The sequence below is a fragment of the Paenirhizobium selenitireducens ATCC BAA-1503 genome (assembly GCF_900492185.1).
Classification (GTDB): domain Bacteria; phylum Pseudomonadota; class Alphaproteobacteria; order Rhizobiales; family Rhizobiaceae; genus Allorhizobium; species Allorhizobium selenitireducens_A.
Genome location: NZ_UEYP01000020.1, coordinates 1 through 45,186, shown reverse-complemented (window position 1 = coordinate 45,186; position 45,186 = coordinate 1). Strand labels below are relative to the sequence as shown.

The 45,186-nt window shown below is 64.9% G+C and carries 54 protein-coding genes; 30 read left to right on the top strand and 24 right to left on the bottom strand.

Features of this window, described 5'->3' with window-relative positions:
* Window positions 1-690: MarR family winged helix-turn-helix transcriptional regulator (locus tag RHIZ70P_RS21105; RefSeq protein WP_147294038.1), on the top strand; the 690-nt coding region annotated here is incomplete at its 5' end.
* A gap of 73 nt (window positions 691-763) precedes the next feature.
* On the opposite strand, the gene RHIZ70P_RS21100 is transcribed toward RHIZ70P_RS21105, so the two are convergent.
* Window positions 764-1,039, bottom strand: coding sequence for an ester cyclase (locus RHIZ70P_RS21100; protein WP_115672484.1), 276 nt, complete (start codon window positions 1,037-1,039; stop codon window positions 764-766).
* 127 nt (window positions 1,040-1,166) lie between these two features.
* Here RHIZ70P_RS21100 and RHIZ70P_RS21095 point away from each other — a divergent pair, with 127 nt between their 5' ends.
* Window positions 1,167-1,418, top strand: a complete 252-nt coding sequence (locus tag RHIZ70P_RS21095) for a helix-turn-helix domain-containing protein (protein ID WP_419178322.1) — start codon at window positions 1,167-1,169, stop codon at window positions 1,416-1,418.
* Here the strand turns inward: RHIZ70P_RS21095 and RHIZ70P_RS21090 are convergent.
* Window positions 1,399-2,364, bottom strand: coding sequence for a VOC family protein (locus RHIZ70P_RS21090; protein WP_419178324.1), 966 nt, complete (start codon window positions 2,362-2,364; stop codon window positions 1,399-1,401). The two genes, RHIZ70P_RS21095 and RHIZ70P_RS21090, sit on opposite strands and share 20 nt — an antisense overlap.
* Before the next feature lie 227 nt (window positions 2,365-2,591).
* Here RHIZ70P_RS21090 and RHIZ70P_RS21085 point away from each other — a divergent pair, with 227 nt between their 5' ends.
* The 4 genes from RHIZ70P_RS21085 (at window position 2,592) to RHIZ70P_RS21070 (ending at window position 5,376) form a co-directional block, all read left to right on the top strand.
* On the top strand, window positions 2,592-3,002 hold the full coding sequence (locus tag RHIZ70P_RS21085; RefSeq protein WP_115672482.1) for a universal stress protein: 411 nt from the start codon (window positions 2,592-2,594) through the stop codon (window positions 3,000-3,002).
* Between the two features lie 76 nt (window positions 3,003-3,078).
* Window positions 3,079-3,399 carry a TraR/DksA family transcriptional regulator gene (locus RHIZ70P_RS21080; RefSeq protein ID WP_115672481.1) on the top strand — a complete coding sequence of 107 codons (321 nt, stop codon included), beginning with the start codon at window positions 3,079-3,081 and terminating at the stop codon, window positions 3,397-3,399.
* Between the two features lie 200 nt (window positions 3,400-3,599).
* Complete coding sequence (locus RHIZ70P_RS21075) at window positions 3,600-4,550, top strand: metal-dependent hydrolase (RefSeq protein ID WP_115672480.1); 951 nt, start codon at window positions 3,600-3,602, stop codon at window positions 4,548-4,550.
* 10 nt (window positions 4,551-4,560) lie between these two features.
* Window positions 4,561-5,376 (top strand): class I SAM-dependent methyltransferase, encoded by an 816-nt coding sequence (locus RHIZ70P_RS21070; protein WP_181904094.1) that lies wholly within the window; start codon window positions 4,561-4,563, stop codon window positions 5,374-5,376.
* Between the two features lie 529 nt (window positions 5,377-5,905).
* Here RHIZ70P_RS21070 and RHIZ70P_RS21060 read toward each other — a convergent pair.
* Both RHIZ70P_RS21060 and RHIZ70P_RS21055 read right to left on the bottom strand, forming a co-directional pair.
* Complete coding sequence (locus tag RHIZ70P_RS21060; RefSeq protein ID WP_115672478.1) at window positions 5,906-6,187, bottom strand: helix-turn-helix domain-containing protein; 282 nt, start codon at window positions 6,185-6,187, stop codon at window positions 5,906-5,908.
* Between the two features lie 3 nt (window positions 6,188-6,190).
* Window positions 6,191-6,574 (bottom strand): MAPEG family protein, encoded by a 384-nt coding sequence (locus tag RHIZ70P_RS21055; RefSeq protein ID WP_115672477.1) that lies wholly within the window; start codon window positions 6,572-6,574, stop codon window positions 6,191-6,193.
* 201 nt (window positions 6,575-6,775) lie between these two features.
* On the opposite strand from RHIZ70P_RS21055, the gene trhA reads away from it, so the two are divergent.
* Together trhA and RHIZ70P_RS21045 are read left to right on the top strand one after the other, a co-directional pair.
* Window positions 6,776-7,429, top strand: a complete 654-nt coding sequence (trhA, locus tag RHIZ70P_RS21050; protein ID WP_115672492.1) for a PAQR family membrane homeostasis protein TrhA — start codon at window positions 6,776-6,778, stop codon at window positions 7,427-7,429.
* A gap of 137 nt (window positions 7,430-7,566) precedes the next feature.
* Entirely contained in the window at window positions 7,567-8,067 is a 501-nt protein-coding gene (locus tag RHIZ70P_RS21045; RefSeq protein ID WP_115672476.1) for a GNAT family N-acetyltransferase, read from the top strand.
* A 40-nt stretch (window positions 8,068-8,107) separates the two neighbouring features.
* Here the strand turns inward: RHIZ70P_RS21045 and RHIZ70P_RS21040 are convergent, their stop codons facing one another.
* From RHIZ70P_RS21040 to msrB, 8 genes are all read right to left on the bottom strand, one after another.
* Window positions 8,108-8,500, bottom strand: a complete 393-nt coding sequence (locus RHIZ70P_RS21040; RefSeq protein ID WP_115672475.1) for a type II toxin-antitoxin system VapC family toxin — start codon at window positions 8,498-8,500, stop codon at window positions 8,108-8,110.
* Complete coding sequence (locus RHIZ70P_RS21035; RefSeq protein ID WP_115672474.1) at window positions 8,497-8,739, bottom strand: antitoxin; 243 nt, start codon at window positions 8,737-8,739, stop codon at window positions 8,497-8,499. Before RHIZ70P_RS21035 ends, RHIZ70P_RS21040 begins: the two co-directional genes overlap by 4 nt.
* Window positions 8,740-8,815: 76 nt before the next feature.
* Complete coding sequence (locus RHIZ70P_RS21030) at window positions 8,816-9,205, bottom strand: DUF302 domain-containing protein (protein ID WP_115672472.1); 390 nt, start codon at window positions 9,203-9,205, stop codon at window positions 8,816-8,818.
* Window positions 9,206-9,240: 35 nt separating this feature from the next.
* Window positions 9,241-10,065, bottom strand: a complete 825-nt coding sequence (locus RHIZ70P_RS21025) for a transglutaminase-like domain-containing protein (protein ID WP_115672470.1) — start codon at window positions 10,063-10,065, stop codon at window positions 9,241-9,243.
* A gap of 89 nt (window positions 10,066-10,154) precedes the next feature.
* Entirely contained in the window at window positions 10,155-11,048 is an 894-nt protein-coding gene (locus RHIZ70P_RS21020; protein ID WP_115672491.1) for a transglutaminase family protein, read from the bottom strand.
* Window positions 11,049-11,145: 97 nt separating this feature from the next.
* Complete coding sequence (locus RHIZ70P_RS21015; RefSeq protein ID WP_115672468.1) at window positions 11,146-11,310, bottom strand: DUF3309 family protein; 165 nt, start codon at window positions 11,308-11,310, stop codon at window positions 11,146-11,148.
* Between the two features lie 200 nt (window positions 11,311-11,510).
* A complete protein-coding gene (locus RHIZ70P_RS23105; RefSeq protein WP_181904093.1) occupies window positions 11,511-11,657 on the bottom strand; it encodes a hypothetical protein in 147 nt (48 codons plus the stop codon).
* A gap of 294 nt (window positions 11,658-11,951) precedes the next feature.
* Window positions 11,952-12,365 (bottom strand): peptide-methionine (R)-S-oxide reductase MsrB, encoded by a 414-nt coding sequence (gene msrB / locus RHIZ70P_RS21005; RefSeq protein ID WP_419178323.1) that lies wholly within the window; start codon window positions 12,363-12,365, stop codon window positions 11,952-11,954.
* 365 nt (window positions 12,366-12,730) lie between these two features.
* Between msrB and RHIZ70P_RS21000 the strand changes: the two genes are divergently transcribed.
* The 11 genes from RHIZ70P_RS21000 (at window position 12,731) to RHIZ70P_RS20945 (ending at window position 22,901) form a co-directional block, all read left to right on the top strand.
* A complete protein-coding gene (locus RHIZ70P_RS21000; protein ID WP_115672464.1) occupies window positions 12,731-15,118 on the top strand; it encodes a putative monovalent cation/H+ antiporter subunit A in 2,388 nt (795 codons plus the stop codon).
* Window positions 15,115-15,534, top strand: a complete 420-nt coding sequence (locus RHIZ70P_RS20995; RefSeq protein ID WP_115672463.1) for a Na+/H+ antiporter subunit B — start codon at window positions 15,115-15,117, stop codon at window positions 15,532-15,534. Before RHIZ70P_RS21000 ends, RHIZ70P_RS20995 begins: the two co-directional genes overlap by 4 nt.
* Window positions 15,534-15,911 carry a Na+/H+ antiporter subunit C gene (locus RHIZ70P_RS20990; RefSeq protein ID WP_115672462.1) on the top strand — a complete coding sequence of 126 codons (378 nt, stop codon included), beginning with the start codon at window positions 15,534-15,536 and terminating at the stop codon, window positions 15,909-15,911. Before RHIZ70P_RS20995 ends, RHIZ70P_RS20990 begins: the two co-directional genes overlap by 1 nt.
* A 252-nt stretch (window positions 15,912-16,163) precedes the next feature.
* Window positions 16,164-17,780, top strand: a complete 1,617-nt coding sequence (locus tag RHIZ70P_RS20980; RefSeq protein ID WP_115672461.1) for a Na+/H+ antiporter subunit D — start codon at window positions 16,164-16,166, stop codon at window positions 17,778-17,780.
* A complete protein-coding gene (locus RHIZ70P_RS20975; RefSeq protein WP_115672460.1) occupies window positions 17,777-18,250 on the top strand; it encodes a Na+/H+ antiporter subunit E in 474 nt (157 codons plus the stop codon). Before RHIZ70P_RS20980 ends, RHIZ70P_RS20975 begins: the two co-directional genes overlap by 4 nt.
* Window positions 18,247-18,669 carry a cation:proton antiporter gene (locus tag RHIZ70P_RS20970; protein ID WP_115672459.1) on the top strand — a complete coding sequence of 141 codons (423 nt, stop codon included), beginning with the start codon at window positions 18,247-18,249 and terminating at the stop codon, window positions 18,667-18,669. Before RHIZ70P_RS20975 ends, RHIZ70P_RS20970 begins: the two co-directional genes overlap by 4 nt.
* On the top strand, window positions 18,666-19,031 hold the full coding sequence (gene mnhG / locus RHIZ70P_RS20965) for a monovalent cation/H(+) antiporter subunit G (protein WP_115672458.1): 366 nt from the start codon (window positions 18,666-18,668) through the stop codon (window positions 19,029-19,031). Before RHIZ70P_RS20970 ends, mnhG begins: the two co-directional genes overlap by 4 nt.
* Before the next feature lie 492 nt (window positions 19,032-19,523).
* The gene (locus RHIZ70P_RS20960) at window positions 19,524-19,952 is read left to right on the top strand and encodes a MucR family transcriptional regulator (RefSeq protein WP_115672457.1); all 429 of its coding nucleotides are present in this window, start codon (window positions 19,524-19,526) and stop codon (window positions 19,950-19,952) included.
* Window positions 19,953-20,180: 228 nt separating this feature from the next.
* Window positions 20,181-20,630, top strand: coding sequence for a helix-turn-helix domain-containing protein (locus tag RHIZ70P_RS20955; RefSeq protein WP_115672456.1), 450 nt, complete (start codon window positions 20,181-20,183; stop codon window positions 20,628-20,630).
* Entirely contained in the window at window positions 20,627-21,511 is an 885-nt protein-coding gene (locus RHIZ70P_RS20950) for a DUF6456 domain-containing protein (protein WP_115672455.1), read from the top strand. Before RHIZ70P_RS20955 ends, RHIZ70P_RS20950 begins: the two co-directional genes overlap by 4 nt.
* Window positions 21,512-21,707: 196 nt before the next feature.
* A complete protein-coding gene (locus RHIZ70P_RS20945) occupies window positions 21,708-22,901 on the top strand; it encodes a cache domain-containing protein (protein WP_115672454.1) in 1,194 nt (397 codons plus the stop codon).
* On the opposite strand, the gene RHIZ70P_RS20940 is transcribed toward RHIZ70P_RS20945, so the two are convergent.
* From RHIZ70P_RS20940 to RHIZ70P_RS20925, 4 genes are all read right to left on the bottom strand, one after another.
* Window positions 22,840-24,810, bottom strand: a complete 1,971-nt coding sequence (locus RHIZ70P_RS20940) for a glycosyltransferase (RefSeq protein ID WP_115672453.1) — start codon at window positions 24,808-24,810, stop codon at window positions 22,840-22,842. The two genes, RHIZ70P_RS20945 and RHIZ70P_RS20940, sit on opposite strands and share 62 nt — an antisense overlap.
* Before the next feature lie 2 nt (window positions 24,811-24,812).
* Entirely contained in the window at window positions 24,813-26,006 is a 1,194-nt protein-coding gene (locus RHIZ70P_RS20935) for an HlyD family secretion protein (RefSeq protein ID WP_115672452.1), read from the bottom strand.
* Window positions 26,007-26,284: 278 nt separating this feature from the next.
* Window positions 26,285-26,701 (bottom strand): SufE family protein, encoded by a 417-nt coding sequence (locus RHIZ70P_RS20930; RefSeq protein ID WP_115672451.1) that lies wholly within the window; start codon window positions 26,699-26,701, stop codon window positions 26,285-26,287.
* A gap of 313 nt (window positions 26,702-27,014) precedes the next feature.
* A complete protein-coding gene (locus RHIZ70P_RS20925) occupies window positions 27,015-27,467 on the bottom strand; it encodes a DUF5330 domain-containing protein (RefSeq protein ID WP_115672490.1) in 453 nt (150 codons plus the stop codon).
* Between the two features lie 494 nt (window positions 27,468-27,961).
* Between RHIZ70P_RS20925 and RHIZ70P_RS20920 the strand changes: the two genes are divergently transcribed.
* The 6 genes from RHIZ70P_RS20920 to RHIZ70P_RS20895 all read left to right on the top strand — a co-directional run bounded on the left by RHIZ70P_RS20920 (window position 27,962) and on the right by RHIZ70P_RS20895 (window position 34,636).
* The gene (locus RHIZ70P_RS20920) at window positions 27,962-29,491 is read left to right on the top strand and encodes a sensor histidine kinase (RefSeq protein WP_181904092.1); all 1,530 of its coding nucleotides are present in this window, start codon (window positions 27,962-27,964) and stop codon (window positions 29,489-29,491) included.
* Complete coding sequence (locus tag RHIZ70P_RS20915; protein ID WP_115672449.1) at window positions 29,463-30,443, top strand: peptidoglycan-binding protein; 981 nt, start codon at window positions 29,463-29,465, stop codon at window positions 30,441-30,443. The genes RHIZ70P_RS20920 and RHIZ70P_RS20915 overlap by 29 nt, the downstream gene beginning before the upstream one ends.
* Before the next feature lie 108 nt (window positions 30,444-30,551).
* Window positions 30,552-32,042, top strand: a complete 1,491-nt coding sequence (locus RHIZ70P_RS20910; protein ID WP_115672448.1) for a methyl-accepting chemotaxis protein — start codon at window positions 30,552-30,554, stop codon at window positions 32,040-32,042.
* Window positions 32,043-32,270: 228 nt separating this feature from the next.
* Window positions 32,271-33,341, top strand: coding sequence for a GH25 family lysozyme (locus tag RHIZ70P_RS20905; RefSeq protein ID WP_115672446.1), 1,071 nt, complete (start codon window positions 32,271-32,273; stop codon window positions 33,339-33,341).
* Between the two features lie 117 nt (window positions 33,342-33,458).
* Window positions 33,459-33,800: a DUF1491 family protein gene (locus RHIZ70P_RS20900; protein WP_115672444.1), complete on the top strand. Its 342-nt coding sequence runs from the start codon at window positions 33,459-33,461 to the stop codon at window positions 33,798-33,800.
* Window positions 33,801-33,964: 164 nt separating this feature from the next.
* Window positions 33,965-34,636 (top strand): SH3 domain-containing protein, encoded by a 672-nt coding sequence (locus RHIZ70P_RS20895; protein WP_115672442.1) that lies wholly within the window; start codon window positions 33,965-33,967, stop codon window positions 34,634-34,636.
* A gap of 195 nt (window positions 34,637-34,831) precedes the next feature.
* On the opposite strand, the gene tal is transcribed toward RHIZ70P_RS20895, so the two are convergent.
* From tal to RHIZ70P_RS20875, 3 genes are all read right to left on the bottom strand, one after another.
* Window positions 34,832-35,788 carry a transaldolase gene (gene tal / locus RHIZ70P_RS20890; protein ID WP_115672487.1) on the bottom strand — a complete coding sequence of 319 codons (957 nt, stop codon included), beginning with the start codon at window positions 35,786-35,788 and terminating at the stop codon, window positions 34,832-34,834.
* Window positions 35,789-35,931: 143 nt separating this feature from the next.
* Window positions 35,932-36,822, bottom strand: a complete 891-nt coding sequence (locus RHIZ70P_RS20885; protein WP_115672440.1) for a methylated-DNA--[protein]-cysteine S-methyltransferase — start codon at window positions 36,820-36,822, stop codon at window positions 35,932-35,934.
* Window positions 36,823-37,162: 340 nt separating this feature from the next.
* Window positions 37,163-37,660 carry a DUF2244 domain-containing protein gene (locus RHIZ70P_RS20875; RefSeq protein ID WP_115672439.1) on the bottom strand — a complete coding sequence of 166 codons (498 nt, stop codon included), beginning with the start codon at window positions 37,658-37,660 and terminating at the stop codon, window positions 37,163-37,165.
* 22 nt (window positions 37,661-37,682) lie between these two features.
* Here RHIZ70P_RS20875 and nth point away from each other — a divergent pair, with 22 nt between their 5' ends.
* Window positions 37,683-38,459 carry an endonuclease III gene (gene nth, locus RHIZ70P_RS20870; RefSeq protein WP_115672437.1) on the top strand — a complete coding sequence of 259 codons (777 nt, stop codon included), beginning with the start codon at window positions 37,683-37,685 and terminating at the stop codon, window positions 38,457-38,459.
* A gap of 7 nt (window positions 38,460-38,466) precedes the next feature.
* Here the strand turns inward: nth and RHIZ70P_RS20865 are convergent, their stop codons facing one another.
* The gene (locus RHIZ70P_RS20865) at window positions 38,467-39,177 is read right to left on the bottom strand and encodes a sulfate transporter family protein (RefSeq protein ID WP_115672435.1); all 711 of its coding nucleotides are present in this window, start codon (window positions 39,175-39,177) and stop codon (window positions 38,467-38,469) included.
* A 197-nt stretch (window positions 39,178-39,374) separates the two neighbouring features.
* Window positions 39,375-40,496 carry a DUF2336 domain-containing protein gene (locus tag RHIZ70P_RS20860; protein WP_419178321.1) on the bottom strand — a complete coding sequence of 374 codons (1,122 nt, stop codon included), beginning with the start codon at window positions 40,494-40,496 and terminating at the stop codon, window positions 39,375-39,377.
* 398 nt (window positions 40,497-40,894) lie between these two features.
* Between RHIZ70P_RS20860 and RHIZ70P_RS20855 the strand changes: the two genes are divergently transcribed.
* Window positions 40,895-41,092, top strand: coding sequence for a hypothetical protein (locus RHIZ70P_RS20855; RefSeq protein WP_115672433.1), 198 nt, complete (start codon window positions 40,895-40,897; stop codon window positions 41,090-41,092).
* Between the two features lie 127 nt (window positions 41,093-41,219).
* Here RHIZ70P_RS20855 and RHIZ70P_RS20850 read toward each other — a convergent pair whose 3' ends face one another.
* Both RHIZ70P_RS20850 and RHIZ70P_RS20845 read right to left on the bottom strand, forming a co-directional pair.
* Window positions 41,220-41,813 carry a DUF1254 domain-containing protein gene (locus RHIZ70P_RS20850; RefSeq protein WP_115672431.1) on the bottom strand — a complete coding sequence of 198 codons (594 nt, stop codon included), beginning with the start codon at window positions 41,811-41,813 and terminating at the stop codon, window positions 41,220-41,222.
* The gene (locus RHIZ70P_RS20845; RefSeq protein ID WP_115672429.1) at window positions 41,810-42,394 is read right to left on the bottom strand and encodes a DUF1214 domain-containing protein; all 585 of its coding nucleotides are present in this window, start codon (window positions 42,392-42,394) and stop codon (window positions 41,810-41,812) included. Before RHIZ70P_RS20845 ends, RHIZ70P_RS20850 begins: the two co-directional genes overlap by 4 nt.
* 448 nt (window positions 42,395-42,842) lie before the next feature.
* Here RHIZ70P_RS20845 and RHIZ70P_RS20840 point away from each other — a divergent pair, with 448 nt between their 5' ends.
* The 3 genes from RHIZ70P_RS20840 (at window position 42,843) to RHIZ70P_RS20830 (ending at window position 44,537) form a co-directional block, all read left to right on the top strand.
* Window positions 42,843-43,091, top strand: a complete 249-nt coding sequence (locus tag RHIZ70P_RS20840) for a FitA-like ribbon-helix-helix domain-containing protein (protein ID WP_115672427.1) — start codon at window positions 42,843-42,845, stop codon at window positions 43,089-43,091.
* Window positions 43,088-43,519: a type II toxin-antitoxin system VapC family toxin gene (locus RHIZ70P_RS20835; RefSeq protein ID WP_115672425.1), complete on the top strand. Its 432-nt coding sequence runs from the start codon at window positions 43,088-43,090 to the stop codon at window positions 43,517-43,519. The genes RHIZ70P_RS20840 and RHIZ70P_RS20835 overlap by 4 nt, the downstream gene beginning before the upstream one ends.
* Window positions 43,520-43,724: 205 nt before the next feature.
* Entirely contained in the window at window positions 43,725-44,537 is an 813-nt protein-coding gene (locus RHIZ70P_RS20830) for a sulfite exporter TauE/SafE family protein (RefSeq protein ID WP_115672423.1), read from the top strand.
* A 7-nt stretch (window positions 44,538-44,544) separates the two neighbouring features.
* On the opposite strand, the gene greA is transcribed toward RHIZ70P_RS20830, so the two are convergent.
* A complete protein-coding gene (greA, locus tag RHIZ70P_RS20825) occupies window positions 44,545-45,027 on the bottom strand; it encodes a transcription elongation factor GreA (RefSeq protein WP_115672421.1) in 483 nt (160 codons plus the stop codon).
* Window positions 45,028-45,186 lie beyond the last annotated feature (159 nt).

The following is a 45,186-nucleotide window of genomic DNA, read 5'->3' as shown; positions in this document are numbered from 1 at the left end:
CCATCGGGGGAAGGGGGCGGCGGGGCGGGCATGGTTAGGCGTCCGACCGCTCCCAGCGCCTGCCCCTCGGCCGGCATCCTGGCGGTCCCGGCTTCACGTACTGCTGCCGATCCCCGCCTTGCTGAGCCTCTCGCGGCGCGAGGCCGATCGGAACAGGGGTTTCGCTTGCGGAAGCTATTTCTCTTCCGGGACTTCTCGGTCTATGGAAAGCTCCAGAGCATCAGTTTTGAGGGCGGAGACAGGAAAATGGCAAGCCAAGAAGCGGGCTCCGAAACACAAACCGATGCGCTGGTGCTTGCGGAAAACCTTCGTGCCACGCTCGGCCGGTTCGTTCGCCGCGTGAAGACGCAAGCCAATACACCGACAACCTCGCAGTCGGAGACGCTGTCGCTTCTGGATCGGGCCGGACCGCTCAGCGTCGCCGAACTGGCAGGCCGCCGCAATGTCAGGCATCAGAGCATGCGGCTGGTTGCCGGACAGTTGGAATCCGAAGGGCTGATCAGCAAGATGCCCAATCCGGTGGACGGCCGCAGCCGGCTTCTATCCATCACCGATAAAGGGCGGGCGCAATTGTCCCGCGCCCGCGAAGCCCGAACATTGCAGATTGCCAACGTGATCGAGGAACGCCTGTCGGACAAGGACAGACGAACGCTTGAAGCCGCAATTCGTGTTATCGAACGGCTGTGCTAGCGTATCTCCAGCAACAAGGCGTCAGCGAAATCCGCCCGGAATTGCAAAAGGCAAGGAGATAGAGCTCGTCGGGTCACGCCTTCGCCAATGCTGCGAGCACGTTCGACAAGGTATTCAAGCCCCAACCCTCGGCGATCTGGTCGTGAATCGCGACCGTCAGGTTCGACAGGGCAGGGCGAAGAACATTCTGGAAGGTATTCCACATGCTTTCCGGGCCGTTCGGCATGCCCTGCGGCGCAGCGTGATTGATGAAATGGGGAGCCATCAAGGCCTGAAATTCGGTTTCGATCCCGTTTTGAATGACCTCGATGTTGAAGCGGCGGACCACTTCCTTGTTATCGGCGGACATGATCGATCCTTCCTGTGAATGACAACGATATATACAGTTAAACTGTATATATCGTGCATAAGCGCTCCGCGGCCAAGTTGCAAGCCGTAGCTCCTGCCGCAACCGGTTGGAATCGGCTGAAGTCTGCATGTCGCGTTCGGTCTTCGCGCGGCGTTTCTGCGAGGCCGTCGGCGTCGCTTCGGTCGAAGATCTCTTGAGCTGGCGCATGGCGCTGGCCAAGGACGCCCTGTTGCGGCGTGGCGGTTCTCTGGACGAGATCGCCGAAGCGGTCGGTTACAAGTCGGCGAGTGCCTTCAGCACCGCCTTCAGCCGGCGGGTCGGTTGTCCGCCCAGCGAAGATGTGCAGGCTTCGGCCGCCCTCACGCTGCCTTCAGAGTGAGCCCGATGCCCCAGGGATCCTTCAGCGCATGCCCTTCCGCCGTGCGGTCGACAGCGATCTCCAGGCTTTCCAGCGTGGCGAGCGCCGTGTCGAGTGCCGTCTGGTCGTTGAAGCTCAGCGAATAGTCGGACAGGCCCGACATCGCCCCTTGGCGGGCCGTGGCGCCGCGGCTGTTCCAGATATTGGCGGCGATGTGGTGGTGATAGGTGCCGGCGCCGAAGAAGCTGGCGCCCGGATAGCTCGCCATCTTCTTGAGGCCCAGCACGCCTTCGTAGAAGCGGTCGGCCTCCGGGATATTGCCCACCTGCAAATGCATGTGGCCGATCGCCGCCTCGTCGCTCATGCCGCCCCAGGCGGTCTTCGGCGCGCTGTCGTAGAGCCCCTGCAGGTCGAGCGAAAGGGTCGCCATCTCCACCGTGCCGTCGGCGTGGAAATCCCATTCCTCCGGCGCCCGGTCGCGATAGACCTCGATGCCGTTTCCTTCCGGATCGCTCAGATAGATCGCCTCGGAGACCAGGTGGTCGGAGGCGCCGTCGAGCCGCACCCCCTTGGAGACGGCATGCGCCAGCCAGTGGCCGAGCTCGGTGCGGTCGGGCATCAGGAAGGCGGTGTGGAACAGGCCGGCGGCATTGCGCGGCGCAGGCCGCACGTCGGCGCGGGTCGAAAGCGTCAGAAGCGGGCGGGCGCCGGCCCCCAGCACCACGCCGCTCATGCCCTGCTCGACCACTTTCAGCCCGAGCATGGTCTCATAGAACTGCCGCACCCGGTCGAGATCGGAGACGACGAGATGGGCGGTGCCGACATGGATCGGCCGGGTCAAGGCGAAGCTTGGCGCCGTGTCTGCTCTGCCTGTACGGTTCATTATACTGGCTCCTGTGGCCGATCGGGACGGTGTCGCGCCGGCGGCAAGGCCTGCGCCAAGCGCGAGCACTCTGCGGCGGGTGATCCGGGTCATCATCGGTCCCTTGTGGTTTATCATCTTCCGGATCAGAATATGCGCCGTCCGCATCGTTCACGAAAGATCGGATTTGGGAGATTTATCGTTCGGCATATGTTGACGATCGGGCCGGCAAAATTGATCCTGATCAATGCGGGATCGCCGGCGGCGTTCGATTGTAGTGTTAGAAGAGAGGGAGGCGGGTCTTGAAAGGCCACGCCACAAGGAGAGCAAGAATGTACAAGAAAATCGTGGTTCCGGTCGATTGTGGCGCGCTCGACAAGGGCGAGAAGATCTTGCGCAAGGCAGCGCAATTGCTTGATGCCGGTGGCGAGATCATCCTGATGACGGTCATCGAGGACATGCCGGGCTATATCACCATCGAACTGCCGGTGAACGCCATCGAGGACGCGATCAAGGACGGCAAGGCAAAGCTCGTCGAACTGAAGGAAAAGACTGGCATTGCCGCCCGCGTCGAGCTGCGCACCGGCGCGCCGGCCCGCGAGATCCTGGCGGCCGCCAACGAGCATGGCGCCGACCTCATCCTGGTGGCCTCGCATGTCCCGGATCTCGGCAACTACCTGATCGGCGCGACTGCCGACCGCGTCGTGCGCCACGCCAAGTGCTCGGTGCTGGTTGACCGCTGAGCGCCCGCGAACCGGACTGGTCGCCCCCTGGCTGGCCCCCGGCTGGCATTGACAAGAAGAACGAGGAAACACCCGGATGAACACGGACAAATACGAACAGATCCTGAGGGATCGCCAGCGCGAGCTTTTCTCCCGGCTGCACAAGATCAATGCCGACATCGCCACCGGGCGCGATCCCGACAGCGAGGAGCAGGCGGTCCAGGCCGAGAATGACGAGGTGCTCGACGAACTGGGCGAGGTCGGCGAGAAGGAGCTGAAGGCGATCGACGCGGCCCTCGACCGCATCACCAAGGGCACTTTCGGCACCTGCGCCAAATGCGGCCAGCCGATCTCCGAGGCGCGGCTCGCTGCCGTTCCCTACGCTCCGCTCTGCCAGGAATGCGCGAGCGAAGCCTGATCGGATCGTTACAGGCCTTGCGCCCTCTTCTCCATCGGCGGGGGAGGGGGCGTTTCTTGTCTGAGCGCCCGGCCACGGGCGGCCGCAGGTTGCCACTGCTGGTCCGAGGCGATAGAAACCGATGCCGAAGTGTCCCGTCGCGACGATGCGGCGCTTGAGGACGGCTATCAAGGGCGGCGGCCGAGGACGGAGTACGACACATGGCGATTGCAGATACAGCCGCCCAGACGGCGCGGTGGAAGGATGCAAGCCCCGGTTCCGACGACGAGGACATCATTCCCCGCGACATCCGCTTCGGCATCCTGGAAAACCCGACCCGCCACTGGCTCGGCGGCGATTTCCACAAGACGGCCCTGATCGACGGCCTTTCCATCTTCCTGCCGGAAGGCGAGCGTTACTTCATCCGCTCGCTGAAATATTACGCGCCGAAACTGAAGGACAAACAGCTTGCCGCCGAGATCAACGGCTACTCGGTTCAGGAGGCTTTCCACACCCGCGAGCACGAGGACTACAATCGCGCGCTCGCCAGGCTCGGTTACGACGTCGAGGCGATGGAAGCGCCGGTGATCAAGACGCTGCGCTCCGACAAGATCCCGATCTTCCGGCTCGCCGTCACCTGCGCCATCGAGCACCTGACGGCGACGCTGTCGACGGTGACGCTGCGCAATCCGCAGTTCCTCGACGATGCCGCGCCCGCCTATCGCCGGCTGTGGATGTGGCATGCGCTGGAGGAACTGGAGCACAAGGCCGTGGCCCTCGACGTCTTTGCCGCGGCGACGCCGAAATACTCCCCCTTCAAGCGCTACATGCTGCGCACCATGGCCTTCAACGCGGTGGCCTGGACCTTCCTCAAGATCGTGCTGGCCAATCTCGTGCGCTTTGCCCGGACCGATGGGGTCAAGACCGGCCCGCGCTTCTGGGCGCGGCTCGTCTGGGTTCTGTTCGGCAATCCGGGCTACTGGCGCAAATGCGCGCCGCTGGTGCTGAAATATTACCTGCCGGGCTTCAACCCGGTGAACAGGGACGATCATGCGTTGATCCACAAGGCCCGCGCCTGGCTCTACGATGAATTCATGGCGCTCGAGGCCACCAAGGCCGCCCAAACGCCCGCCCCGTCCGCCGGCCCCGCCGCCGCCCCTGCCGCTGAATGAAGAGCCAACGATGACCAGCCGCCTGTTTTCCAGCGTCCTCGACGTTGCCACCCTCGGCAAGTTTCCGCGCATCCAGAAATGGGTCTGGCGGCGCATCTACAACATGCTGTCGCGCTTCTGGGGCGATAAGGACTGGCGCTTCATGAACTACGGCTACGTGCCGAGCGGCGCGCCGTTTGCGCTGAAGCCCGAGGACGAGGCCGAACGCGCCTTCATCGGCCTCTACCAGCAGGCGGTCGAGGGCCTTGCCGTCAAGGGTGCCCGCGTGCTGGAGATCGGCTCGGGCCGCGGCGGCGGCTCGCGCTACATCGCCCGCTATCATGCGCCGGCTTCGGTCACCGGCCTCGACTATTCGCCGGAAACCGTGCGCAGGGCGCAAAAGCTCAATGCCGACACGCCGGCCCTTTCCTTCGTCCAGGGCGACGCGGAGAACCTGCCTTTTCCCGACGCCGCCTTCGACATCGTCGTCAACATCGAATCCTCGCATTGCTACGGCGACGTGCCGGCCTTTGCCCGCGAGGTCGCCCGCGTCTTGAAACCCGGCGGCATCTTCACCTTCGCCGACATGCGCCCGAAGAGCCAGCTTGGCCTGCTTGACGACCAGCTCGCCGCCCCCGGCCTGGAACTGATCGACAAGCGCAACATCTCGCCAAACGTCGTCGCCGCCTTGAACGCGGCCGAAGCCCGCAAACAGGCCCGCATCGGCAAGGCCTTCCTGCTGCGCCGCTTCATGAGCGAATTCTCCGGCTCCAAGGGCTCGGTGCTCTACAAGGCACTGAAAGGCGGCAGCGTGGTCTATCAGGCAAGACGGTATCGCAAGGCCTGACCCCATCGCCCTTCTCCCCGTTCACGGGGGTGAGGAATGTTCGGCGCAGCCGACGAAACGATCCAGTGGCCGCTTCGAATCACTAACGCCCCGCGCCAGAGCGAGGGGCAGGGCATTCGCCCCATCGCCCTTCTCCCCGTTTACGGGGAGAAGGTGCCGGCAGGCGGATGAGGGGCAGCCGGTGCCGAACGCGCGCAAGCGTCGGAGGGCATTTCCCCATCGGCAGACATCATCCACTGAGCGTCGGGCGGTCCGACGCATCTTTCAGCCGGCTCCGAGCCTGCTCAAGGAGCACCCTGTAGTCCGGAGAGAACGGGCAACCAACTGCTTTGCCAGATGACCGAGCAACAAGTGGAGAACGGCGCACTCCGCCGTGCTTTCAAAACAGGTTGCGCTTGGCGTTTGGGCTTGATCGGGTTCGCTCCACCGTGAAAGAAGTTCGAACAGGACCAAAGCCTCATGCGGCTCCAGGTGCAAATTGGCTCCGTCGGGAGCAGCTTTCGGTTTGCTTGTCATGCCCTCATCCCCCTCAAGCCGCCTCGCCAACCCGCATCTCCACGCGCAATCCCGCCTCCGTCAGCATGCCGACGAGCGTGTCGATGGAAAACAGGGTGATCTTGCCGCGCAGCAGATCGGAAATGCGCGGCTGGGTGACGCCGAGCCGGCGCGCGGCTTCGGCTTGGGTCCAGCCCTTGGTTCGGATGTGCCGGTCCAGGGCCATCATCAGGGAGGCGCGAAGCTTCATGTTCTCGGCTTCCACCGCATTGTCTTCGATGGCGTCCCAAATGCTTGCAAAGGTCTCGTTGCTCATCGCTCACCCCATCCGCAACAACGCCCCGATCGTGCCGCCCACCAGCAGCACGATGCCGATGAGAAACGTCAGCGCGGCGCCCGGCCCGCGCTTCTTGGCGTCGGCGTAGTATTCCGAGGCGTAGAGCACGCGCGAGGCCGTCCAGCAAAGCCCGAGCAGGCCGGCAATTGCGTCGGAGACGTAAAAGCCGAACAGCCAGAGCGAGGGTAAAAACAGCACCAGCTGTTCGACGGTGTTCTGCTGCACGCGAAAAATCCGCTCGAAATCGGCATTGCCGGTGGTCTTCGGCGCCTCGACGCCGAACTGCTGGCGGGCGCGGGCGACCTTGAGCAGAAACCATATATAGGCGACCAGCGCGGCAAAGGTGGCAAGCACGGTAAAGCGCATCGGAAAATTCCTTGAGGGCAAACAGCAATGGCCGGCAATGACGTGGATGCTAGGCGAAGGCCGCCTGCGGCGCAAGATGAACGGCGGCCCGGCCCCGATGCCGCCCTACAATCGCCATTCCCGCCCTTGAAGGTAACGGCAAATTTGCACATGATGTGAATGATCGTCGAAACGATCTTCTTCCAAGGGTTTGCGACTGCCATGACCGACCAGTTCCGCTTCGGACGGCAATATGATTTCCACGAACTGGTGGCCGATGGCATCGTCCACGGCATCGGCGTGGTCTTTGCGCTGATCGGCGCCACCGCCCTGATCTTCTATGCGACGGTGTGGACCAGCTATGCCGAAATGGCCGCCGCCTGGATCTATGGCCTCGGCCTCGTCATCGCGCTCGCCGTCTCGTTCACCTACAATATGTGGCCGCATTCGCGCACCAAATGGATTTTGCGCCGCTTCGACCATTCGGCGATCTTCGTGCTGATCGCCGCCACCTACACGCCCTTCCTGGTCAAGGGGGCGCATGACTGGGTGATCCTCTCGCTGCTGGCAGGCATCTGGGCGACGGCCTTCGTCGGCATCTACCTGAAGTGTCGTTTTCCCGGCCGTTATGACCGGCTGGCCATCCTGCTTTACCTCGCCATGGGCTGGAGCGGGGCCATGGCGCTCGGGCCGATCTCGCAGACCCTGCCGAGCATCACCGTGCTTCTCATCATCGTCGGCGGCTGCATCTATTCGGCCGGCGTGATCTTCCATGTCTGGGAACGCCTGCGCTTCCAGAACGCCATCTGGCACGGTTTTGTCGTCACCGCCGCCGCCGTGCATTATTCCGCCGTCGTCACCGCCATCGGCCACTGACGGACGGCACGGTCCGCGCCGACAAAAGGCGGGCAGGGCCTTGACCATACACCGCCTGGCGCATCCATGGCGCCGCTTTACAGGCTCCCCCGGCGCGGTCTAAGCAGGCGGTTCAGACACAGACCGGGATCTTCTCCATGCCAGCCTCCATCACCATCCGCGACGCCGCCGAGGCCGACCTCGAAGCGATCCGCGACATCTACAACCATGCCGTCGAGCACACCACGGCGATCTGGAACGAGGTGCTGATCGATACCGACAACCGCCGCGCCTGGATGGAGCAGCGTCGCGCCCGGGGCTTCCCGGTGCTGGTCGCCGAGCGGGACGGCAAGGTCGCGGGCTATGCTTCTTACGGCGACTGGCGCGCCTTCGACGGCTATCGCCACACGGTCGAGCATTCGGTCTATGTCGACAAGGATTGCCGCGGCGCGGGGCTCGGCAAGCGTCTCATGCAGGCGCTGATCGACCATGCGCGGGCAAACGACAAGCACGTGATGATTGCCGCGATCGAGGCGGAGAACACCCCGTCGATCGCGCTCCACGAGCGCCTCGGCTTCCGCCTCGTCGGCATCCACCGCGAGGTCGGCCAGAAATTCGGCCGCTGGCTCGACCTGGCGATGATGGAGTTGCGGCTCTGAGGGAGGCGTGAGGGGCTTTGAGCTGCCTCGCCTGCGACCCTCAGCTTTCCCAGTCTTCCAGCCGCAAGTCTGGCACGCGCCGGAATTCGCGCAGATTGCGCGTCACCAGCGTCATGTCGCGCGACAGTGCCTGACCGGCTATCAGGACGTCATAGGGGCCGATCGGCGTACCGGCGCCGGCAAGTTCGGCCAGCAGCATGCCGGCCCTTCGGGCATCCTCGTGATCGAATTCGAGCACCGGAAATTGCAGCGCTTCCACGCGCGCCAGATTTTCCGCCACGCGCTGGCCCTTGAACGCGCCGTAGTAGAGTTCATGGGCGACGATCGATGGCATGGCGAAATCGCCGGGCGGGTATTGCGTCATCCGGGCGATGAACCCGGCATGTCCCTTGAGGATGGCGATCACCGCATTGGTGTCCAGAAGGAACCTCACTTGAAATAGTCCAGTTCGGGCCGGCTCTGTTCCGCGCTTTCCTCCAGTGCCGCCGCGACGAAATCCTCGTCGAGCGGACCACAGACCTCCTTCAGCCAGTCCCAATCCGTGGCCAGCGGTTCGAGGATCACCGCATTCCCGTGCCGGCGAATGCGCACCTCGCTCGCCTCGAAGCGAAAGTCCTTCGGCAGTCGCACCGCCTGCGACCGGCCGGACCAGAAGACCTTTGCCGTTTCCATGATGTGACTCCGCGTTGATATATTGCAGTGGTATATACCATCTGGGAGGGTTGCTATCAAGGGATCGAGGCCCCCCTCAGATCGCCTCAACCGCCTTCCGGAGCATGTCGCGCACTTCTCCCGCCACCGATTTCAGCCGGTCGTTGGGGATGGCCTCCATCGAGGCTTGCGGGTCGATGGCGCTGACCATGACGGAATTTCCGCCGGTTCGTCGCACGATGACATTGCAGGGCAGCATGGCGCCGACCTTGGGCTCGATGCCGATCGCCTGATGCGCCATTTTCGGGTTGCAGGCGCCGAGGATCAGGTAGTCGTCGATATCCTGGTCGATCTTCTTCTTCAGCGTCGCCTTGACGTCGATCTCGGTCAGCACGCCGAAACCGTTGGCGGCGAGTGCCGCGCGGGTCCTTTCGACAACGCTTGCGAAATCCGTGCCCTCGAACGTCCTGTCGATCGTATAGCTCATGTCGGTTCTCCTCTTGTCTCCGTTTGTCTGTCGGTTCAGCCGGTCTCTCCGGTTGTCGGGATCTCTTCCGTCACCACCTCGAAGCGTGCAAGCCGCGCCGGCCCGAACGCGGTCGACAGCGCCACATCGGTGGCGTCGCGGCCGGTCGCCATCAGGATGCGGCCGATGCGCGGCTTGTTGTGGCGGGCGTCGACGGTGTGCCAGTGGCCGCCGAGATAGACCTCGAACCAGGCGCTGAAATCCATCGGATTGACGTCGGTGGGAACGCCGATGTCGCCGAGATAGCCGGTGCAGTAGCGCGCCGGAATGTTCATGCAGCGGCAGAGCGTGATGGCGAGGTGGGCGAAATCGCGGCACACCCCGGTGCGGGCGATGTAGCCGTCATGGGCGGAGCGCGTCGAATCCGCCTTCATGTAGTCGAACTTGATGTGGTTATGGACGAAGTCGAGGATCGCCTTGACCCGCGGCCAGCCGAGCGGGGTGTCGGAAAAGGTCGCCCAGGCGAAATCCGCCATCCGGTCGGTGTCGCAGTAGCGGCTGCCGAGCAGGAAGACGAGCACGTCGTTCGGCAGGTCCTTGATGTCGTGCTGGAAGGCATCCTCGGGCAGCACGTCCGGCTGGCCGTTGTCGTAGATCTCGAACTGGGTGGAAATGGTGGTGATGCCGGCCGGCGCGGTGATCCGGCTGCAGGCATTGCCGAAGCCGTCGATATAGTCGCGCGCCTCGATCGGCCGGTCGAAGCTCAACACCTGCTCGGTCAAAAGGTCTGCCCGGCGCGACGGGTGGATGTTGAGAACGAGAAGCATGGCGGTGTCACGCTCGCATTCATAACCAATCTGGAAGCCGGCACGTATCTTCATCGTGGATCCTTTGGAAGGGAGAGTGAAACGCGCCGGAATGCCGGCCTCGGGTGAACGCACGGAAAGTCCTGGTGTTCCGGGCCATCCGCTCAGGATGGCGCGGCCTCGTCGCCGTCCGAGGTCACATTGACCTGCACGGTCAGCGACTTGAAATCGGAGGCCCGCCCGTCATAGCTGCCCGACAGCGGGACGGCCTGGCGCGGATCGCGCGCCACGCCCACCCGGATCAGGTCGCGATTGCCGACAATGCCGTTGGTCGGGTCGAACTCCACCCAGCCGGCGCCGGGAATATAGATCTGGCACCAGGCATGGGTCGATCCGCCGCCGAGCGTCGTCGAGCCGTCGCGATCGGGCACATAGATATAGCCGGTGACGAAACGGGCGGCGAGGCCGAGCGAACGGGCCGCCTCCATCATCAGCAGGGCGAAATCCCGGCAGGTGCCCGTCTTCAGTTCCAGCGTCTCGAGCGGCGTCTGTACCCCGTGCTCGGAGCGGCGCACATAGGCGAAGCTGTCATGGATCATGTAGCACAGGCTCATCAGCAGGCTGCTGGTGCGGGTCGGCTGGCCCCTGTGCAGGAATTGGCGGGCGAACGCGCCCACCAGGTCGCCCGGATCGTCGAAATGACGGGCCATCGCCGGCGCCAGGTCCGGCAGTTCCTCCGCGTCATAGGTGAAGGGGTAGTCCATCGCCGCCGCGTCGATGGGGAAATCGAGTGCCGCGTGCGGCGTGTGGTCGAGGCGGATATTGCTCTCGAAGCGCAGGCTGGCGGTCTTCGCCTTGAAGCTGAGAAGCGCCACGCAATTGCCGAACGGATCGTGGATCCAGCGCAGCCGGTCATAGGCCGGCTCGACCGCGAGGCTGACATTCAGCAGCGTCTGGTCGAAACTGTCGCGCGGCCGGAACATCAGCCGGTGCTCGCCAAGTTTGACCGGGCGCTTGTACTGGTAGTCCGTGATGTGGCGAACCGAGAATATGGTCACGATGTTTCCCGCCCCCGGCAAGCGAGGAAATGTTTCCCGCGCTCGAACTATGTCTCACCCTGTGGGTGGATTGGCCGAGCGCAGGATTGCGTTGGGATCAGAGCCGGCCGGTGAGCACCAGGATCAGAAGGACGATCAGCACGATGCCGAGCACGCCGACGCCGCCATGTCCGAAGCCGTAGCCATAGCCGCCGAAGCGACCGCTAAAGCCACCGAGCAAGGCAATGATGAGGATGATGACGAGAATTGTTCCGAGCGACATGCAGTTGATCTCCGTTGCTGTGCGCGAGGGCCGCCCCATTGCGAAGCGGTCCAGGGGCTTGATCGATGATGGCACGGCTAGGAGGACAAGTTGGCCTCCAGTTCCATTAACTACAGGGGCAGGACATCTTTGTACAGTTGTTGAAACGAAACCCCGCGCAACGGAAAGGCGAAGGGCCGCGCTTTCGCAATTACGCAGTCTCAGCCGCCGATGAACTGGAAGTAACCCCAGATGGCGGCAAAGGCGGCGATCACGCCGAGCACGATCAGCGCCTTGCGCAGCCCCGGATTGGGCTTCTTCGGCTCGGGCGGCTTTGGTGGCTTCTTGAATTCGACGACATTGCTCATGCGAAACTCCTGATCCGGCTTTGCCCGGACTTTAGCCGCAAGGAGATTGAGAAAGTGCTGATGGAGGGGAGGATATGCGGTTGGGGGCGCAACGAAACCCAGCGCCTTCATTGACCTCGGACCGGAACTTGCCCCTCACCCTGACCCTCTCCCCGCAGGCGGGGAGAGGGGACGGCCAGGGCGGTGCCTCTTGTCCCTTCTCCCCGTCAAGACGGGGAGAAGGTGGCGGCAGCCGGATGAGGGGCCATTCCCGCACAAAGATTGCCGTCAAGCCTCAGGCCAGGCTTCCGCCCCTTACTCCACCCGCTCGAACACCATCGCATGGCCGTTGATGCAGTAGCGCAACCCGGTCGGCTTCGGGCCGTCGGGGAAGACATGGCCCAGATGGCCGCCGCAATTGGCACAGCGGATCTCGGTCCTGACCATGCCGAGCGAGGCGTCGCGGTGCTCGGTCACGGCACCTGGCGTCACCGGTTCGAAATAGCTCGGCCAGCCGCAGCCGGCGTCGAACTTGGTGTCGGAATAGAACAGCGGCGTCTCGCAGGCGGCGCAGCGATAAAGCCCCTTGTCGAAATTGTCCCAGTAGGGGCCGGTGAACGGCCGCTCGGTGCCGTGCTCGCGCAGGATGCGGTATTGCTCCGCAGTCAGCTGCTCGCGCCATTCGTCATCCGTCTTTTCGATCTTCGGCCCGGTTGCACCGGTCGTCATGTCGGTCATCGTCGTTACTCCGATTGTCTCGGCCGATAGATAGGGTGGCGGCAAGCAGACGGCAATTGCCGCAGCGGCAGGCCCTGAGGCTTATCTCTGCGATCATGTCCGTGAGCCCGCCGCCCAAGCAACGGGCGAGGCGTCGCAGTCACGACCAAAACAACGCTCCTGCATATGCAGCCGCGTCTTTGATGCAACAGGGACATGGTCCGTGTAGGTCCATGGAAAGCGTTGACAAACGTCTATTTGAACAAAGGATTTTCCGTTTTTCCTTGAGACGCGCGACGCTTTGTCCTAACACCATGCCCACTTTCCGCCCCTTTTTTTGAAGGGGCGGCGCCGAAACGCGCTGACAGGGATAGGGAATGCTCAACGACGTCGCCGGTCTGACATTGATGGCCATGCTCCTGCCGTTCGCCGGCGCGCTTGTCGCCCCCTATCTGACCGCCCGTCTCGGCGCCAATGCGGCCTGGCTCCTGGCTCTCATCCCGGCCTTCGCCTTTGTCCATTTCGCCGGTTTCTGGCCGGTGATCGCTAAGGGCGAGGTGGTGACCGGCGGCTATGCCTGGGTTCCGAGCCTCAACCTCTCCTTCTCCTGGTTCCTCGACGGCCTGTCGCTCACCTTTGCGCTGCTGATCACCGGCATCGGCACGCTGATCGTGCTCTATTCAGGCGGTTACCTCAAAGGCCACGTCCAGCAGGGCCGCTTCTTCTCCTTCATCCTGATGTTCATGGGCTCGATGCTCGGCGTCGTGGTGTCCGACAGTTTCCTGATGCTGTTCGTCTTCTGGGAACTGACCTCGATCACCTCCTTCCTGCTGATCGGCTTCGACCATTCCCGCGAGGCATCGCGCCGCGCAGCCCTCCAGGCGCTGGTCGTCACCGGAGGCGGCGGCCTTCTTCTGCTCGCCGGCCTGATTTTCATCTGGAACATTACCGGGCTCACCCAGCTGTCGCTGCTTTTGCATTCCGGCGACATCCTGCGGGAAAGCCCGTTCTATGCGGCGGCGCTCTTCCTCGTGCTCGGCGGCGCCTTTACCAAGTCGGCGCAGTTTCCCTTCCATTTCTGGCTGCCCAACGCCATGGAGGCGCCGACCCCGGTTTCGGCCTATCTCCATTCCGCCACCATGGTGAAGGCTGGCGTCTACCTGTTGATGCGGCTCAATCCGGTGATGGGCGAAACGCCGGCCTGGGAAATCCTGCTGCCATTCTTCGGCGGCATTACCCTTCTGGTCGGCGCCGTGCTCGCCATCCGCCAGACCGACTTGAAGCTGATGCTCGCCTATACGACCGTTGCCTCGCTCGGCCTCCTGGTCATGCTGACCGGCTTCGGCTCGCCCTATGCGGTGGAAGCCGCGGTGCTCTACCTGGTCGCCCATTCGCTGTTTAAAGGCGGCCTGTTCATGGTTGCCGGCATCATCGACCATGAGGCCGGCACGCGCGACGTGACGAAGCTTGGCGGCCTGCGCTCGGCCATGCCGATCACCTTCGTCGCCGCGCTCTTCGCCGCCATCTCCATGGCCGGCCTGCCGCCCTTCTTCGGCTTCCTCGCCAAGGAGGAGATCTATGCAGCGCTTGCCGGCCCCGATCCGCGCGCCATCCTCTTCACGCTGGTCGCCATCATCGGCAATGCGCTGATGTTCGTCATCGGCTTTGCCGTGGCGCTGAAACCCTTCCTCGGGCCCAAGGTCGAGACGCCGAAGCATGCCCATGAAGGCCCGGTCCTGCTCTGGCTCGGGCCGCTGGTGCTGTCGCTGATCGGTCTTGCCGCCGCGCTGTTCTCGCCGGTCGCGCATGCCTATGTGTCTTCGCCCATGGCCAGCGCCGTTGCCGGCGAGGCCGAAACCGTGACGATCAGCCTCGTCCCGCATATCGGCCTGCCGCTCGCGCTTTCCGTGCTGACGGTCGCGCTCGGCATCCTCGTCTTCCTCGGCCTCGATCGCGCTCGCAGCCTCGTTGCCCGCCTCGTCGACGCGCTCGGTCCGGGGCCCGATCGCGGCTTCGACCACTTCATCGCCGGACTGGTGCGCCTCTCCTGGCGCGTGACGCAACTGGTGCAGAACGGTCGGCTCGAGGTCTACATGACCTCCACCTTCCTGCTCTTGGCGCTCGTGCTCCTGGTGCCGCCGATCGTCCATGGCGAACTGCCGGCCATGCCGACCTGGCCTTCCGACGTGCGCTTCCATGAACTGGCCTTCATCTTCATCGCCATCGTCGGGCTGATCGCCGTGCTCGCCGCCAAGGACAGGCTGACGGCGATCGTCTCGCTCGGCATCCAGGGCTTTGCCGTCGCCGTCATCTTCCTTCTGTTCGGCGCACCCGACCTGTCGTTCACCCAGTTCATGGTCGAGACGCTGTCGGTCGTCATCCTCGCCCTGGTCATGACCCGCTTGCGCCTCTCGCCCTCCGACCACCGCACCTGGACACAGGTTCTGGGAGACGGCGCGATCGCGATTGCCGCCGGCCTCGGCTTCGCGCTCATGCTGCTGAAGTCCACCCAGGCTCCGTTCGATGCAGCACTCACCGATTTCTTCAACGCCTATTCCAAGGTGATCGCCCACGGCGCCAATGTGGTCAACGTCATCATCGTCGACTTCCGCGGCACCGACACGCTGGGTGAAATCTCGGTGGTAATGATCACGGGCCTGGCCATCCTGGCGCTGATCCGCATCCGGGTGGTCGCCGTTGCGCCGGCCCAGAAGACCGTCGCCGCGCTCAAGGGCAAGAATGTCGAGAAGGAGCTGCGCAAATGAACACGCTGATCTTCCGCACGGTCGCGCCGTTCCTCACCGCGCTGATGCTCTTGTTCTCGATCTTCGTGCTGCTGCGCGGCCATAACGAGCCGGGCGGCGGCTTCATCGGCGGGCTGATCGCCGCCTCCGCCTTTGCCATCTACGGCATCGCCTTCGGCGTCTCGGCGGTCCGCAGGGCGCTGTGGTTCCATCCGATGTCGGTGGCCGGCGCCGGACTGCTGCTCGCCACGCTGTCCGGCATGCTCTCGCTCGTCCTCGGCGTGCCCTTCATGACCGGCCTGTGGATCTATCCGCAGATCTTCGGCGTCGAGGTGCCGCTCGCCACCGTCATGTCCTTCGATGTCGGCGTCTATCTGGTCGTCGTCGGCGCGATCACCTCGATCGCACTCGCATTGGAAGAAAGGGAGAGCGACTGATGGAAGCGCTTCTGTCCGGCCTGGTCGGCATCTTCTTTGCCGGCGCCCTCTACCTGATGATGTCCAAGCATATCGTCCGCGTCCTGCTCGGCATCGTCATTCTCGGCAATGCGGTCAATCTTCTGCTGTTCACCACTGGTCGATTGACCCGCGAAACGCCGCCGATCATCGCGGCAGGCTCGGACACGCTTTCGGCCGGCGCCGCCAATCCGCTGCCGCAGGCCCTCATCCTGACGGCCATCGTCATTTCCTTCTCCTTCTTCTGCTTCCTGCTGGTGCTGACTTATCGCGCCTACCAGGACCTCGGCACCGACGACACCGACGAGATGCGCGTCGCCGAGCCAAAGGGCGAGCCGCTGCCGCCGATGGGATATTGAGCGCATGATGCTGTCGTCGACGATTGCCCCTCACCCTAACCCTCTCCCCGCAGGCGGGGAGAGGGGACGTGCCCCCTGGTTAGCCGTTGCCGGCCGCATCCTCCATCGCGGACTGCCGCGCGTTCCCATCGCGGGACATGGGATGGTGCCGAGTGTGCGCCGCTCGTCCCTTCTCCCCGTCAGAACGGGGAGAAGGTGCCGGCAGGCGGATGAGGGGCAGCGACACGGGTCGCCAGAGGGGGCCTCTTCCTGATGGCCGCCACTTCCTCTTCCCCCATCGACCTTTCGCTCGCCTTGGTCATGGCGCCGTCGACCGGTGCCGAGTGGCTGACCATCCTGCCTGTCGCCATCGGCCTCGGCTTCGGCGCCGTGCTGATGATGCTCCGGCATTCGACGAAGGCCCATCCGTTCATCGCCATTCCCGGCCTCGCCCTGATGGTGCTGGTCGATGCGCTGCTCTTGGCGCATGTGGCGGCAAACGGCCCGGTGACGATGATGATGGGCCGCTGGCTGCCGCCCTTCGGCATCGCCTTCACCGTCGACCTGACCGGCGCGCTGCTGGCGCTTGCCGCCGCCGTGGTCGCACTCGCCGGCAGCATCTATGCGCTCGGCGACATCAACCAGAGCGGCCGCCGCTACGGCTTCTATCCCTTCCTGATGGTGCTGATGGCCGGCGTGTCCGGCGCCTTCCTCACCGGCGACATCTTCAACCTCTATGTCTGGTTCGAGGTCCTGCTGATCTCCTCCTTCGGCCTCTTGATCCTCGGTTCCGAGCGCGAGCAGATCGACGGGGCGCTGAAATATGCCGTGCTGAACCTGATCGGCACGACGCTGTTCCTGATCGCCGTCGGCTATCTCTATGCCATCTTCGGCACGCTCAACATGGCCGACATCGCGCAAAAGGCTGCCGGACTGCGCGACACCGCGCCGCTGATGACGCTCGGCGCCCTGTTCGTCTTCGCCTTCGGCATGAAGGCGGCGGCCTTTCCGGTCAATTTCTGGCTGCCGGCCTCCTACCACACGCCGCGCATCGTCGTCTCCGCGCTGTTCGCCGGCCTGCTGACCAAGGTCGGCGTCTATGCGCTCCTGCGCGTCATGGTCATGCTCCTGCCGGTCGAGCGCGAGGCGCTCAGCCTCGTCATCGCCATTGTCGCGGCGCTCACCATGGTGCTCGGCGCCATGGGGGCGCTCGCCCAGTCCGACATCCGCCGCTTCCTCGGCTTCGTCGTCGTCTCCGGCATCGGCTACATGCTGGCGGGTGCGGCGATCGCCGGAACGGCGGGGCTTTCGGCGGCAATCTTCTATGCGCTGCATTCGATCGTTCTGATGACAGCACTCTATCTGCTGGCGGGCGAGGCGGCGCGCCGTGGCGGCTCCTATCGCCTGGAAAGCCTGTCCGGCCTCTGGGCGTCTGCCCCCGCCTTTGCCGGCCTGTCGCTCGGCCTGTTCTTCGCCGGCTCCGGCCTGCCGCCTTTCTCCGGCTTCTGGCCCAAGGCCATGCTGGTCAAGGCCTCGCTCGACATCGGCGCCTGGTGGCTGGCGGGTTCGATCCTGATTGCCGGCTTCCTCACCACCATCGCCTTCGGCCGCCTCTTCCTGCTCGCCTACTGGCGCCCGGCACCGGTTGCGACCGTAGCGGCGGGCGAGGGGACGCCAGCCGCTGACGCCGCCGTTTCGTCCGCCCCGATCGCGCCTGTCCCGCGTGCCCCGGCTTCGGCCATGCTGCCGATCCTCGTCCTTTCGGCGCTCGTCGTCTGGTTCGGCCTCTTCCCCGAGCCGCTGATCGACCTCAGCCAGCGGGCGGCGATCGGGCTTGCCGATCCCGCCGCCTATCTCAAGTCCGTCTTTCCCGCGGGAGGTCAGCCATGATCCTCTATGCCATCAACCTGCTCATGGCGATTGTCTGGGCCGCCATCACCGGCAGCGCCTCGCTGCACAACCTGATCTTCGGCTTCGTGCTGTCGACCCTGGCGCTCGGCCTGATCCGCGAACAGATCAACGGCACCGGCTATATCCGCCGCTCCCTGAAGATCGCCTCGCTGGCCTGGCTGTTCTTCGTCGAACTGGCCAAGTCGGCCTGGAAGGTTGCGGTCATGGTGGTGAGCCCGAGGCTCGACATCAAGCCCGGCATCTTCGCCTTTCCGCTGACGGTGACGCGCGACTTCGAGATCACGCTGCTCGCCAACCTCATCACGCTCACCCCCGGCACGCTGTCGGTCGATGTTTCCGACGACAAGAAGACGCTCTACGTGCACGCCATCGACTGCGCCGATCCCGAAGGCGCGCGCCGCGACATCGCCGACGGATTCGAGCGCAAGATCCTGGAGGCCTTCGCATGATTGCTCCGGAAAGCATCATCCAGGCGGCGTGCAATTTCGCCCTCGTCGTCCTCGGCGTTTCCTTCCTTCTCACCGTCTATCGGGTGGTGAAGGGACCGACCCTGCCCGATCGTGTCCTCTCGCTCGACATGCTGGTCGGCATCGCCATCGGCTTCATCGCCGTGATCGCGATTCGCACCGGCTACACGCTCTATATCGACATCGCCATCTCGCTCGGCCTGGTCGGCTTCCTTGCCACCGTCGCCTTTGCCCGCTTCATCCTGGCGCGCGGCGTGGTCGGCGAGAAGCCGCTGGAGGACGGACCGGTGCTGCGCACCGACAAGCAGAAGACAAAGGGCGGCAAGAAGGCAAAGCCTGCGTCCGCATCGGCCGCCGGCGGCAAATCCGGCGGCGCGACAAGGGGAGGGGCACGCAAATGATGGCCTACGGGATCGCCCTTTTCACCTCACTTCTGATCGTCGGCGGGGCGCTTTTCGCGCTGATCGCCGCGATCGGCATCAACCGCCTGCCCGACCTCTATACCCGCATGCACGCCGCCTCCAAGGCGGGCACGGTCGGCTCCGGCCTGCTGCTCATCGCCGTCGGCCTGCATGCCGGCGACCTCGCCACCTTCAGCCGCGCGGTGGCGGGCTTCTTCTTCTTCATCCTGACCGCCCCGGTCTCGGCCCACCTGCTCGCCAAGGCGGCGCACCAGGTCGGTTACCGGCTCTCGCCGGTCTCCGTCTGCGATGAACTGAAGAGCGATGAGTTGAAGCGCAAGGCGTCCAAGGTCAAGGCATAGACTTCAGGTCGAGAACATCGATCCGGCTTCTGCTGCTCAGTCGAAAAGCCAAGTAAATCGCTGATCTGTCGTCTTGTTTTGCCGGCCATGCAGCACATTTCGCAAGCGCAGCAAGTCAATCGATTCGTATTTTGAGCAAAAGTTCCATTGGCCTCCCCATAATTGGGGAAAAATATTACGTGGATTTTTTCCGGAATAGTGGTAACGAATTGATAGAGTCACGATCCTTGGAGACTTGGTTTTCTTGCGCTCTTGATTCCCGCGGGGACGTTGTATTCGCAACTGCTTGATCTGCCGGGGATTAAGGCCACAGAAGGCCGGACTACAGGGTCAGTCGGGACAAATTCCTGAGCGCTATTCCGGAATCTAGGGGTGGATTCCACGTCGGCAACGGCAGGATTTGCGTTTGCGGCCTTTGTTCCATGGCTTCAACGAGTGGTGCCGGCCGGTCAGCTGGCGCCTTGGCAAGCACAGTTGAACAGGAGACTAGAAATGACAGAAATCGCCCATGTCGCGGGCCAGAATCTGCTGGTGGAACTCACCGCGGACATCGTTGCGGCCTATGTGAGCCACCATGTGGTGCCCGTCGGGGACCTCGCCAACCTCATTTCCGACGTACACTCGGCGCTCAGCAATACCGCGTCGCCGGCTCCGGTCGTCTCGGTCGTCGAAAAGCAGAAGCCGGCGGTCGCCGTGCGCAAGTCCGTTCAGGACGACCAGATCATCTGCCTGGAATGCGGCGGCTCCTTCAAGTCGTTGAAGCGCCACCTGATGACCCACCACAATCTCGGACCGGAAGAATACCGCGACAAGTGGGACCTGCCGATGGACTACCCGATGGTGGCTCCCGCCTATGCCGAAGCGCGCTCGCGCCTGGCCAAGGAAATGGGCCTCGGCCAGCGCCGCAAGCGCGGCAAGTAATCGCGGCCCGCCACACGCGGCCTGCCGGCAAAAGCCAGGGTGAAACGAAACCGGACCGCGAGGCCCGGTTTTTTGTTGTTGGGAATGAGGAAATAAATCCCATCAAAATTGTTTTGGGAAGGCGAAACGCGGGGAGATTCAGAGGCGAATGAAAAAATCGCGTCTTCCGCCATCCCCGCATTCTGATATGGGTGTATGAATTAATTCCTATCTATTGGGAGTAGTCATATGCCACAGCATCAAGCCATTTCCGCCATATCCGCTTCCGCCGCCACACCCGTTGGTCGGACCGCAATCCCGTCGCCGGCGCAGTCCCAGTCCCAGCCGCAGGCCCAGGCCGCGGATCGCGCCGCACCGGCCGACCGGCGAATCGTCTGCATGGTGGTGCGCCAGCTTACCGCCGAACTGCTGGGCGTCGTCGGCGACCGACAGGAGGTGCGGCGCGCGCGCCGGCGGGCCAGCTGCCATGTGCGCCAGATCGCCATGTATGTCTGCCATGTCGCGCTCTCCATGTCCTATGGCGAGATCGCCGAGGCCTTCGGGCTCGACCGCACCACGGTCAGCCATGCCTGCCATGTGGTCGAGGACCGACGCGACGATGCGGCCTTCGACACCTTCGTCAGCACCGTCGAGCGCCTGGCCGAATCGGTCTGCATGGTCGCCGGGAGGCCGGCATGACGGCGACGCTTCCAACGCCGGCCGAACGGCGCCTGCTTCTGCGCCTGCTGAAGCTTGCCCTGCGCGGACCCCTTGAGGTCTCGAAGGGCGAGGATGGCCGGCTGTCGGTCTCCTGCGCGAAGTTCTGCGCGGAGAAGGGCAAGACAAAGGGCCGGAACGAAGACGCGCAGGACGGTCCGGATGCCGGCCTGCCCACCCGCATCCCGGACGTCCCGGCCAGTCTGTTGCGCTTTGCGGTGGCGGGCGGGCTAATCGTCCGCGATGGAGCGGTGCTGAAGTCAGGCGAGGGGACGGCCACCTATCTGCGCCGCGCCATGGTCGCACCCGGCGACGAGGCCTTTCTCGAGCAGCACCGCGACATGGCCGACGAGACCCTGCTCGAGAACGGCCGGAGGCGGCCGGTCCGGCGCAATCTGGCCGAATCACCCCTGTCCGGCCTCGCCCGGCTGAAGGACCGCACGGGCGCCTCCTATTACGACGAACAGGCGATCGCCGCGGGAGAGCGGCTCGCCGCCGATTTCGAGCGCGCCGGACTGCAGCCGCGCATCACGTCGTCCTTCGAGCCGCGCCTTGCCGGGCGGGTGCGGGGCACGGCGCCGGCCTCGGTCGAGATCGCCGATTCCGCGCTGGGCGCCCGCGCCCGGGTCAATGCGGCGATCGAGGCCATGGGGCCGGAGCTTGCCGGCGTGGCGCTCGACGTCTGCTGTTTCATGAAGGGGCTGGAAACGGTCGAGCGCGAGCGGCAATGGCCGGCCCGCTCCGCCAAGCTGATGCTGCGCGCCGCCCTTCTGGCGCTTGCCCGCCACTATGCGCCACCACCCAAGGGCGGCCGGCGGCGGCATCATTGGGGCACGCAAGATTTCCGCCCGGAGATCGGCTGATGTGTCGCCTCGCATCCGTCGAGGTGCGCTGGTGACCTTTTTGGCAACTCTGGGCAAGCAAGCCACTGCGGCTGGTCCGCATTTACGTGACATTATGCTAAATAAGCGGTAAACGCGCGCCATGCGCCCTCCATCCCGTCGACGCACCCGCGGGCACCTTAGCGCCTGACAAACCACTGACCGCCGGAAGTCATCCATGCCCTTTCGCATCCGCACCGCCTTGAGCCCTTCCTTGGCATTCATCACCATGGCCTTTGTCCTGACGGGCGCGGTCATCGGTCTCGCCATGGCCTATGTGCTGATCAACGAGCGGGGCAGCGCCTACGAGGCGGCGCGGCTGACGAGTGCCGTCGAGGTCCGCATGCGCGGCGTCCAGACGGCCGTGGCGCAGTCGCTGCACCGGGAGTGGCTCAATCTTCTGGCGGTGCGCCGGCAATTGGCCGTGCTGCGGCCGCAGGACCTGCAGACGCAACTCGACACGCTCGTCGGGGGCGGAAGCGTGGTGTCCTGGGCCGGTTATGCGCAAAGCGACGGCACGGTCGTCGCCGCGTCCGGCGGCCTGCTTGTGGGAGAGAGTGTCGAGCAGCGTCCGTGGTTCCGGGAGGGCCTGCGGGGTCCGTTTGCCGGCGATGCCCATGAGGCCCTTCTGCTCGCCGCCAGGCTGCCGCCGCAGGACAACGGCGCCCCGCCGCAACTCCTCGACCTGGCAGCGCCCGTTTTGGATGCCGATGGTTCGGCCATCGGCGTGCTCGGGCTACACCTCAACGTCGCCTGGGCCCGGCGTCTCCTGAACGAACTGGCCGCGTCCTTGGCGGTGGATATCTTCGTCGTTGGCGCCGATGGCGCTGTCGTCGCCTCGTCCACCGGCGAAGAGCCGCCGACCCTGGACCTGCCGAGCTTCCGCATGGCCCGTTCCGGCATTTCCGGCTCGGGTGTCGAAACCTGGCCGGACGGCCGCACCTATTTCACCACCACGGTCCCCGAACTGAGCTATGCTGACCTGCCGCGGTTCGGCTGGAACCTGGTGGCCCGGATCGATGGCGAATACGCCGCCTTGCCGGCGCGTGTCCTGTCACAGGATCTGATGCTGCGCCTTGTCGGCTTCGCCCTGATCCTGGCGCTGCTTACAGTGTTGTTCATCGTCGCCTTCATCCGGCCGTTCGCCGCGCTCGCCCGCAATGCCGTCGACATTGCCGAGGGCAGGGACGTCTATCCGCTGGAAAGCCACCGCACGCGCGAACTCGGCATGATCGGCGCGGCGCTGGCGCGCCTGCAATCGGCGGCCCATCCGCATGAAATGCCGCATCCCGGCGAGAACGAGGGTCGCGCTAGCGACGTTCAAGGCGCGAAAGGGCCTCGCCCAGCACGGCGGACAGCCGGGTCGAGGTGACGCTCGGCACCGCTCCTTGCGTATAGAGCCGCCGCAGCAGCGCCTCGTACTGGTGCTCGTCCAGTTCCAGCGACAGGATGGCACCGTCGCCGGTGGTCTCGAGCACGAAGGCCTTCATGTCGCCGATATCGCGGATCTTTAGCTCGACCGCCGCCCCGGGCAACAGCTGAACGCCACGAATGCGCGCGGTCCCCTCGGTGAGGTCGGTGAGCCAGATCCGCTTCAGCCGGCCGTCGGCGAGGATGATGCAGCGCTCCGGATGGTCGGCCAGGTGCTGCTCCACCCGCGGCAATTCCACGCAGACCGTGATCGCCACGCTGAGGATCAGCAGATTGTAGATCGTCCAGAAGAGGATGACGTATTTGCCGTCCCCGGCATCGGTGAAGGCAAAGCTGTCGAAGGCGATGCCGAGCAGCAGGCCCAGCGCCGTCAGCGACAGTAGGATGAGAAAGGGCATCATCATCCGCCATTGGATGACGACCTTTGTCCGGTCTCCGCCCTTGGCGGTGACGCTGAACGGATGCCCCTTCGGCCGGATCAGCCCGACCACGGCGGCGCGCGTGATCGGGATCGCGCCGAGCAACTGGCTCACATCGTTGACGATCGGAACGATCAGCCCGGACGAGACGAAATTCAGCGCGAACAAGACCCAGAAATAATAGGGCACGAAGTAGAAGACCACATCCGCCAGGCTCGCCTCGACGATGGTGACGTTGAAGAACCAGTAGAGCAGCGGAAAAATCATGCAGGCGATGCGGAAGGAAAAGCTCGTCAGCCAGAACAGCACCGAATCGACGACGCTCCAGCGGTCGCGCAGCCTCAGGCGGCTTTCGGCGAGGGGGCCCACGCGGCTGCGCGCGATCTGCATCAGCCCGAGGCACCAGCGTGCCCGCTGCGTCACATATTCCTTGAGACCCTCTGGCGCGAGGCCCTCGGTCAGCGCTTCGTTGAGATAGACCGTCCGCCACCCGGCCTCCTGGAGTACCAGGGTCATCATGAAATCCTCGGTCACGCTCTCCGTCGGAAAGCCGCCGACGGCCTGGACCGCCCGCCAGCGGACGATCGACGAGGTGCCGCAGCAGAACGCGATGCCCCAGGCGTCCCGGCTCGGCTGCAGGTGATCGAAGAAGAAGCGCTGCTCGTCGGGATAGGATCGGCTCAGCCCGAGATTGTGCTGGATCGGGTCGGGATTGAAGAAGTGCTGCGGGGTCTGGACGAGACCGACGTCCGGGGCGTGAAACAGCGCCAGCGCCCGCGAGACGAAATCGGCATGGGGGACGAAGTCGGCATCGAGAACGGCAACGAAATCCGGCGGATGCGGATCAGAGGCGAGCACGCCCAGCGCGTGGTTGATATTGCCGGCCTTGGAGCCGAGATTGTCGGTGCGGCGCAGATAGCGCACCTGCTGGCCTCTACAGAAGTCGCGCAGCCAGTCGCGCCGTCCGTCGTCGAGGACGAGCACGTCGCAGTTCGGGTGATGGCTCGCCTTCGCTCCGACGATCGTCCGCTCGAGCACGTCGCGATGCTCGTTATAGGTCGCGATCAGGATCGCCACTTTCGGCGGATCAGGCTCCCACCAGGCAAGATTGCGGTCGGCCTCTTGCGAGCGGGCGCCGGTGCGGCTGAGGATGGCGAAGGCGCTGAGTGAGGACAGGCCGGCCGCCGCCTCGGAAAGAAAGAAGGACCAGCTGAACAGGCAGTCCCAGCTCAGGCCGATGGGAGCAAGCGTCTCGGTTGCCCGCCACCAGAGATAGCGCAGCGTGAGCAGGGCGGCCACGGCAAACAGGCCGGCCCGGTGCCAGCTGTTCTTCGGGTCCAGCAGGTCGTCCAGCAGCAGGGCCGCACCGACGAGGAGCAACGCCAGCATCGCCACGGACTGGACCTCGCTGCCGAGGAGGAGGCTTTCCATCCTCAGTTCCAGAGCCGCCGGAGCCAGTCCAGCGGACGGTTTTCCAGGAACACCCGCCCGGTACGGCCGACGAGGCAGCGCAATTCTTCGTCCTCGCGCAGCGCCGGCACGTCGAGGGTGACGTCGAAACGCCCGAGATGACGCTCGCTGGGGGCAATCGCCAGGTTGTCGTAGACGGCGGCGGCCCCGGAGCCGGCGACACGGGTCACCGTCCCCTGCAGGATGCGGCCGCTGCCGTTCATGCGGAACGATGCCGAGCTGCCCGGCTCGATGCTGTTATAGACCCTTTCCGTCACGGAAAGCGTGACGATCGCCGAATCGCAATCGACCAGCCGCAGCAGGTCCTGGCCCCGCTGGACGGTCTCGCCGGAAACAGCCAGATAGTCCCAGACGAGGCCGGAGACATTGGCTTGCAGGGCCGAGGAGGTCAGCAGGTTGACGCGCAGCCGCTCCGTGCGGATCCTCGCCTCCAGGGCATTGAAGATCACCGACTGTGCCTCCGCATTGGCATCGATCTCGGCCTTTCGCGCTTGAAGCTCCGATATTCTCTGCCCGGAAGAGGGGGTGTCGTTATAGCCGTCGCCCAGAAGGATACCGCGCTCGGCTGCCCTAAGGTTGATCCGGGCGACACGGCTGGCCTCCTCCGCATTTCTAAGGTTGAGCGCCGCGACTTCGGCCGATGACTGCGCTTCCTCGAGCGATTCCCCCGTCCTGATGCCCTGTTTGCTCAGCCGCCTGGAACGCTCCAGGCCGAGCTCGGCATAGCGCAGCCGAGCCTCTGCTGCGGAACGGCTGGCTTCGGCGCTATCCACCAGGGCACGCAACTGCTCGGACCTTTCCTTGCGATGCGACGCGGCCTGCGCGCGCAGCTCCTCGATCGCACTCTGGATGGCATTTGCGGTCCGGTTCAGCCTGTCGATCTCCGCGAGCGTTTCGGCCCTTTCCTGGAGGAGATCGGAAAGCCGGATATTATCCACCAGCGGATCGGAGAGTGCGCCAAGCGTATCGCCCCGGCTGATCCGCGCGCCGAGCGGGCGGGACACGAGCTGGAACGTGCCGGCGATCGGCGCCCGGATCGTGGTGACCCGTGCATTGACGAAGGCATCCGCGCTCACCCCCGCCGTCTGTTCCCGGAAGATGACGAACAGGGCGAGAAAGACAAAGGTCAGCCCCGCGATGATCTTGATCGACCTCATGCTGGGAATGGCCCCCCGTACCGCATGGGCGAAGCCGCGCAGACGACGGGAAGGGGTGGGTTGGAGGCTGCATTCCCATTGCCTTTGGCGGCGAAGTCATAGCCGTCGAGATTTCGGCCCATCATGGACTCCTGCGTTGTGGCGTCTGGAAACATACCACGACAACGGGAGCCGGCAGGGGGGCACTGCCACCGGCGGTTAACACCGGCTTAACAGGATGGATCAAATGGAGGGCCATTTCCGCATCGGCCGGAGCATCATCCCCGGGCCTCCAAAGCTCACACCAGATGCCGCGCCGCCTCCTCGCGGATGCGCTGGATCATCGAGCGCAGGCCGTTGGCGCGCTGGGCCGAGAGGTGCTCGATCAGCCCGAGTCGCGAGAAAAGCTCGATGGCATCGAAGGCGACGATTTCCGAGGCGCGCTTGCCGGAATAGGCGGCGAGCACGATCGCCACCAGGCCGCGCACGATATGGGCGTCCGAATCGCCGGCAAGGTCGATGACCGGGTCCGGACCCTCATGCGGATGGGTCGAAAGCCAGACCTGGCTGGCGCAGCCCTTGACCTTGTTTTCCGCCGTCCGCTCCGCCTCGGGAAGCTCGGGCAGTTCCTTGCCGAGCTCCATGACGTAGCGCATCCGGTCCTCCCAGTCGTCCAGGAAGCCAAAATCCTCGGTCATCTGCGCAAGCGTCGTCATGGGTGTCACATCCGGTTCAAGCATGGGGTGACCCGGTATAGGCGATCCCGGCGGGCATTTGAACCTTTGCGGCAGACGGCAGGCGGGGAAAAAGAAAAAGCCGCGAGGACAAGGGGTTCCTCGCGGCTCGGCAAAGGGCCGAAGTTTCCTGTGGGACAGGCAGACAGACAGGCAGACAGGCAACCGAGCAGGCCCGAATGGGCAAGGCATGCTCCGATGCAAGCGGAGGGCCGGGGCCGCCAATCGGCCCTGGGGAATTGTCGGGAGGCGGCGCCGCGTGCCTTTCGGCGGTGGCGGCCGTGCCGGGGTCGGGTTACGACTTGGGCGGGGTATAAGGTTTCGGCAGGTTGTCCTTCCGCGGGCGGCTCGCCGGGATGACCGTGCCGGTGGTGACGATATCGGTGACGGCCTCGGCCTGTGCGGGCGCGGCTTCCGCGCTCAGCGACGGCCGGGCGGGCTTGTCCTCGGCGACGGCCTGTTCGCCGTCGTCGGCAAACTGGCTGTCGAGGATCTGATAGGCGACCAGCGCGCCCTCGCGGGCTCGTTCGCCCAGAATCTTGAAGGTTTCGGCACCCTTTTCGCAGACGTCCGGCTTTTCCGTGCAGATGGCGGAGAGATAGTGGTAGGCGTCGGTCGCCGCCACGATCGCATCGCCGATTTCAAGGCTGGGGCCCTCGGCGGCATCCTGTGCCCGCTGGCTGCCGAAGAACGACAGCACCACCAGCGTCATCGAGCACCAGAAAGCTCCCTTGATCAGAAACCACATCGTCTTCACCAATCCCGTTTTGCCCGTCGCAAAACCGTTTTCCGGTCATTGTCGGGTCGTGCCGGGTTGTCTCCCGGACTTGTGAGGGCAAGCTATCGCCGCGGTGCAAAGATCGCTTTGCAAAACCCGCTCGGATTTGTCTCAAATTTGAACGAATGAAAGTCTGGCGACCCTTCATCCGGCATTTCCATCAAACTTTACCGACCCTCGTTAAGCATAATTGTGGCGAGCGCCCGGCAATCCACCGCTTCTCGGCCGGCGGGCCGGACACAATTCTTAACGCGATCAGGAAAACACTGACAAATCCGTCGCTTACGCCCCGTTAACCACGTTCTCCAAAGCTCTCCCCATGTGTCCCGTTATGGGGCTTCAGGGGGTATTCCGGGGCCTTCGGGGGGCCTTGCCTTATCTTTTCCTTAAGCGCGGCGGGCCTAAGGTCGGGGCCTCGAAAACGAACAGTTTCGCGGATTTTTGGCGTGCAAGTATTGCGTAACATGGCTGACAGGGCGAAGGCGATTTTCGATCGCATGGCCGGCAAATGCCTCGCCTCGCAGGCGGATGGCAGGAAAGCCGATCCGCGCGAGATCGCGGCCCTGCGCCGCCTCGCCGCGGGCTTTGCCCTGATGCTCGCCACCGTGCCCGTCGCACTCTCCTTTCATTACGGTCCGGCGGTCGCCCTGCCGCTCGGCTTTGCCGTCGTCGTCTCGCTGTTCCTGGTCAGCGCCGTGGCGCTCGTCACCCTGCGCCGCGCGGGAGCAGGCACCGCCGCCGAAAGCGGCAGCGAGGAAGCGGTATCGTCGCCCTTCGACGTCTGCCCCGGCCTGATGCTCCGCCTCGACACGGCCGGGCAGGTATGCGAGGCAGCCGGGCGCGACCGTGACATGTTCCTGTCCTTCCTGCGCGATCCCTTCGGCCGGCCGTTCGTCGACCAGGTGCATGTCTCCGACCGGATCGCCTTCATCCAGGCGCTTGACGACCTGCGCCAGGGCGCCGATGCCGTCGTCATCGACCTGCGCCTCGACCGCACGGTGATCGGCCTCGACCAGGCACAGTTCATGAACGTGCGCATGGACATGACCGCCACGCGCGGCCAGGACGGCCAGTTGGCCTTCGTCTTCGCCCAGTTGCTCGACATCGCCGGCGAAATGTCGATCCGCACCGTCGCCCTGGAAAAGGAAGACGAGGCCGCCGCCGCGCACGAGGCCAAGTCGCGCTTCCTCGCCGCCGTGAGCCACGAACTGAGGACCCCGCTCAATGCGATCCTCGGTTTCTCCGACATCCTCGCGGGCGAATATTTCGGCAAGCTCGAGAACGATCGCCAGCGCGAATATGTGCAGCTGATCCGCCAGTCTGGCGCCCATCTCCTGTCGGTCGTCAACGCCATGCTCGACATGTCGAAGATCGAGGCCGGCCGCTATGAACTGGTGCTCGAGCCCTTCATGATCGGCGATGCCGTGACCGAATGCGAGCAGATGCTGTCGCTGCAGGCCGAAAACAAGGGTGTGAAACTCACCAGCCGGGTTGCCCGTGGGCTGGGCGAGGTCGTCGCCGATGGACGCGCCGTCAGACAGGTCTTGATCAATCTCGTCGGCAATGCCATCAAGTTCACGCAAGGCGGCGGCGCCGTCATCGTCGATGCCAGCCGCGAGGGCGACGAGCTGAAGATCGTCGTCTCCGACACCGGCATCGGCATCGCGCCGGAAAAGATGGCGCTGATCGGCCGGCCCTTCACCCAGGTCCATGCCGACCTGAGCCGCGCCTACGAAGGCTCTGGCCTCGGCCTGTCGCTGGTCAAGGGCCTGACCGCGCTGCATGGCGGCACGTTCCAGATGGAAAGCCTGCCGGGCGTCGGCACCGTCGTCACGGTCCGCCTGCCGGCCGATGGCTCCGGTGCGCTGATCGACGCCGCCGAAGGACACAACACGGTCGAATTCCCGCCGCGGCTCAAGCCTGCGGATTGGCCGGCCGCGATGGAAAGTGAGAGAGAGACTGCCTATGACGAAGCGAAAGCGAAAATCGCCTGAGAGAAAGCCGGCCCTTAAGGTGGCCGGCCTTCTGCTCGAAGGCGTTGGCGCTGTAGCGCGCCTCGTCGGCCGTTATCCGCGGTCGGTGGGCGGCTTTTCCGCCTTTGCCGTCGCCTTCGGCTTCGTCGCCGCCAATGCGCTCTGGTATCAGCCGGGCCACCACCCGTCGCCGATCTTCTCGACCCGCGATGCGAGCGATTTCAATGCGCTGGCCGGCATTACCCGCCATCCACAGATCGAGCCGGACCCGGCCGACGTCACCAGCTTCAAGATAGAGCGCGCGACTGAGGCCTCGGCCGAGGGCAACTTGGCCGAGACACCCGCGGACAAGCCTGCCGCTGCGCCGCAGAGCGCTGCCGCGACCTCCGTCCAGCCGTCCGACGCCGCCCCGGTTGCCACCGCCGAGAATGCCGCGCTGGTCGTCTCCGTGCAAAACGAACTTGCCCGGCGCGGCCTCTATGACGGTCTTGCCGATGGCGTGATCGGCCCGCGCACCGAGGCCGCGATCACCGTCTTCCAGAAGTCGATCGGCGTCGAGGCGAACGGCCTTGTCGGTCCGGAACTGCTGGCTGCGCTGAAGGCCGACCGCAGCGTCACCGCCGCCGTGCCGAAAAGCCGCCCGCCGGAGGACCTGAGCCCCGCCGCCGCCGACCCGGTCGCCGCCGCCATCCGCAATGCCTCCAAGGTCGTCGCAACCGCCCCGGCTTCAAGGAACCCAACCCCGCCGGCGCTTCCCGTCGCCCTTCGCGGCACAGCCGCCGATGCGGCGCTGATCATGGAAATCCAGCGGGGGCTTGCCAACATCGCCTATACCGATGTCAGCGTCGACGGCGTGGCCGGCGAACAGACCCGCAATGCCATCCGCCGCTTCGAGCGCCACTACCGCCTGCCGGAAACCGGCGAGCCGAGCGAGACCGTGCTGAAGAAACTGCGCGACATCGGCGCGCTTTGAGGCATCCGGCGGCGTCGCACCGGGACATCGTTAATTCGCATATGTTCAGATTTGCGAATCCTTAACCGTGAAGCGTCACAATCGCGCATTCCCGGGGGAGGATCTGCAATGAATGCAAGCAACAGTCTGGCCTTGCCAGAAGAATTCACCGAGGCGCTGCCTGCCGAAGATCCGGCCGAACGACACGAGGCGGCCGAACGACACGAGGCGGCCGACGCCGAGACGCTGCGCCGCATCGTCACCAAGCTCGCCGACGAGGCCTCGACGCTCGGCATCGATCTGGTCGATATCGCTGGCGCGATCCAGGACGTCGCCGCCATGTCGAAGCGCCACGCCTCGACCTTCGACGAGGTGACGCGCACCGCGCTCTCCATCGCCGAAACCAACAAGACGGTCGCTTCCTCGCTGCGCGCCACCGACGAGACCGCCGTCGAGGCCCGCCGCATGCTGGGCGAATCCTCCACGCGGCTGTCCGGCGCGGTCGGCAAGATCGACCTGATGGTCGAGGCCTCCCAGGAAATTTCGACCGAGATCGGTTCCTTCTCCGTCTCTCTCGCCAATGTCGACAAGGTCGCCGAGGAGATCGGCGCGATCGCCCGCCAGACCAATCTTCTCGCGCTCAACGCCGCGATCGAGGCGGCCCGCGCCGGCGAGGCGGGCAAGGGCTTTGCCGTGGTCGCCGCCGAGATCCGCGCCCTGTCGCTGCAGACCTCGCAGGCCACCGGCTCGATCCAGCAGACGCTGAACGAGATCCGCGGCAAGATCACCCGCCTGTCGCAGGCCGGCCAGGGCGCCAGCGAAAGCGCGCTTGCCGTGCGCGAGACCTCGCAGGCGATGAACAATTCCTTCGGCACGATGGAGCAGGTCATCACCCGCATCCTCGACGGCTCGAGCGTCATGGCCAGGACCACCGACACGGTCGACCGCCAATGCGCCGAATTCGTCGGCACGCTCAATGTCATGGCCGCCGAGGTGTCGGAATCCGACACCGCCCTGCAGAACGCCGCGACCCGCGTCGACCGCGTCGTCGCGCTGTCGGAAACCTTGATCCAATTGACCGCTTCGGCCGGCATCGAGACGCATGACAGTCCGTGGATCAATGCCGCCCGCGATGTCGCGGCCCAGATTTCCGCCACCTTCCAGCGCGGCGTCGATAGCGGCCGTATCGGCATGAGTGCGTTGTTCGACCGCAATTATCGGCCGATCCCCGGCACCGACCCGGTGCAGATGATGGCGGCCTTCACCGAATTCACCGATCAGGTCCTGCCCGCCATTCTCGAACCGGTGCTCGGCCTGTCCGATCGCGTCGGTTTCTGCGCCGCCGTCGACACCAATGGCTACCTGCCGACCCACAACAGGAAGTTCTCCGCCCCGCAGCGCCCCGGCGATCCGGTGTGGAACACCGCAAATTGTCGCAACCGCCGCATCTTCGCCGATCGCGTCGGCCTGTCCGCCGGCCGCTCGACCGCGCCTTTCCTGGTCCAGACCTACCGGCGCGACATGGGCGGCGGCAATTTCGTCGTGATGAAGGATATTTCCGCCCCGATCATCGTTTCCGGCCGCCACTGGGGCGGGCTCAGGCTGGCGATCCGCGTCTAGCCGGCGTGCGGATGCAGGTGGCGTTGGCGGGTCAGGCAAGCCGGGCCCGGCCAGCACGTGGTCGGTGGGGCAGGGCAGGGTGGATAATCGCGCTGTCGTGCAGCAGATCCTAATCCGTAAAGATTGAATTAAGTCTTTTCCGGTAAGTTTCCGTTAGCAATTCGCACCCGGGGTGATCTCCAAGGGTGCGAGATCCGGTCATCCCCTTGTTGTGCGTATGGGTTCGTGATGCGTTTTTCGGTTGTTCCTGCGATTTTCCTCGCCTGCCTGACCCTGTCTGGCTGCATATCCGGTTCCGATCCGGAAGCCGTCCTTTCGCCCGCACCTTCGCGCGAGACGACCGGCGCGGTGGGGAAAACCTCCCGCCTTGTGCCGGCAGCCGATATCGGCGCCGCGGTCCCGCCGGCCGCGATCGCTCAGGCGCCGATGGCCCCCGCCGACACCGGCGGCGAGACCCATGAACTCGCCTGGGCCGGCAATGTGCCCCAGCCCCAGGCCTTCGCCACGACGGCGATGACGGTCGGCATGCCTGTGCCATCGGACAAGCCGATCGCCGCGATGATCACGCCCGAGCCGCCCGCGGCAAACGGCCAGCGCACGCGCTCGAAGGTCTACAGCCAGCAGTTCCGCGACGCCAAGCCGATCAATTTCGGCAAGGTCTCGCCGAAGAAATATGCCGTCCACGGTGTCGACGTGTCGCGCTGGCAGGGCGACATCGACTGGCCGAAGCTGCGCACGCAGGGTGCCAACTTCGCCTATATCAAGGCGACCGACGGCGGTGACCATCTCGACCCGATGTTCAAGACCAACTGGCGTCGTGCCAAGGAGGCGGGCATCCGCCGCGGCGCCTATCATTTCTTCTACTGGTGCCGCACCGCCGGCGAACAGGCCGACTGGTTCATCCGCAACGTGCCGCGCGATCCCGACGCTTTGCCGCCGGTGATCGACGTCGAATACAACGGCGAATCGAGCTGCCGCTTCAAGCTGTCGGCGGAAAAGGCGCGCGAGAAGATGCAGGTCTTCATGGACCGGCTCGAGCGCCACTACGGCAAGCGCCCGGTCATCTACACCGCGCCCGACTTCTACAAGGACAACCTGCGCGGCCATTTCCTCGACTACCCCTTCTGGCTGCGCGCCGTCGCCGCTCATCCGTCCAAGGTCTATCCCGGCCGCAACTGGCTGTTCTGGCAATATTCCGGCTCCGGCCTGTCGCATGGCGTCAGGGAAAAGATCGACCTGAACGTCTTTTCCGGCAGCGAGGGCGACTGGCACCAATGGCTGAACGCCGGCCGGACCTGAGGCAGGGAGGGGATAGCTTGGTGCGCCGGCAGGTCCTGGAGCCAGGCGGCGCCCGCATCCGCGCGGCTGGCCTAAGCCCCATTCCCATCCCTCGGCCTTTGCCGTAGAAGCACGGCCATGCGTGTCCGTTCCGATCTTTTCGTCTCCGCCCTCGTCCGTCGCGTCTTTTCCCTGGGCGGCTTTGCCGCCGTGGCGAAGAAGGGCGTCGAGGAAGCCGGCGCCATCTTCGTGCGCCAGCGTTTTCGCGATGGCAGCGAAACCCTGTTCGGCCCGGCCCCCCAGGCGCTGGTGATCGACGAGGGCCGCGATGCCCGCATGTTCGAGGTGAGGCTGGAGCGCGGCGAGGCGATTGCCGTCGACACCCTGCTCGAGCGCGAACGCCGCTTCGACCCCGATTTTTGGGTGCTGGAGGTCGAGCTGGAGGACATCGGCACGCTCTTGCCGATGGCGGGTGGGTGACTGCGGGTGGATGACTGCGGGTGGATGACTGGCGCCGGTATTGTCTCCCCTGGAGAAAAGCAAGGCCATCCAGCCGGTAGGCAGCACCCGTTTACCTTCGCCCGAGATAGTCTGGCGACGCGACGGCCGCTGTACTATCGTCGCCGAGAACAGAGGAGTACCCCATGCGTCGCATCCTGCCCGTCCTGATCGCCCTGGCGACGCTCTCCTGGCCAGTCGTCGCGCCGGCGCAGGAACCGCTGGTCATTCCGGCCCCGACCATGGGCGGCAATCCGTCCGACGACGCGGCGATCTGGCATGTCTACGGACTGATCCCCGGCGACATGCTCAACATCCGCTCCGGCGCCGGCCCGGCCTTCCGGGTGATCGGTGCGCTGCAGGAGGGCCAGCCGGTGCGCAATCTCGGCTGCCGCGAGCGCGACGGCGGCTTCTGGTGCCGGATTTCCACCTATGACCGCCCGAGCATCAGCGGCTGGGTCAATGGCCGCTACATCACCGACGAATGGGTCCCGCCGGCCGGCGCAGAGCCTGAGGACGACGAGGACCGCGTCATTCCGGGAACTGCCTATCACGCCACCGGCACGATCCGCTGCCAGAGGCTGGGCGACGACCGCATCGCCCCTTGCGCCTTCGGCATCGTTCGTAACGGCCCCTTCGCCGAAATCGACCTGACCTTTTCCGACGGCTATACCCGTTCGCTCACCTACCGCGCCGGCCGGTTTTCCGCCAAGGATGGCGCAGAGGTCCGCAGCCGCAAACAGGGCGGCGTCGCCGTCGTCACCGTCAATGGCGAGGAGACATTCCACATTCCCGACGATGTCGTGATGGGCTGGTGAGGACGATCCCGCCCGCGGAAAAAATGCCCCTCACCCTGACCCGACCGGGGTCGAGCCACGTGTCTCGACCCGTCCTTCGGACCCCCGTGAACGGGGAGAGGGAACGGCCACGGCGGTGCCCCTTGTCCCTTCTCCCCGTTCACGGGGAGAAGGTGCCGGCAGGCGGATGAGGGGCCGTTCTTCAAGACGGACGCTTTAAGCCGCCAGCGCCTTGGCGATCTGGGCGCGCAGCGTGCCGAGATCCTTGGCAAAGCCGCGAATGCCTTCGGCGAGCTTTTCGGTCGCCATGGCATCCTCGTTCATCGCCCAGCGGAAGGCCTTCTCGTCCAGAGATACGCGCGGCTCGGGCTTGACGCTTTCCGGCGACAGCAGGCGCGGCAGGTCGCCGGTCGCGGCGTCGAGTTCGTCGAGCAGCTGCGGGCTGATCGTCAGGCGGTCGCAACCGGCCAGCGCCTCGATCTCGCCGGCATTGCGGAACGAGGCGCCCATGACGATCGTCTTGATGCCGTTCGACTTGTAGTAATTGTAGATCGAGCGCACCGAGAGCACGCCCGGATCGGTCTCGGAGGTGTAGTTCTCACCGGTCGACTTCTTGTACCAGTCGAGGATGCGGCCGACGAAGGGCGAGATGAGGAAGACCTTGGCGTCGGCGCAGGCGATCGCCTGGGCCTTGGAGAACAAGAGCGTCAGGTTACAGTCGATGCCTTCGTTCTGCAGCACTTCCGCCGCGCGGATGCCCTCCCAGGTCGAGGCGAGCTTGATCAGGATGCGGTCGCGCTCGATGCCGCGCTCCTTGTAGGCGGCGATGATCCCATGCGCCTTTTCGATCGACGCCTTGGTGTCGAAGGACAGGTCGGCATCGACTTCGGTCGACACGCGGCCCGGAACCAGTCCGGCAAGCGCCGCGCCAACGGAAACGGCCAGGCGATCGGCGATGGCCTCGACCACCGCCTCGTTTGCGCCGCCCTTGGCCTTGCCCCAGGCGATCGCTTCCTTGAAGGCGTCGGCAAAGGCCTCGGTGCCAAGCGCCTTCAGGACGATCGAGGGATTGGTCGTGCAGTCCACCGGCTTCAGGCGGGCAACGGCCTCGATGTCGCCGGTATCGGCGACCACGGTGGTCATGGCGCGAAGCTGTTCGAGTTTGGAAGTCATGATCGTCATCCCTGTTCTTCAAAGCGACCCTGATCCTGAACTGCCAAGGCCGAAAAATTCGAGCCGACTATCACCAGCCGAAGATGGCAAAGTCAAGAATGCGGGAAAACGATCCTAATCGATTAAGTGATCCGTCGACTGTATCAGCCACAGATCTTTCCGGCCTCCCAGCCAAGCATGGCGCGCTTGCGCGTCAGCCCCCAGTGATAGCCGGTCAGCGCCCCGCTCTTGCCGAGTGCGCGGTGGCAGGGAACGACGAACGAGATCGGATTGCGCCCGACCGCCGCACCGACCGCCCGGCTCGCCGTCGGCTGGCCGATCCGGGCGGCGATGTCGGAATAGGTGACCGCCTTGCCGAGCGGGATTTCCAGGAGGCTCTCCCAGACCCTGACCTGGAAATCCGTGCCGATCAGCACGACGCGCAGCGGCTGCTCGCCCGACCACTTTTGCGGATCGAAGATGCGGCTCGCATAGGGTGCCGTCGCGGCCTGGTCGGCGACGTAATGCGCCTGCGGCCAGCGCTTCGCCATGTCGTCGAAGCAGGCGGCCTCGCCTCCCGGATCGGCAAAGGCCAGCCCCGCCAGCCCCCGCTCGGTCGCCATCACCAGCGCCTGGCCGAAGGGGGAGGGGTGAAAGCCATAGCGGATGGTGAGCCCGGCGCCTTTCGCCTTCCATTCGCCCGGCGACATGGCCTCGTGGGTGACGAACAGATCGTGCAGCCGGCCCGGTCCCGAGAGGCCGAGCTCGATCGATGTCTCGAGCAGCGGCATGCCCTCCCGGCCGAGCAGCCGCTTGGCATGGTCGAGCGTCACGGCCTGGAGAAAACCCTTCGGCGAAAGCCCGGCCCAGCGGGTGAACGTCTTCTGAAGCTGACTGGGCGACAGACCGAGCCGCGCCGCCAACGTTTCCAGCGACGGCTGCGCCTGGTAGTCGAGCGTCAGCATCTCGATCACCCGGCGCACGGTCTCGTAGTCGGAGCCTTCGGGCGTGATGTCGGTGGTGGTCGAAAGGTCGATCTTCTGGGCAAGGGTCATGGCTTGGTCCTCATCTGTGACACGACTTCACCACGCGCAAGACGAACGCGCCACCCGTTTCTTGCGGGGCGAGCGAAGTCATCCGTCTGCGCAAGCCAGCCCCCTCTGCCCTGCCGGGCATCTCCCCCACAAGGGGGGAGAACACAGCCCGGATGCCGCTCGGCCCAATCCTGAAAAAGATCGGTGCCCCGAATGTGGAGCCTTACTACAGTCGTCCCGGATGCAACATCTTTCGTCTGCTTTCGAAGCTGGAGATGGGGCAGGCGGGCGCGCCAAGCGGATCTCCCCCCTTGTGGGGGAGATGCCCGGCAGGGCAGAGGGGGTATCGCCTACGAAGCGCTCAAATCCGCTGCTTGGCCGTCGCCAGTGCGCCCTTGAACGCCCTGGCAAAGCTCTCGCGGTCGTCGGGATTGAGGAAAGAGCCGATCTCGGTGCGTTTCCCTTGTCCCGCCACCTGCATCGAGACGATGCCGATCTCGTCATGGCGCTTGACGAAGAAGCGCGCCCAGAACGGGTTGTACCAATATTCGGTCATCCGCCCCGAGGGGGTGAACTTGCGGATCGCCAGGTCTGTGCGCGAGACATAGACCTCCTCCCGGGCGCGGCCGGATCGGTAGTTCAGCCAGAAGGCGCCGTAGAGCAGCAGGAAATCGAGGCCGAAGAACAGGCCGATCGGCCAGGCCCCGGTCGACATGAAGAACGCGGCATGGACCGCGCAAACCGTGCCGGTGATCATCAGGAGGATGCGGAAGCCCTTTCGGCCGAGCGAGCGGTAGGGCACGAGTTCGGCAGCGAATATGGGCTGCTCCGCGACGGGGTTCACATTGCCATTGGTCATTGGGGCCGACTATAGATTGTCCATGACGAGTCCATCGAAGAAATCCAGCACCCAAACCTTGAAAAAGTCAATTCCCGCAGCCGTGAAGCGCAAGCCCGCGGCGCGATCGGCCTATTCCAAGGCCGAGCTGGAGGAGATCTTCCGCCGCTTTTCCGTCCAGCGGCCGGAGCCGAAGGGCGAGCTGGAACACGTCAATCCGTTCACCCTCGTCGTTGCCGTGGCACTGTCGGCCCAGGCGACCGACGCCGGCGTCAACAAGGCGACGCGCGCCCTGTTCAAGGTCGCCGACACACCGCAGAAAATGCTCGATCTCGGCGAGGAAAAGGTCCGCGACTACATCAAGACGATCGGGCTTTACCGCAACAAGGCGAAGAACGTCATCGCGCTCTCGCAGCGCCTGGTCGACGTCTATGGCGGAGAGGTGCCGAAGACCCGCGAGGAACTGGTGACGCTGCCCGGCGTCGGTCGCAAGACCGCCAATGTCGTCCTGTCCATGGCCTTCGGCATCCCGACCATCGCGGTGGACACCCATATCTTCCGCATCGCCAACCGCATCAGGCTTGCCCCCGGCAAGACGCCGGACGAGATCGAGGACAAGCTGATGCGGATCATCCCGAAGCAGTACCTGTTCCACGCCCACCACTGGCTGATCTTGCACGGGCGCTACTGCTGCAAGGCGCGCAAGCCGGAATGCGAACGCTGCGTTATCGCCGACATCTGCAAGTCGCCGGAAAAGACCTGCGACGTGCCGGCTCCCCTGGTGGAACTGCCGCCGCAGCTTTTCGGCCCGACACCCTAGACCGCTGCTAGACGGCGAGCGGGGTGCGCACCGACAGCATCTTGTGCAGATGCACCATCAGCCCGGCGGCAAAGAGCGGGGTCAAGAGGTTGAGGAACGGGATCGCCAGGAAGGCGGCGATCACCAGACCGGCAGCGAACACCGTGCCGGAATGGCGCGAACGGAACAGCCGCGCCTCGTCGGGCGAACGGAAACGCATGGCGGCGAATTCGAAGAATTCCCGGCCGAGCAGGTAGCCGTTGACGAGGAAGAAGGCGACGATGTTGACGCCGGGCACCAGCAGCAGCAACAGGGCGATGAAATTGCCGACGAGCACGATGCCGAAGAATTTCAGCGATGAGAGCATGGCCGCGCCGATCGGCATGGCCGTGCCGGGCCGATCGCCCGGATAATCGCGTTTCTCGATCACCTCGGCCACGTCGTCGAGGAACAGGCCGGCGATGATCGCCGTCACCGAGGACAAGAGCAGCGCCAGCGCCAGCGCCAGGCCGATGCTGGCGAAAATACCGAAGATGAAGGTGAGCCATCCGGCCCATTCCGGCGTTCCGGGCATGAGGGCGTCAACCCAGGGCATGGCAAAGGCCACGAAGGTCTCGCGCAGCGCGAACCACAGCCCCGCCAGCACCAGAAGCGTCAGCCCGATCACCTTCCAGAAGACCGAGCGTGTCTCGGGGGCAAAGAGATTGCGCAGGGCAAGGCCTGCTGCGTCAAGGATCATTCCGGCTCTCCATCACTGTCGAGGCGGATGTAGGTCGCCGCAGCCCCGCAGACAAGCTCTGCCGACTGGCCGAAAGTGGTCCTGCTCAGGTGCGCGCTGGCAGACCCACCCGCATATGCTTGCCCGCATCTCCCCTTACGGCCGCCCAAGCCCCCGATCTCGCATGTTCTCTCCGGTTGGGGGGAGAACATGAAGCATCAGCGCGTCCGCTGGCGCAGCGCCGGGCGGCTGCGGGTGTCGCCGGTGGGAAGGATGGTCGGATTGGCGCGCGGGGCAGGGACATTGGCCGGCTGGGCCGCTGCCGGCTCCTGCTCCTGCCGGCGGAACGTATAGCTGTCGGCGCGCCGCCAGGTCTCGATCCGTTCCTCGCATTCCACCGCGAAGAGGCTGTTCCACAATTGCTCGGCGCGGGTCGTGCCGGTCGCCGGCTTGGCGAGATGCGGATAGAGCCTTTCCAGCACGAACACGGCCTCGTCGGCCTCCATGCCGACGCCGAGAAGCGTGGTCGCCAGCTGCCGGCCGGAAATGTCGAGGAGGATGCGCTCGGAGAGCCAGCGGCTGGACGACAGGACATCGGCGAGCGTGGTGGCAAAGGCGCCGCCCTCGCGGTTGCGGGCAAAGCGCACCAGCAGCGCCGACTGCATCGGCGTGATGGTGCGAAGGCCGAGGCGGTCCGAGGCCGGGCGGCTGACATGGGCGGCGAGCCTGCGGATCTGGTCGCGCAGTTCTTCCTCGCGCGTAGCGGCGCTGTCGACGGCCCCGCTTGCGGCGGGGGGCGGCTGCGGTTGCGATGAAGAGGCCGGTGCGCCGGCCTTGGGCGGCTCTGCGCCCTTGGCCGACCGGGCCGAAGAGCGTTTGGCGTGAATCGGCTCGGCAGGGGCATGGGCGGATCGGGCCGGGGGCTGTGTGGCCGCACCGGCGCCGGCGGCAGCCTCGGACCTCCCGGCGCGCGCTGCGTCCCTGGGTGGTTCGCTGTGGCGCAGGCCGACCAGTGCGTCGATCACGGTCGGCGACAGCTGTTCGCGCCGGACGATGGCGCGGGCATGGGCGGTCCCTTGCGTGCGGGCGATCATGATCAGGAGGTCGTCGGACAGGCAGGGGGAGGAGACGAGAAAGGGCGCGGCGATCGAGATCGGTTGCGAGGCGATGAACAGCGCGACCGCGTTCGGCACGTTGGGGCACTGCGACAGGGCGGAGACCGCCTGGCGGCGGGCTTCTTCGGTCGAGGCGTGGAACAGCGGCGAAAAAAGCTCGGCGAATTGCCTGAGTTCGTTTCTGGTCGGAAACTGCAACGCCTCGAAACTCGTGACCGTCGCCATCAGCACAACGTCCCTTTTCCTCACGCTTACCGGCTTTTCCAGCTCTCGAAACTGATCGATCACGACAAGACCCACACCTACGCAATACCCGATTGGCACACATTAGAGTGAATTTGTTAGCAACCTGTTAACTAAGCTCTGGCTCAATCGACAGTCAGCGCGGTGGCGTAGAAATGATTCGCCAGGCCGCGCATGTACCGCAAATTGCGTGGCCTAAGAGGGCTGCCAGACACCCTCTTGATCGCGCAGGAGAAAGGCGCAGAATGGCTTCGGCCAGCGCCGGCCGCAGTGTCTTTGCGCGGTCCGGCAGCCGGGGATTGCGCTGGTCCTTCCAAGGAAGGGCAGGGTGAGATCGGTTAAAACTTCATCCGTCTCGATTTCTGTTGAAGGAGACGAGCATGGCGGAAATTATCAAGATCAAGGATCGGCTGTCGCTGTCCGGCCGCGCGACGCGCAGCGATGGCGGCAAGGCTGACGTGCTGCTGTTTACCGGCATACGTTACGAGCGGCGCGAGACGCAGGCCAAGGCGGACGCCCGCCTGCCGGCGCTGCCGCGCCCGAAGGGCGGCAAGGGTCAGGACAGCCTCGGCCGTTGAGCCGGGCCGGTCCGCCTGAGGCCAACGACGCCCGGACCGAAGCCACGGGCCCATGACCCCGCCAATGACCTAGGCCCATTACCCAGGCCCATGACCCCGCCCACGCCGTCGGCGGGAGCGAAGGCTGTCAGTCCTCGGTCAGCGGCGCACACAGCGCCTCGTCGAGGAAGGCGCGGGCCTGGGGCGAAAAGCTCGGCGCCGGCACCATGGTGCGCAGCACCACATAACCCGTGGTGCCGCGATATTCGACCAGGATCGACTGGGTCAGCGTCGCGCCGGGGGCCTTGCGGATCTGCGCCACTTGCGCCGGCGTCGCCACGACCGCATCGAGATCGCCGCCGACCGAGGTGCGGTCGTTCATCGAGAACACTTCATTGGAGCTGGCGTCATAGACCGCCATCGACCAGAAACTCGGCCCGGCGGGCGCGTAGAGCCTGAGCGGCGCGCGGCTGATGTCGAAATGGCAGACCGCGCCCTTGAGGAACGGATCGACATTGGACAGTGCCATCTGATCGGAACCCTCGGCCTGTCCGTTGGCCGGCTTGTCGGCCGTGGTGTCGACGCTGTCCGGCAGCACGATGAAACGATGCGACGGCCCGGCCGCCTTGATCCGGGTATAGGCGTCCTTGCCGGTGAAATTGGGAAGGGCCAGGATGATGATGATGTGCAGGAGGGCCGCGCCGATCAGGCCGGTCAGCGCCGCATAGGTCAGCCTGTTCATTGGCCGCACCCCAGGCTCTCGACCTTCGGCATTTCCAGCCCGATCAGCCCGGAACTGCCGGCCGCCGGCGTGTCGAGCAGCGTCAGCACCAGCGAAAACGCCCCGGTATTGGGCAGCGCCAGCCAGTTCATCGGCCGGGCCGTCGCGGAAACGCTGATCTCGAACGAGCCGTCGCGATGGCGCAGGATGCCCTGCGAATTGTGCGCGAAGGGCAGATCGGCGCGGGGCACGAGCGGCTTACCGTCCGGATCGGCGGCATAGAGCGTCCAGAGCCTTGCCGCCGGCGTGCGCCCGACGATCCGGTAGCTGCAGGTGCCGGTCAACAGGTTGCCGTCCTCGTCGCTCGAGGCGGTGAAGGAAAGCCCCTCGGCCGAGCCATAGAGCAGCCGCCCGGCCTTGGCCCGGTGCGATTTCGCATAAGGATCGGCATCGGCCGTCTGCACGTCGGGAAAGGCGCTCCACACGCCGAGCCGAATGGCGCCGAAGCCCGCCGAGGCATTGAGCGCCGAAAGCGTCGTCAGGATCCCGCCGCCAAAGGCGATGACAAGCGCGACGGCGATGAGGAGAGGAACCCGAAACACGTGATGCCTTGAACCATGAAATGCTGGTCGAACGGGTAGCATTGATTCCGGACAAGGTGAAGGGTGAGGAATTGTCGGCGAAGCCGACGAAACGATCCAGTGAATCGTTTCGAATGACGAAAGCCCTGAGCCCAAGCGAAGGGCCGGGGCGTTGTCTCTCATCCTGACCCTGCGGGGAACATGCCCCGCACCCTGGCCCGACCGAAAAACATGCCCCCTCAGTTGACCCGCCCGGAGAAGTTGCCCCTCACCCTGACCCGACCGGGGTCGAGCCGCGTGTCTCGACCCGTCCTTCGGACCCCCGCAGGCGGGGAGAGGGGACGGCCACGGCGGTGCCGCTCGTCCCTTCTCCCCGCCTGCGGGGAAAAGGTGCCGGCAGGCGGAGGCGCGCCTTGATCGGCCTGTCATCAATGCTTATGATGCAATCATTGATGACAGGAGGCCGGATATGGCGAGCATCACCATTCGCAATCTTGATGACGGCCTGAAGCAGCGGCTGCGTCTGCGCGCCGCGACTCATGGCCGATCCATGGAAGACGAGGCGCGCGACATCCTGCGCTCGACGCTCTCGGCCGAAAGCCGGCGGCCCGGCAATCTGGCCGAGGCGATCCGGCAAAGGGTTGCCGCGCTCGGCGGCGTCGAACTGGAAATCGCCCCGCGCGAGCCGATCCGCGATGCGCCGGTCTTTCCCGAATGATCGTCCTCGACACCAACGTCCTGTCGGAGCTTCTGGCGCCGAACCCTTTTCCGGCGGTTGTCGCCTGGCTCGCCGCGCAGCCCGCTGCCGCCGTCTTCACCACGACCGTGACCGAGGCTGAAATTCTCTACGGATTGGCGCTTCTTCCGGACGCACGCAGGCGCCAGGCGCTCGAGGCGGCCGTGAGACCGATCTTCGCCGAGGATCTCGCCGGCCGGGTTCTTGCCTTCGATCGCGACGCGGCCCACAGCTATGCGGTGATTGCCGCCCATCGCCGGAAAATCGGTCGGCCGATCAGCCAGTTCGATGCGCAGATCGCCGCGATTGCCGTCTCGCGCGGCGCCTCGATCGCCACCCGGAATGTCGCCGATTTCGCCGACACCGGCGCGGTGATCGTCAATCCCTGGGATTTTCGCGGGCTCGACTAGGCGCTTCCAGATTGCGAGGCAGGCGCGTCGGCGAGCGTTGACCACGATGCTGCGCACCAATCCGGCAAGCCTTACGGTCGCCACTCACGCCTTGTGGCGCAGTCCGTCGACGAGAAGCGGCACCATCCGATGGGCGCCCGATGACCTCTCGCCTGCGGGCGAAAAAACAAGTAGGAAAGCGATATCTCCAACGGGCTATATCGCTATGACCGAGAATTCTATTGCTCCATCAGGATCGTCACGCAATTTGCCCATGGCTTTCGGTGGTGGAGGCATCATCGGCGCTTTGGGCGGATTGGTCGGCCTCGGCGGCGCCGAGTTCCGGTTGCCCCTTCTCATTGGACTATTTCACTTTGCCCCTCTCGAAGCGGTCATTCTCAACAAGGCCATGAGCCTCGTCGTCGTCGCCACGGCCCTGCCATTTCGCGCCGCAACCGTGCCCTTTGGCTCGATCGCGGAGAACTGGCCCATTGTGCTCAACTTGCTGGCCGGAAGCCTTCTTGGAGCATGGTTCGGGGCTGGATGGGCAACACGTCTGAAATCGGAAACGCTCTACAAGATCATCGCCGCGTTGCTCGTTGCGATTGCGGTCGTGCTCGTTGTCGGACATGGCGCAACGGCAGGCCAAGCTCTTCTGACGGGCGCCGCGCAGATGATCGCGGGTGTCGTCGCGGGCTTTGTTATCGGGATTGTGGCCTCCCTGCTTGGCGTGGCAGGCGGCGAACTCCTCATTCCCACTTTGGTGCTGTTGTTCGGCGCGGATATCAAGCTGGCGGGAAGTCTTTCGCTCGCGGTAAGCCTGCCGACAATGCTGGTCGGCTTTTCACGTTACAGCCGCGACCAGAGCTTTTCCGCTCTCGGTCGCAACAAGGCGTTCCTGTTCGTGATGGCGGCAGGGTCGATCGTCGGCACCTATATTGGCGGGCAATTGCTCGGTATCGTGCCGAACAGCTTCTTGCTACCCGCTCTGGCGGTGATCCTGCTAATCTCGGCCATGAAGGTCTGGCGACACAGCTAGCTCCGCCTCACGCGATCCCGACAATCTCCAACTCCTGCTCGCCCATCGTGACCACATCGCCAACCTCCTTGCCGATCAAGAGCCTCGCCACCGGCGATACATACGAGATCGATCCCGCCTTGGGGTCGGCCTCGTCCTCGCCGACGATGCGGTAGGTCTGGACCCGTCCGTCGTCGCGCGAAAAGGTGACGGTGCTGCCGAAAGCGACGTGGGTCGCGGTCTCCGGCGGGGGCATGAGCTTTGCCGAATGGACCCGTTCGGCGAAATAGCGCAGGTCGCGCAAGGGACCGGCCGCCTGGCGCCGGCGTTCGTTGACGTCCTCGATTGCCGTCGTCGCCTCGTAGGCCGCGCGGGCGTCCGACAGTTGCTGCTCGAGCGCCTTCAGGCCTGCCTCGGTGACGAGGTTGGGATGCGGCGAGATGGGGCGGTCGGGCAAAAGCGTTTCCGCCGCCGCTTCGGCACTCTCTTCCTTGACGAAGGCAACACTCACTCAGGATTTCCTCTTCCGTGAAGGGCAGGGCGCCGGCGCGTTTTTCGGCGAAAACGCGCGGGGCCGGACTGAAAGGGGGACAATAGACGAACCGCCGGGATTGATCCATGGCAGGCTGCGCACCCGTTCGATCGCCAGCCGGCACGCGCGGGGGGGGGG

Excerpts from the sequence above, each read along its gene's own strand:
- RHIZ70P_RS21100 (WP_115672484.1), bottom strand. The coding sequence starts at position 1,039 with ATGTCCGCCGATAACAAGGAAGTGGTCCGCCGCTTCAACATCGAGGTC.
- RHIZ70P_RS21095 (WP_419178322.1), top strand. The coding sequence starts at position 1,167 with ATGTCGCGTTCGGTCTTCGCGCGGCGTTTCTGCGAGGCCGTCGGCGTC.
- RHIZ70P_RS21085 (WP_115672482.1), top strand. The coding sequence starts at position 2,592 with ATGTACAAGAAAATCGTGGTTCCGGTCGATTGTGGCGCGCTCGACAAG.
- RHIZ70P_RS21080 (WP_115672481.1), top strand. The coding sequence starts at position 3,079 with ATGAACACGGACAAATACGAACAGATCCTGAGGGATCGCCAGCGCGAG.
- RHIZ70P_RS21075 (WP_115672480.1), top strand. The coding sequence starts at position 3,600 with ATGGCGATTGCAGATACAGCCGCCCAGACGGCGCGGTGGAAGGATGCA.
- RHIZ70P_RS21070 (WP_181904094.1), top strand. The coding sequence starts at position 4,561 with ATGACCAGCCGCCTGTTTTCCAGCGTCCTCGACGTTGCCACCCTCGGC.
- RHIZ70P_RS21060 (WP_115672478.1), bottom strand. The coding sequence starts at position 6,187 with ATGAGCAACGAGACCTTTGCAAGCATTTGGGACGCCATCGAAGACAAT.
- RHIZ70P_RS21055 (WP_115672477.1), bottom strand. The coding sequence starts at position 6,574 with ATGCGCTTTACCGTGCTTGCCACCTTTGCCGCGCTGGTCGCCTATATA.
- trhA (WP_115672492.1), top strand. The coding sequence starts at position 6,776 with ATGACCGACCAGTTCCGCTTCGGACGGCAATATGATTTCCACGAACTG.
- RHIZ70P_RS21045 (WP_115672476.1), top strand. The coding sequence starts at position 7,567 with ATGCCAGCCTCCATCACCATCCGCGACGCCGCCGAGGCCGACCTCGAA.
- RHIZ70P_RS21035 (WP_115672474.1), bottom strand. The coding sequence starts at position 8,739 with ATGGAAACGGCAAAGGTCTTCTGGTCCGGCCGGTCGCAGGCGGTGCGA.
- RHIZ70P_RS21030 (WP_115672472.1), bottom strand. The coding sequence starts at position 9,205 with ATGAGCTATACGATCGACAGGACGTTCGAGGGCACGGATTTCGCAAGC.
- RHIZ70P_RS21025 (WP_115672470.1), bottom strand. The coding sequence starts at position 10,065 with ATGAAGATACGTGCCGGCTTCCAGATTGGTTATGAATGCGAGCGTGAC.
- RHIZ70P_RS21015 (WP_115672468.1), bottom strand. The coding sequence starts at position 11,310 with ATGTCGCTCGGAACAATTCTCGTCATCATCCTCATCATTGCCTTGCTC.
- RHIZ70P_RS23105 (WP_181904093.1), bottom strand. The coding sequence starts at position 11,657 with ATGAGCAATGTCGTCGAATTCAAGAAGCCACCAAAGCCGCCCGAGCCG.
- msrB (WP_419178323.1), bottom strand. The coding sequence starts at position 12,365 with ATGACGACCGGTGCAACCGGGCCGAAGATCGAAAAGACGGATGACGAA.
- RHIZ70P_RS21000 (WP_115672464.1), top strand. The coding sequence starts at position 12,731 with ATGCTCAACGACGTCGCCGGTCTGACATTGATGGCCATGCTCCTGCCG.
- RHIZ70P_RS20995 (WP_115672463.1), top strand. The coding sequence starts at position 15,115 with ATGAACACGCTGATCTTCCGCACGGTCGCGCCGTTCCTCACCGCGCTG.
- RHIZ70P_RS20990 (WP_115672462.1), top strand. The coding sequence starts at position 15,534 with ATGGAAGCGCTTCTGTCCGGCCTGGTCGGCATCTTCTTTGCCGGCGCC.
- RHIZ70P_RS20980 (WP_115672461.1), top strand. The coding sequence starts at position 16,164 with ATGGCCGCCACTTCCTCTTCCCCCATCGACCTTTCGCTCGCCTTGGTC.
- RHIZ70P_RS20975 (WP_115672460.1), top strand. The coding sequence starts at position 17,777 with ATGATCCTCTATGCCATCAACCTGCTCATGGCGATTGTCTGGGCCGCC.
- RHIZ70P_RS20970 (WP_115672459.1), top strand. The coding sequence starts at position 18,247 with ATGATTGCTCCGGAAAGCATCATCCAGGCGGCGTGCAATTTCGCCCTC.
- mnhG (WP_115672458.1), top strand. The coding sequence starts at position 18,666 with ATGATGGCCTACGGGATCGCCCTTTTCACCTCACTTCTGATCGTCGGC.
- RHIZ70P_RS20960 (WP_115672457.1), top strand. The coding sequence starts at position 19,524 with ATGACAGAAATCGCCCATGTCGCGGGCCAGAATCTGCTGGTGGAACTC.
- RHIZ70P_RS20955 (WP_115672456.1), top strand. The coding sequence starts at position 20,181 with ATGCCACAGCATCAAGCCATTTCCGCCATATCCGCTTCCGCCGCCACA.
- RHIZ70P_RS20950 (WP_115672455.1), top strand. The coding sequence starts at position 20,627 with ATGACGGCGACGCTTCCAACGCCGGCCGAACGGCGCCTGCTTCTGCGC.
- RHIZ70P_RS20945 (WP_115672454.1), top strand. The coding sequence starts at position 21,708 with ATGCCCTTTCGCATCCGCACCGCCTTGAGCCCTTCCTTGGCATTCATC.
- RHIZ70P_RS20940 (WP_115672453.1), bottom strand. The coding sequence starts at position 24,810 with ATGGAAAGCCTCCTCCTCGGCAGCGAGGTCCAGTCCGTGGCGATGCTG.
- RHIZ70P_RS20935 (WP_115672452.1), bottom strand. The coding sequence starts at position 26,006 with ATGAGGTCGATCAAGATCATCGCGGGGCTGACCTTTGTCTTTCTCGCC.
- RHIZ70P_RS20930 (WP_115672451.1), bottom strand. The coding sequence starts at position 26,701 with ATGACGACGCTTGCGCAGATGACCGAGGATTTTGGCTTCCTGGACGAC.
- RHIZ70P_RS20925 (WP_115672490.1), bottom strand. The coding sequence starts at position 27,467 with ATGTGGTTTCTGATCAAGGGAGCTTTCTGGTGCTCGATGACGCTGGTG.
- RHIZ70P_RS20920 (WP_181904092.1), top strand. The coding sequence starts at position 27,962 with ATGGCTGACAGGGCGAAGGCGATTTTCGATCGCATGGCCGGCAAATGC.
- RHIZ70P_RS20915 (WP_115672449.1), top strand. The coding sequence starts at position 29,463 with ATGACGAAGCGAAAGCGAAAATCGCCTGAGAGAAAGCCGGCCCTTAAG.
- RHIZ70P_RS20910 (WP_115672448.1), top strand. The coding sequence starts at position 30,552 with ATGAATGCAAGCAACAGTCTGGCCTTGCCAGAAGAATTCACCGAGGCG.
- RHIZ70P_RS20905 (WP_115672446.1), top strand. The coding sequence starts at position 32,271 with ATGCGTTTTTCGGTTGTTCCTGCGATTTTCCTCGCCTGCCTGACCCTG.
- RHIZ70P_RS20900 (WP_115672444.1), top strand. The coding sequence starts at position 33,459 with ATGCGTGTCCGTTCCGATCTTTTCGTCTCCGCCCTCGTCCGTCGCGTC.
- RHIZ70P_RS20895 (WP_115672442.1), top strand. The coding sequence starts at position 33,965 with ATGCGTCGCATCCTGCCCGTCCTGATCGCCCTGGCGACGCTCTCCTGG.
- tal (WP_115672487.1), bottom strand. The coding sequence starts at position 35,788 with ATGACTTCCAAACTCGAACAGCTTCGCGCCATGACCACCGTGGTCGCC.
- RHIZ70P_RS20885 (WP_115672440.1), bottom strand. The coding sequence starts at position 36,822 with ATGACCCTTGCCCAGAAGATCGACCTTTCGACCACCACCGACATCACG.
- RHIZ70P_RS20875 (WP_115672439.1), bottom strand. The coding sequence starts at position 37,660 with ATGACCAATGGCAATGTGAACCCCGTCGCGGAGCAGCCCATATTCGCT.
- nth (WP_115672437.1), top strand. The coding sequence starts at position 37,683 with ATGACGAGTCCATCGAAGAAATCCAGCACCCAAACCTTGAAAAAGTCA.
- RHIZ70P_RS20865 (WP_115672435.1), bottom strand. The coding sequence starts at position 39,177 with ATGATCCTTGACGCAGCAGGCCTTGCCCTGCGCAATCTCTTTGCCCCC.
- RHIZ70P_RS20860 (WP_419178321.1), bottom strand. The coding sequence starts at position 40,496 with ATGGCGACGGTCACGAGTTTCGAGGCGTTGCAGTTTCCGACCAGAAAC.
- RHIZ70P_RS20855 (WP_115672433.1), top strand. The coding sequence starts at position 40,895 with ATGGCGGAAATTATCAAGATCAAGGATCGGCTGTCGCTGTCCGGCCGC.
- RHIZ70P_RS20850 (WP_115672431.1), bottom strand. The coding sequence starts at position 41,813 with ATGAACAGGCTGACCTATGCGGCGCTGACCGGCCTGATCGGCGCGGCC.
- RHIZ70P_RS20840 (WP_115672427.1), top strand. The coding sequence starts at position 42,843 with ATGGCGAGCATCACCATTCGCAATCTTGATGACGGCCTGAAGCAGCGG.
- RHIZ70P_RS20835 (WP_115672425.1), top strand. The coding sequence starts at position 43,088 with ATGATCGTCCTCGACACCAACGTCCTGTCGGAGCTTCTGGCGCCGAAC.
- RHIZ70P_RS20830 (WP_115672423.1), top strand. The coding sequence starts at position 43,725 with ATGACCGAGAATTCTATTGCTCCATCAGGATCGTCACGCAATTTGCCC.